Raw genomic sequence first — 56,312 nt, 5'->3', positions numbered from 1 at the left:
CATGAACGCACTGGCCGGCGGCGAGCCGCTGCTCGAACTGGCGCAGGTCGAGCGCGAAATCCGCGCCCGCGACCGGCAGCTCGACAATCCGTTCTCCAAGGACATGCAGATCACCGCGCTGCGCGGCGCGCGAGCCTATCTCGGAGACCGGCTGATCCGTACCGCAAGACCGCACAAGCTGCTCGATCCCGCCAATGGCCCGCTGATCGCCGTCAGGCTCGGCATCCTGACCCGCAAGACGCTCGGCGGGCTTGAGACGGACCTCGACAGCCGCGTGCTGGGCGCCGGCGGCCAACCCGTCGAGGGGCTGTACGCGGTGGGCGAGGCCGCCGGTTTCGGCGGCGGCGGCATGCACGGCTATGCAGCGCTCGAAGGCACGTTTCTCGGCGGCTGCATCTTTTCCGGCCGCAGCGCCGGACGGGCAGCGGCGCGAGCGGTGGGGTGAAACAAGGCGCTTTAGGCGAAGGGTTGCAAATTGACGTCTTGAAGCTTGGAACCTGCAAGCAAAGCCTCGAGCACCTGCTTCTTGAGGAACAGGCACTGCGAACGGGCAAGTTTCACGATGCCGGAAACGTCGCCTGCCTCGCAGGCAAGAACCAGTTCCTTTTGCTGGGCGATGATCAACTGGGTGAAGTCGCGCGACTTGAACCCGAGGTGGAGAACCCGCGCCGACTGGTCGAGTATCTGGTCCAGTAGATGCGCCAGTCGTAAATTTCCCGAGAGCTCCGCAAGGGCCAGGCGAAAAGCACGATCGGCCGCAAGGAAGGCAATGTGGCTGCGTAGCGTCTCCGGCTTCAGCACTTTTTTCGCTGCCAGCCTGATATCCTCCAGCCCGCGCTCGGTCATGTTCGATGCCGCCACCCTGAACACTTCCGGCTCGATCAAGCTGCGGACATCGAAGATCTCGTTGACGTCGCGCAGACTGAGCGTCGCAACGACGTAGCCGCGGCGCGGCTCGCTCCTGACCAGCCCTTCCTGCATCAGGCGGGCCAACGCCGCGCGGATGGTCGCCTTTTTGATCAGGTATCGATCGCCGATCTGTTTCTCGGTCAGCGCTTCGCCGGGGCGCAGCACGCAGGCAATGATGTCGTTCCTCAGCTGCTCATATGCCTGTTCCCTGCGAAGGACGTCGGCGGCTGACAGTGCTGTCGCCTCGACCGTGGCCGGTCTTGCCGGTTCGGCGGTCAACTTCGTCGTTTTCATATTCTGTCCGTCTGGCTGTCCCGTTGACGCTGGCCTCAGCATTCGCTAGCGTGAGCATCTCAGATTGTAAATCTGAGCATTTCAGGGAGGATAACTGATATGCCTTTGCCCGCCAACTCGCCTCTCTACGCCGTTGCCGACGATATCGTCAATGCCGCGAAGGGGCCAGATCCCCTCGAAGCGGTAAGGACGGTCCTGGGCGACTACACCAACCGTTTTCACGCATCGGGAACACTCGCTCACGAAGAGGACGACGACGAGGTGCTTCTGCATGCGGGCCCGAACCTGACGATCTATCACATCACGCTGTCGCCCGGCCTGCAGTACCCGCCTCATAACCACCTGATGGATGCCTTGATCGGCATCTACAAGGGCAGCGAGACGAACTTCATCTATCCTGTTGCCGGCAGCGAACTCGATGTCCCCGAAAGGCAGGACATCGCAGCGCCTGCCGTGGTGCACATGGCGTCAAATACCGTGCATGCGGTTGCGAATACCGGCAGCGCGCGATCGGGTGCGCTGCATGTCTATCTCGGCGATCTCACACGAACCCACCGGCAGCTGTGGAGCCCGGAAAGCAACCAGGCCGAGCCGTTTGACAATGACCGCTACCTGGCCGGCGCACGGGGCGTCGCGGGCGGCGAAATTGGCCGTGATCAGCGAACCGGTCGGAATCGCGTCACACTTGTCACTCTCGCCAATCCGCTATCAGCCCCTATCCTGGCTCACGACCCAACACGTCGCGCCGGTGCGGCGACAAACCAGCAAGGGAGATGCACAATGACGGCACATCAGAATGGCACAGGCGAGCAGGGCTCGCGGCTCGCGATGAAGACACCACCGGTCGTTTCGCCTGACGCATGGGAGGCCGCGCGCCAGCAGCTGCTCGTGAAGGAGAAGACCGTGACCCGGGCTCGCGACGCACTGGCCGCCGAGCGCCGGCGGATGCCATGGGTGGCGGTGGAGAAGTCCTATACGTTCGAAGGGCCTGACGGAAAGGTGAGCCTGCTCGACCTGTTCGAGGGCCGCCGCCAGCTGGTCGTCTACCGTGCCTTCTTCGAGCCCGGCGTATTTGGCTGGCCCGATCACGCCTGCCGCGGCTGTTCGCTGGGGGCGGATCAGGTCGGCAATCTCGCCCATTTGAATGCCCGCGACACCACGCTTGCCTACGCCTCGCGCGCACCGCAGGCCGACATTGCGCGGCTGAAGGCGCGGATGGACTGGAAGATGCCCTGGTACACCATCACCGACAGCTTCGATGCTGATTTCGGCGTTGACGAGTGGCACGGCCACAACGTGTTCATCCGCGACGGCGATCGCGTGTTCCGCACCTACTTCATCAACAACCGTGGCGACGAGGCGATGGGGACCGTATGGAGCTACCTCGACCTGACGCCGCTCGGCCGCCAGGAGGTTTGGGAGGATTCGCCCGAGGGCTATCCGCAGACGCCGACATACAAGTGGTGGAACTGGCACGACAATTACGGCGCCGAAGCCGTCCCCGACAAAAAGTGGGTCGAGATATCGGACGCCGGAGAGGCCGCGTTCCGGAATCGCACCGAATAGAACATCTTTGGCGTCGCAGAAATGCGGCTAAGACAAATGGAGGAGCGGGATGCGCTGTTCATTCGAACGCATCCCGCTCACTACCAGGGACAACGGACATGAGCGAGATTGATGCAGGCGGATCCGGCGGCGATGCGAGCCCGGCCGCCCTTGGCGCGGCCGACTGGCTGTCCTTCGCCGCCGCGCCGACCTTCGCAACCATGGCGTTGTTGACACTGCTCGGCGGCGCGCCGGATATGATGTGCTCGACCGGGCAAGAGACCTCACCGCTGGGCGGCATGGTCCCGATGTACCTGCTGATGAGCGCCTTTCATTTGGGGCCTTGGCTGAGGCGGGTTTCCGGGCGGCGACGCAGCCGCAAGTAAAGCTATCCCGGCGGATAAAAGCCCGTCGGGGCGAGGAGGACATCCCTCACCAGATCCATCCGCCCTCCCCAGAACCGTCACTGCATCGACAATCCGGGTAAAGCTCGAGCGGGCGCGGCCGACCGTGTGCCTGGCGCGCAAATAGCCATGCACCAGCCCCGGCTCCTCGAGCCACCAGGCACGTCCGCCCGCGGCAACGATGCGGTCGCGATAGGCTTCGCCGTCCGACGACAGCGGGTCGCATTCGGCGGTGATCACGACGGTGGGCGGCAGATTGGCAAAGTCGGCGTCGGCGAGCGGCGACAAGGTGAGATCGCCGGTGCGGTCCTCGCCCCCGGTCCTGATGTCCCTGTAGAAAACGAGGTCGCGCACGTTAAGCATCGGCGCTTCCGCGTGGGTGACGGCGGCGGCGAGATTGCCGCCGGCGCTATCGCCGCACAGCAGGATAGGACGCTCGTAGGTGGTCGACGCCCATTCGAAGGCGCTGATGGCATCGTCGAAGGCGGCCGGATGAAGGTGTTCCGGCGCCAGCCGGTAGTCGACCGAAACCACTTCGTAGCCGGTGCGGCTGCAAAGCTCGGCGCAGAGGTCGTCATGGCTGTCGAGCCCGCCGAGGACAAAACCGCCGCCATGGAAATAAAGCACCATCGCCGCTGTTTCCGGCGCCGGGGCGCGGTAGACGCGGATCGGGATGTGCCAGGGTGTGGCAATGGCGGTGGTTTCCGCCGTGACGCCTTGGGGATAGCCGGCAAAGAACTCGCGGCACATCCGGTTATAGATCTCGCGCTGCTCGGCGATGGTGTAGTCGATCGTATCGGGTGGATAATAGGAATTGGTCCGCTCGATGAAGGCCCGGGTCTCGGCGTCGATGAGGGTTTTGTAGTTGGTCATGGGCGCCGAATGGGCCGCCAAGGTTGAGCTTGGACACCCCCCTCTGGCCTGCCGGGCATCTCCCCCGCAAGGGGGGAGATCGGCAGCTTTGGCCTTGCCGCTTGTCCTGCAACGCTGGAAATTGGCGAAATCCGATGCGACATCCGATCTCCCCACTTGCGGGGGAGATGCCCGGCAGGGCAGAGGGGGGTGTGAAGGATCGCCATCATCTCCGCAGCGTCACTTCCCCTTCCACACCGGGTCGCGCTTCTCGGCGAAGGCGCGAAAACCCTCGAGATTGTCCTCCGAGCCGTAGAGTGCGTCAACCGTTGGCAGCTGCCGGCGCGTCACCCGGTTCATCGCGTCCTGGAACGTCAGCGATTCAGCGACCCGAGCCGTCTCCTTGATCGCGGCGAAGACCAGCGGCGGGCCGCTGGCGAGCAGCCGCGCGATCTCCCAGACGTGGTCCTCCAGTCTTTCCTTGGGCAGCACCTCGTTGACCAGGCCCCAGCGATGCGCCTCGGCGACATCCATCCAGCGGCCGGTGAGCAGAAGGTCCATTGCGACATGATAAGGGATGCGCTTCGGCAGCTTGATCGTCGCCGCATCGGCCAGCGTGCCGGCGCGGATTTCGGGCAGCGCGAAGGAGGAGTGGTCCGACGCATAGATGAGGTCGCAGGACAGCGCCAGCTCGAAGCCGCCGCCGACCGCCATGCCGTTGACGCAGGCTATCACCGGCTTGTTGAGGTCGCGCAGTTCCTGCAGCCCGCCGAAGCCGCCGACGCCATAGTCGCCGTCGACCGCGTCGCCGCCGGCCGCGGCCTTCAGGTCCCAGCCGGCGCAGAAGAACTTGTCGCCGGCGGTCTTGACGATGGCGACGCGCAGCTCGGGATCGTCGCGGAACGCCTTGAACGTCTCGCCCATCAGCCGCGACGTCTTCAGGTCGATGGCGTTGGCCTTGGGCCGGTCGAGCGTGACTTCGAGGATCGTGCCCTCGCGGCGGGTGGTGATGATTTCAGCCATTCTTCTTGCCTCCCAGCACCAGCAGCGCATCGGCGATCCAGGCGCCCTTGCCCTCGGCGCAGACGATCAGCGGATTGATGTCGAGTTCCTCGATCTCGCCGGCATTTTGCTGCACGAAGCCGGCAATGCCCGATATCGCCTCTATTGCCGCCGTGACATCGGCCTTCGGCCGGCCGCGATAGCCGTCGAGCAGCGGGAACAGTTTCAGCCCGCGCAAAGCGGCCTCGATGTCGTCACGGGTCGCCGGCAGCATCAGCGTGACGCTGTCGCGCAACAGCTCGACCAGCACGCCGCCGGTGCCGAGCGTCATCACCGCGCCGAACATCGGGTCGCGGGTGAAGCCGACCAGCAGCTCGGCGACGCCATCGCGCACCATGCGCTCGACATAAAGGCCGGTGCCGAGCGGGCCGAGATCATGGGCGGCGGTGCTGACGGATTCGGCATCCCTCAAATTGAGCCGGACCGCGTCGAGCTCGGATTTGTGGATGACGCCAAGAGCCTTCAGTGCTACCGGGAAGCCGAGCGCCATCGAGGAGATCACAGCCTCGACCGCGTTGCCGGCGCGCTCGCCCTTCGGCACCGGGAGCCCGGCCTCGATGAGCCGCGCTTTCGCCTCCGCCTCGTCCGGGGTGACATGGTCGCCGGCCGGCGCGCCAGACGCCGAGGTGTCGATCGGCTGCGCCAGCGGCTCGCGCCACGCCCAGCCGATGAAGGCTGCCGCCTGGGCGGCGTCCATGGCCTCGGAAATGCCGAACAGCGGCACCATGCCCCGCGCCATCAGCCCTGCAGTGTATTCCTCGGGCAGGTTCTCCGGCAGCGAGGAGACGATCGCGCCTTGCGCGCTGTTGGTCTTCAGCGCCGCTTCGAAGGCGCGCAGCGTCGCCCACCAGTCGGTGTCGGAGCAGCGGTCGGGGCGCGGAAAGTCGAGCACCAGCATGTTGAGGTCGAAGCCGCCAGACACCATAGCGGTGAAGGTGGCGGTCATCGCCGGCTCGTTGTTCCAGATGAAGGTATGGTAGTCGAGCGGGTTGGCCACCGCGACCAGCGGGCCGAGCGTCGTTTTGACCTGAATGCGATGCTCGGCGGTGAGAGGCGGAAAGGTCACCCAGCGGCCTTCGGCGCTGTCGGCCATGACGGACGCCTCGCCGCCCGAACAGCTCATCGACGACAGCCGGTAGCCGGGCAGGGGACCGGTGACGTGCAGCAGCTTCAGCGCCTCGATGAAGGCCGGGATCGAATCGATGCGGGCGATGCCGAGCCGCTTCAGGAACGCGCCGGACGCTGCGTCCGAGCCGGCCAGCGACGCGGTATGCGAGACGGTCGCCTGCCGCGCCTGCTCGGAGCGGCCGACCTTCATGGCGATAACAGGCTTCTTCAGCTCTCGTGCCCGTGCCGCCAGCCTTTCGAAGCCGGCTACCGAGTCGAAGGCCTCGATATGCAGGCCGAGCGCGGTGACGCGGTCGTCCTCGATCAGGCCGAGCGCCATTTCGGAAAGCCCGGTCTGCGCCTGGTTGCCGGCGGTCATCAGAAAGGCGATCGGCAGGCCGCGCTTCTGCATCGTCATGTTGATGGCGATGTTCGACGACTGGGTGATGATGGCAACGCCGCGACCGCCTTCAGGCAGCCTGATGCCGCCATGCTGGTCGGGCCACAAAAGCGCGCCGTCGGCGTAATTGATCAGCCCATAGCAGTTCGGCCCGATGATCGGCATGGGACCCGCCGCCGCGACCAGCTCGGCCTGCAGCCGCTCGCCGTCCTCGTCATAGGCCTCGGTTTCGAGGAAGCCGGCGGCGAAGCAGACCGCACCGCCGGCGCCGCGCTCGGCCAGCGCCTTGACCACTTCGATGGTCAAGTGCCGGTTGACGCCGATGAAAGCGGCATCCGGCGCACCGGGCAATTCGGCCACCGAGCGATACGCCTTGCGGCCGGCGACCTCGTCCTTGCTCGGATGCACGGGCCAGATCTCGCCGGCAAAGCCCATCTTGATCGACTGCGCGACGACGGCAGCAGCCTGCACGCCACCGAAGACTGCGATCGTTCGGGGGCGCAAAAGCCGCTCAAGTTTGTGCATCGTCATCTTTTCGTTTGAGCATGATCTTTTCCAAAAACCGGATTCCACTTTTTGGGATCATGCTCTAGCCCCCGAACGGGCGCAGCAGCGCCCGCGAAATGATGTGGCGCTGGATTTCCGAAGTGCCTTCCCAGATGCGCTCGACGCGGGCGTCGCGCCAGATGCGTTCCAGCGGCAGATCGTCCATCAGCCCCATGCCGCCATGGATCTGGATCGCCTCGTCGGCGACGAAGGCGAGCATCTCGGTGGCCTTCAGCTTGGCCATGGCCATGTCCTGATCGGTGACGGTGCCCTGATCGTACTTCCAGCCGGCTTCGAACACCATCAGGTCGGCGGCCTTCAGCTCGGTCGCCATGTCGGCGAGCTTGAACGACACGCCCTGGAACTTGCCGATCGGCTGGCCGAATTGCTGGCGCTGCGCGGCGTATTCGATGGCGTGGCCAAGCGCCCGTTCGGCGCGGCCGAGGCAGGTGGCGCCGACCTGCAGGCGCGTCGCGCCGAGCCATGAATTGGCGACGTCGAAGCCCTTGTGGACCTCGCCGAGCACCTGACCTGCCGGCAACCGGCAATCGTCGAATTCGAGGATGGCATTGGTGTAGCCGCGATGCGAGACGTTGCGGTAGCCGTCGCGCACGGTAAAGCCCTTGGTGCCCTTGTCGACGAAGAAGGCGGTGATCTTCTTACGCTTGCCGCGCGCAGAATCCTCTTCACCCGAGGCCATGAAGACGATGGCGAAATCGGCGAGGTCGGCGTGGCTTATGAAATGCTTGGTGCCGTTCAGCACCCAGTCGTCGCCGTCCTGCACGGCGGTTGCCTTCATGCCGCGCAAATCGGAGCCGGCGCCCGGCTCGGTCATTGCCAGGCAATCCCATTTTTCGCCGCGAATGCACGGGAATAGATACTTCTCGCGCTGCTCCGGCGTGCCGGCAAGGAGGATGTTGGAAGGCCGCGCCACGCAGGTCCAGTGCAGCGCGTAATTGGCGCGGCCGAGCTCCTTTTCATAGAGCAGCCAGGTCACCGTATCGAGCCCGGCGCCGCCGACATCGGCCGGCATGTTGGCGGCATAGAGACCAGCTTCGATCGCCTTGGCCTTGATCTCCTCGATCAGCTCACGGCGCAGCACGCCGGTGCGCTCCACTTCGCGCTCATGCGGGTAAAGCTCGTTCTCGACGAAGGCCCGCGTCGTCTCGACGATGAGCTTCTGTTCCTCCGAAAGACCAAAATCCATGGTCTCAGCCTTTCTTCTTTTTCTTCGGCTTTTCAGCCTTGGCCTTCTCGGCAGCCTTGGAGGCGGTGGGCTTCTTCGCCGCAAGCTTGGCCAGCTGCCTGGTATAGTCCTTATGCAGGGCGCCGGCGCCCCAGCCTTTGCCTTTGTTCTGCTTCGACAGTGCCTCCATGATCGCGACCAGATTGTCGTCGCGGATCTTTTCGAGTTCGCGGATCGACAGACCGTGCGCCTGGTCGTCCGACTGGGTCGCGATCAGCTCGACCAATTCGTCGTTGAACTCCGGCACATCCATCAGCTTGGTCCATGGCCATTTCAGGCACGGGCCGAACTGCGCCATGAAGTGGCGCATGCCGGCCTCGCCGCCGGCGACGCGATAGACCTGGAACATGCCCATCTGCGCCCAGCGCAGGCCGAAGCCATAGCGCATGATGTCGTCAAGCTCCTCGACCGTGCAGATGCCGTCCTTGACCAGCCACAGCGCCTCGCGCCAGGCCGCTTCGAGCAGGCGGTCGCCGACAAAGGCTTCGATCTCCTTGCGGATCACCACCGGCTTCATGCCGATCGAGGCATACATCTCCTTGGCGACTTCGATCGCCTCGGGAAAGGTCTGTTCGCCGCCGACGATTTCGACCAGTGGCAAGAGATAGACGGGGTTGAACGGATGGCCGACCACCAACCGCTCCGGATGCTTCTTCATCGCCACCTGCATGTCGGTCGGCTTGATGCCGGAGGTGGAGGAGCCGACAATGGCGTTGGCCGGCGCATAAAGGTCGATCTCGGCCAGCACGCGGTGCTTGAGGTCGAGCCGCTCCGGCACGCTTTCCTGGATGAAGTCGGCATCGGCGACCGCCTCGGCGATCGTCTTGGCGAAAGTGAGCTTGCCCTCTTTCGGCAGGCCGCCGGGCAGCATCTGCTTGTAGGCGCGTCGCGCTCCCTTCATCACCTCGCCGACCTTGCGTGACGCCTCGGGGTCGGGATCGAAGATCGACACGTCGATGCCGTTGAGCAGCAGCCGCGCGACCCAGCCGGCGCCGATGACGCCGCCGCCGATGGCTGCCGCCTTGGTGATGATGCTCATGCGGAGGCTCCGGTTCTTGTGCTGGCTGTTGCGGGGTCGGTGAGGGCGACACGCTCGCCGGCACGGATCACGGACGCGTCATAGGCCTTGCGCGCGAACACTTCGAGCACGAAGGGCCGGAAGAAATCGATCGGCAATGTCTCGTAATCCGGGTCGAAGCTCGACTGGTCCCAGCGCTCGCAAAACTCATCGCAATCGTCGAAGTAGATGTGCCCGGCGAAACGGTCGCGGGCGTGCGGGTTGCCGCCGAGGTGATGTGCGTAATAGAGGCGCTGGAAGTCGCCGTGCTTTTCCACCACCCAGGTGCATTGCTCGCGTACAAAGGGCTTCAGGATCGACGCTGCATATTCGTCGTGATTATAGGGCGCGTAGATGTCGCCGATGTCGTGCAGCAAGGCGCAGGCAATCCAGTCGGTGTCGGCGCCGTCGCGCCAGGCCCGCGTCGCCGCCTGCACCGAATGGCCGAGCCGGGTGATCTTGTAGCCCGACAGCCCTTCGTCGAGCTGGACAAGGGCGTCGAGCAGACGCTCACCGGTCTTTGCCGCATAGTCGATCTCGTGCTCGGTGAGGAAGGCATAGTCCTCGCGGTCGCCGTCCTTCATGGCGGTGAACTTCACGGTCTTCATCGGCGGCTCCTCCCAACCGGGTTCTTCCCGCCCTTGCTCAAAGCGGTGCGCGCTTCGTCAGGTTCAGCTTTTTTCGGACTTCGTCCGGGCCGATGACCCTTGCGCCCATGTTCGACACGATGCTGACCGCCCGCTCGACCAACTGCGCATTGGTCGCCAGCACACCCTTGTCGAGCCAGAGATTATCCTCGAGCCCGACACGGACATTGCCGCCGGCCAGCACCGCGGCAGCGGCATAGGCCATCTGGTTGCGGCCAATGGAAAAGCCCGACCAGGTCCAGCTCGACGGCACGTTGTTGACCATCGCCATGAAGGTGTTGAGATCATCTGGCGCCCCCCACGGCACGCCCATGCACAATTGCACGAGAGCATCCGGATCCAGCACCTTTTCCTCGACCAGCTGCTTGGCAAACCACAGATGCCCGGTGTCGAAGGCCTCGATCTCCGGCTTGACGCCGAGCGCCGTCATCATGCCGCCCATGGCGCGCAGCATGCCGGGCGTGTTGGTCATGACATAGTCGGCTTCGGCGAAATTCATGGTGCCGCAGTCGAGCGTGCAGATCTCCGGCAAGCACTGGCGAACATGTTCCACGCGGTTGGTCGCACCGCCCATATCCGTGCCTTTTTCGTTCAGCGGCAGGGGGGTTTCCGGTGGGCCGAATACCATGTCGCCGCCCATGCCGGCGGTCAGGTTCAAAACGACATCAACGTTTGCCGCGCGGATGCGCTCGGTTACCTCGCGGTAGAGATGCACATCGCGGCGCGGCTTGCCGGTCTCGGGATCGCGCACATGGCAGTGCACGATCGCAGCCCCTGCCTTTGCCGCCTCGATGGCCGAATCGGCGATCTGCTTGGGCGAGCGCGGCACGTGCGGGCTGCGGTCCTGCGAACTGCCGGACCCGGTCACGGCACAGGTAATGAAGACCTCACGGTTCATCGCTAACGGCATCGGACTCTCTCCCAATAGAACGTAGGGCAAGAATGCCTGACTTGCCGGAAACTGTTTTGCGTTTTACGAAGATCATGTGACTAAAACCGAAAAACCGACGATCTTTCGTGCCGAACGTCTGCCGCTCAAGGTGACGCTGCTGGTATTCTCCGGCTCGTCGATCATGTGTGTTGCGTCGGCTGTCGATCCGTTGCGCGCCGCCAACCGTATTGCCGGTGAGACCCTGTTCGATTTCAGGCTGGTCTCGGTCACAGGCGAGGCGCCGGTCACCACATGCGGCCTGCCGGTGGCGGTCAGCGGCCGCTTCGATGCGGCTGACACAACCGACATGCTGGTCGTCGTCGCCGGCTTCGGCACGCAGAACTACGCCACTTCAGCCTTGCTTTCCGGACTGCGCCGGGCGGCGCGCGCGGCACGCGCCTGCGGCGGCGTCGAGGCCGGCACCTGGCTGGTGGCGCGCGCGGGCTTGCTGGAGGGGCGCAGCGCCACCACCCACTGGGAGGATATGGAGGATTTTTCTTCGGCCTTTCCCGGCGTCGACGTGCGCCCCGACCGCTACGTCATCGACGGTCCCGTATTCACCTCTGGCGGCGCCTCACCGACCTTCGACCTGATGCTGCATCTGATCCGCACGCGGCTCGGCATGGCCGTGGCGCTCGATGTCGCGAGCGTCTTCATCTACGACCAGGCGCGCGCCGCGACGGACGCGCAGCCGCTGGTCTCGCTCGGCCGTCTTGACGGCTACGATCCCAGGCTGGCGCAAGCCATCCGGCTGATGGAAGCGCATGTCGACCAGCCCCTGACTGTCGCCGCCGTGGCCAAGCGCGCCGGGGTGACGGCGCGGACGCTGGAAAGTATCTTTCGCAAGTCGATCGGCGAAACGCCGGGCGCCTATTATCTCAGGCTGCGCCTCGGCGCCGCGCGCCGGCTGGTGGTCGATACGCGCATCGCCATGGCGGACATTGCCGGGCGAACGGGGTTTTCGTCCGCCGCGGCATTTTCCAGAGCGTTTTCAAGAGCGTTCGGCGAAGCGCCGGTCAGGCTGCGTCGGGGATAATGCATGTCGCCCAAAAGTGCGTAGCGGTTTTGGGATAACGACATGCATAGGCAAAGGTAGATCAGGCAGCGTCTTGGCGGACGCTGTTGCCGTCGATCTGCGAGCGCATCTGTCTCGCCAGATGGATCTCGAAGCGGCTGGCGACCGCGCGATCCCATTCGTTTGCACTCAGCGCACCATGCTTGGGGTGCGGCAGCGCCATCAGCCGGTCGATGATCGATCCGGCCTCGCCAGATGAGAGCAGGGCGTCGATTTCGCGTTCGTGCTGCATATCGTTTCGCCTCCTTCTTTCTGATTCCCGCCACGAACCACACTATAGGAACTCCGTGACGGTTGTTTGAAGGCAAGAGCGAGGCGATTGATGGGCGATGCCGGGCAAAGTTTTGTCCGCCGCCGCCCATCTTGGGCACGATCTTTCCGACAGATCAGGCGGTGCGTCAGCCGAGCCGCATGGACAGTTCGACATCCTCGCCGAACGGCGTGGACATGTAGCCGCTTCCGGTCGAGCGCACCCGCGAGAGGTATTCGGGGCAAAGATCGGCATTGTCGGCAACGACCAAGGCGCCCGGCCTGAGGCGACTTTCAACTAGGGTCAAGACCTCGGGATAGAGCGCTTTGGCGCCATCGAGCAGCAGCAGGTCGACCGTTTCGGGAAGATCGACGCTTAATGTTTGCAGCGCGTCTCCCTCTCGGATTTCCACCATGTCGATGAGACCGCCTGCTGTGAGGTTGCTCCTGGCGCGCGCCACCTTGGATGGCTCGAACTCGCTGGTGATCAGGCGGCCGCCGCCATTGTCCCGCAAGGCTGCGGCAAGGTGCAGGGTCGAGATGCCGAACGAGGTTCCAAATTCGACGATCGTCCGGGCGCCGCTGCTCCGTGCCAGCATGTAGAGCAGCGTGCCGGTCTCTCGCGAAACGGGAAGCCAGAGATCCTTTAGCCGCCCGTAGAAATCGAGGTATTCGGTCTTGCTCCGAATGAAGCGGCTCCGCTCCTCGGCGGAGAGCTCCGCCACGGCAGGGCTCGTTGCCGCAGCGGCTTCCTCGAACAGGCGGTCCAGCAGGGGCGCCAGCGGCGTTGTCGTCAGTGTGGTCATATTGGTCTCCAGTCAAAATTGAATGCGTTCTTGTGCGGCATTCAAAATACGACTAATCATTCGCATTCACTAATCGCATTGGCGCGCCTCTCAATGAGCGATCACCGAAGTCCGCGGATTTCCTCGCGAAAACAGCCCAAGCAGGCCCGCTCGGCGGAGCTCGTTGCTGCGATTTTGGAGGCTGCTGTTCAGGTTTTGGCGAGGGAAGGCGCGCAGCGCTTCACCACGGCGCGGGTGGCCGAGAAGGCCGGTGTCAGCGTCGGATCGCTGTATCAGTATTTTCCGAACAAGGCGGCGATCCTGTTCCGGCTCCAGAGTGACGAATGGCGGCAGACGACCGATTTGCTGCGCGACATCCTCGAGGATATCAGGAAACCGCCGCTTGAAAGGCTGCGCGGCCTGGTCCACGCCTTCCTCCGCTCGGAGTGTGACGAGGCCGCGGTGCGTGTGGCGCTCGACGACGCCGCACCGCTTTACCGCGACGCGCCCGAGGCGCAGGCGGCAAGGGCGTCCGGAGACCGCACCATCCAGCTCTTCATGCAGGAGGCGTTGCCCAACGCCGCGCAAGCGACGCGCGAATTGGCCGGCGACCTGGTCATGACGACGCTGAGCACGGTGGGGAAGCAGTTCTCGGAGGCGCCCCGAACCCCGGCGGAGATCGAAGCCTACGCCGACGCCATGGCCGACATGTTCTGCGCCTACCTAAGAGGCCTCGATCACGGCTAGGACATATGCCAGGCCCGGTCAGCAAGCAGACCGAAAGTGTCGCACCGGGCAAACCTTGTCGGTTTCGGCCCCGCGGAAAGTCGTCAGCCGGCGGCCGCTGAACAATGCGGCCGCGAATCGGTACGCCTCAGACGTACCGGTTGACGATATTCTCGAGCAGTTCCTGGCGGCCGGATCGGGGCTGCGGCTCGATCTTCTCCTTGACGACGCGATCAGCAATTTCCTCCAGCGTGCGCTTGCCGGCAAGCATCGCCTTGGCCTCGGCCGAATCCCAGCCGGCATAGCGCTCGGCGAGCGGCGCCGACAGCGCCTTGTCCTCGACCATGCGTGCCGCTGCCTTGAGGCCTCGAGCGCAGCAATCCATGCCGCCGATATGACCGATCAGCAGATCCTGCGGATCGAGCGACTGGCGCCTGAGCTTGGCGTCGAAATTGGTGCCGCCGGTCTTGAAGCCGCCCGCCTGCAGTACGTGATAATAGGCGAGCGCCATCTCCGGTACATTGTTTGGGAACTGGTCGGTGTCCCAGCCCGATTGGTAGTCGTTGCGGTTCATGTCGATCGAGCCGAAAATGCCGAGCGCATTGGCCAGCGCCAGTTCATGCTCGAACGAATGGCCGGCCAGGATGGCGTGGCCTTGCTCGATGTTGAGCTTGACCTCGTTCTCCAGTCCGAAACGCTTGAGGAAGCCATAGACGGTGGCGACGTCGTAATCATACTGGTGCTTGGTTGGCTCCTGAGGCTTCGGCTCGATCAGGATGGTGCCTTCGAAGCCGATCCTGTGCTTGTAGTCGACGACCAGATTGAGAAAGCGGCCGGCCTGTTCCTGCTCGCGGGCAAGGTCGGTGTTGAGCAGCGTCTCATAGCCCTCGCGGCCGCCCCACAGCACGTAGTTCTCGCCGTTCAGCCGCTTGGTGATGTCGATGCAGTGTTTCACCGTCGCGGCCGAATAGGCAAAGACATCCGGATCGGGATTGGTGGCGGCGCCCGACATGAAGCGGCGGTTGGAGAACAGGTTGGCAGTGCCCCACAACAGCTTGACGCCAGTCTGCTTCATCTTTCCCGAGAAGTAATCGGCGATCTCGTCGAGCCGCGCCGCACTTTCGGAAAAGTCCCGGCCCTCCGGCCGCACGTCGGCATCGTGGAAGCAGAAATAAGGCGCGCCCAGCAGCGAAAACATCTCGAAGGCGACGTCGGCCTTGAGCTTGGCCAGTTCCATCGTGTCGGTACCGCCGGCCTTGGGGAACCAAGGCCGGTCAAACGTCTGGCCGCCGAACGGATCGCCGCCCGGCCAGGCAAAGGAATGCCAATAGGCGACGGCAAAGCGTAGATGGTCTTCCAGCCGCTTGCCGGCGACAATTTCGTCGGGATTGTAGAACCGGTAGGCCAGCGGATTGGTCGAATCCGGTCCCTCATATTTGATCTGTTGGATGTCGCCGAAAAAACCGCTGCTCATGTTCTTTTCCTCTCGCATGGTTCGGCCTGATTACCTCAGGCGTAATTGGTTTCGCGCTGACGCTGGTCGAAAAGGCTCATGTCAAAGCCACCCAACGAAGGAGACAGACCATGACCGACCTCAACACCATTGCCGAAAACTACATCGCCGCCTGGAACGAGAGCGACGCCGCGCGCAGGAAAGCCTTGCTCGAGGCAACCTTCACCGAGGACGTCGGCTATCGCGATCCGATCATGCAGGGCGACGGCCATGACGGCATCGCGGCGCTGATCGACGGCGTGCAGCAGCGCTTTGCCGGCTTCAGGTTCTCGCTGAAAGGCAAGCCGGACGGCTTCGCCGATACCATCCGCTTCTCCTGGAACCTCGGGCCGGACGGCACCGAATCCGTCATCGAAGGCACCGATATCGGCGTCATCGAAAATGGCCGGCTGAAAAGCGTCACCGGCTTTCTCGACAAGGTGCCGGCACAGTGAGGAAATCTCGGCAAAGTGGGAGCCAAGCACCCCCCTCTGCCCTGCCGGGCATCTCCCCCTCAAGGGGGGAGATTGGCTGGCTTTTCCGCCTTCGCCAATCACCGATCTCGCAAGACTGGCATAGCCGTCGACGCTGCCGATCTCCCCCCTTGAGGGGGAGATGCCAAGTGGTGGCAAAGAGGGCAGGCCAGAGGGGGGTAAGTGCCGGCTCACGCGGTTACAGGCCTGATCGCCGGGTAAAGCTGGCGGTAGCGCTGATAGGCATCTGCATAGGCACCGCCGAGGGCGGCGACCGGCTCGACCGTGGCGTCCGTCGCCGGCGCCGTGCACACGGCGCGTGGATCGGCGCCTGTCGCCACGATCAGGCCAAGCCGGGCCGCTCCGAAGGCGGCGCCGAAATCGCCGTCGGCTGGGATATCGACTGGCAGGCCAAGCGCTGTGGCGATGGCCTTCAGCCAGTAGCGCGAACGCGAGCCGCCGCCGATCGCCGTCACCCGGGTCAGCGTCGTGCCGGCTTTGGCCAGGGCTTCGAGGCTGTCGCGGAAAGCGAAAGCGACGCCTTCGAGCACGGCCTGGGTCAGTGCCGCGCGGCCGGATTCGTGGGCAAGCCCGGTAAACGCGCCGCGAATGGCGGAATCATTGTGCGGCGTCCGCTCGCCCGAGAGATAGGGCAGGAAGGAGACGCCGGTCGGCGCCTGCAGCGCATCGCCGAGTTCGGCGGTCAACTCGCCGGCGCTTTTTCCAGCGATCCCCGACAGCCAGTTGAGCGAATCGGTTGCCGACAGGATGACGCCCATCTGATGCCAGGTGCCGGGCAGGGCATGGCAGAATGTATGCACGGCGCTTTCCGGGTTGGGCAGATAGGCCGCGTTGGCGGCAAAAAGCACGCCGGACGTGCCGAGTGAGACGAAAGCCTGGCCGGCGCCGACCGTGCCCATGCCGCAGGCCGAGGCTGCGTTGTCGCCGGCGCCGCCGGCGATCGGGATGCCCGCCTGCATACCCCATTTCGTAGCCAGTTCGCTGCGCAAGGTACCGGCCTTTGCCGTGCCTTCGACCAATGACGGCATCTGCCTTTCGTCGAGCGACGTGGCGGCGAGCAGTTCGGCGGACCAGGCTCGTTTGCCGACATCGAGCCACGACGTGCCAGCCGAATCCGACATTTCCGAAATGTGCTCGCCGGCAAGCCAGAGCCGCAAAAAGTCCTTCGGTAGCAGGACCTTTGCCACCTTGGCGAAAACAGCCGGTTCGTTGTTTTTCACCCAGGCGAGCTTCGGCGCGGTGAAACCGGGAAAGACGATGTTGCCGGTCAGCTGGCGAAAGCGCGGGTCGGCATCGAGTGCGGCCGCCTCGGCGTGGCTGCGTGTGTCGTTCCACAGGATGCAGGGGCGCAGCACCTGGTCGGCGGCATCGAGCAGGGTGGCGCCATGCATATGGCCGGAAAGGCCGATGCCTTTGACCGCCGCGAGTTCTTTCGCATGCGCGGATCGCAGCTCGGCGATCGCCGCTTCGCAAGCGCCGATCCACTCGGCCGGGTTCTGCTCGGACCAGCCGGGATGCGGGCGCGACACGTCGAGCGACGCATGGCCGGAACCGACGATGCTCTGCCCTGCATCGATCAGCAGCGCCTTGACGCCCGACGTGCCGAGATCGAGGCCGAGATACATGTTTCCTCCCATGTCCGTCAGGCCTGGCGGCGACGGTCTTCTTGCTTCCCTGCCCAGTCCTGCGACACGGGCGGCGAAGATATCCCGGCAATCGTGCCGCCGGACAAGCGCTCCGGTCAACACGTGAAGATTTTTTCGACACTCGAAAAAATCTTGCCGGGGCAGTTTTTAAGGCAAGATGTGGCCTTGGTCAATTCGCCGCGAGAGCGGTTGCGCGCCGTGAAAACAGTGCCGACAGCGGGCTGTCCGGCCGTGCCAGCGCGCGTTCCGCCGCAAGCGCCCGCGCCAGCGCGCCATCACCGGAACGCAATGCCGCTTCGATCAGCGTCAGGTCGATGACGTCGCGTTGGGCGTGGCTGCCGCCGAAGCGATGGGCGATCGCCCGGATCGGCCGGATCAGGCGGATCGTCGCGGCATAATTACCGTCGCCGAATGCCTTGATGGCGAGCGTCAGGGGATGGCCGACATCCCTGGTGAAACCAGCGTTGTCGTCTTTGCCCTGCATCGCCTCGCGCTGCGCCTCGAGCAAGCCGCGGGCCGGCGCTTCGAGGCCGGCGCCGACAAACGCCATCATCGCGTGGGCGTCGTTGAAGGCATAGTTGCCGGCGCTGGCCTTGGGCAACCAGTTGGCGGCCAGCGCCGTCCAGCGGTCGCCGACATCGACGCCGCCGAGATGCAGCCGCCACAGGATCGCCGAGGCATCGACCATGTTGAGCGCCAGCGTCGAGCGCTCGGCATAGATCGGCCCGTCGTAGAGCGCCAGCACGTCGTCGGTCTCGCCGAGGTCGTAGTGGAACAGCGCCAGGTGCCACCAATTGTGCACCTGCAGGAAGCTTTCCCGCGTCCACGCTTCGGGGTTGGCGCGCATCCACAGAATGCCGTCCTTCTGCCGGCTCTGCATCTCCATGACGTGGGCGACGGCATGCTGGGCCCAGCCGTCGCGCGGCTCGATATCGACCGCCGTGCGGCCAAGTTTTTCGGCGCGCGCGTAGTCGCCCATTTCCTCCAGCCCAAAGGCCTGCATGCCGAGTATGGCGTGGTAGCCCGGCATGCCGCTCTGCCAGGACGGCAGCGCGCGGCCGATGCGGTCGCGCAGCATGCGCGCATTGCCGGTGAAGAAGTCGATCTGGTGGCCGGTCTGCAGCGCCAGCGCATCGAGCGGGAACTCGATGGCGATATCCTCCAGCACGCGGGCGGCTTCGTGCCAGCGTCCATCCGCAAGGTGGCCAAGGGCGGCGACATGCGCCTGCTCGCGCGCCGTCGCGGCAAGCGGCAGCGCCGCATCGTGACATGCCTTGGCCACTGCCGTCGCTTCACGCTCTGTGGCGAGGCCAAAGAGATAACCCTTGAACACATGCGCCATGACGAAGCCGGGAACTTCGGCGATTGCCCGGTCAACGGAACCGACAGGATCGCCGATGAAGCACTGCAATTCGCGCACAGCCCGGCTGTAGGACGAGAACCCGGCCTCCGTCGCGCCAGACAGCGTCAGGCCAAATGCGTCGCTCACCGCCATGGTTTGCCTCAGTTGCCCGAGCGCATAGCCACTGTCGCGACGCCGGCGCCGACCAGCAGCGTGCCGCCGGTGCGGTTGAAGATGCGGATCGCCTTTGGATTGCGCACCACGTTGCGCGCCCTTGCCGCGATCAGCGCATAACCGAAGGCATTGGCGAAGGCGAGCGCCAGGAAGGTCGTCTCGAAGATCAGCATCTGTGCCCAGAAATCCGCATGCCGGTCGAGGAACTGCGGCAGGAAGGCGACGAAAAAGGTGATGCTTTTCGGATTGAGCGCGGTAACCAGCCAGGCATGCGCCATCATTTTCGTCGACGACACCGCATCGGTGCGCGGTTCGGCCCGGAGCGCGCCGCCGGCGCGAAACAGCTTGATGCCGAGATAGATCAGATAGCCGGCGCCGATCACCTTCAGCACGGTAAACACGGTGGCCGACGCCGCCAGCAGCGCGCCGATGCCCAGCATCGACAGTGTCATCGCGGTGAAGTCGCCGAGCGCCACGCCGACTGCCATCGGCAGCGCGGTGCGCCAGCCCTGGCCGAGCGCATAGGACACCACCAGCAGGATGGTCGGACCTGGAATGACCAGAAGGACTGCCGAGGCAGCGGCAAAGGCGGCCCAGTTTTCGAAGGACATTTTCTTCTCCTTGAGCTCAAGGAAGAGGATAAATCCTTGGCCTCGCGAAGATGTAAAGAGGCAAAAACCGAAAAAGCCCCTCGTTAACGGCAGATGGCTGGCCTTCACGCTTTTTCAACCATGATTGGTGAAAATGCCTGCTATCCGGCCGGACCGTGTTTCCCGCCGATAGCGTAGGGTTTGGGTAAATGCGTGAGTTGCCGCACGGTCTGTCGCTGCCGCATAATGGCGACGCAATCGAAACCGAAATACAGCTCTCCCGCCGCACGGTGCTGTCCGGCGCCGGTGCGCTGGCGCTGCTCGGCGTCGCCGGCTGCAGCCAGACGCTGGATCTGCCGTCGCTCCAGCTCGACGACGTCACAACCGGCTCGATCCGGCCCGTGCGTCCGAGCATCAGCGTCGACAAGAACATCACCAGCCCCGACGTGATGTACGCTTCGCTCACCGACGGTGGCTTCAATGTGCCGGAGGTGCCCTACCTCAAGGTCAAGCCGGAGTTCCGCCGCCAGATTGTCCTCGATCCGACCGGCGAGCAACCCGGCACGATCGTCGTGCATTCGCAAGAGCGGCTGCTCTATCTGGTGCAGCCCGGCGGCGAAGCGATCCGTTACGGCGTCGGCATCGGCAAGGACGGATTCCGCTGGTCGGGCCGCGCCAACATCCAGTACGGCAAGGAATGGCCGGTCTGGACCCCACCGCCCGAGATGATCGCCCGCAAGCCGGAACTGGTGAAATGGCAAAGCGGACAGCCGGGCGGCCTCGACAATCCGCTCGGCGCGCGTGCCCTCTACATCTATCAGAACGGCAGCAACACCGGCTATCGCATCCACGGCTCGCCCGAATGGCGTAGCATCGGCCAGGCGATGTCGTCGGGCTGCGTACGCCTGATCAACCAGGACATCATCGATCTCTACAGCCGCGTCTCCAAGAAGAATCCGGTCGTCGTCGTCTGACCGGCGGCCAAGGCTCGAGCGATTACTCTGCCGGTTAGCACTGCACACCCATGTACTACAATTTTGTGCGAATTCATGCGACGCTTCGCCTTGCCCAGCCATGTCCGCTCGCGTGACTGACAAGTTTTGGGAGATCGCGACATCGTTGCGCTGATCGAGGCGAGCGAAGCGGAGAAGCCGACCATGCGTGGTCCCTTGCAAGAAGCAAGAAAGCAATTGATGCCGCTTGTCAGGATAGCTGAACTGGAAATCGATCCTAAGCAGATCGGCAGCTACAGGGCCCTGCTTGCTGAAGAGATTGAGGCTTCTGTACGCGTCGAGCCGGGCGTGCTTTTCCTTCATGCGGTGGCAGTAAAAGGCACGCCTGAAAAGGTGCGCGTGATCGAATGCTACGCCGATCAGGCGGCCTATGAGGCCCACCTGACCACGCCGCACTTTCTCAAATACAAGGCGCAGACGGCGAGTATGGTCAGGTCACTTCGGCTCATCGAAACGGATCCTATCGCGCTGCAAGCGAAGAGTGGCGCGATTTCAAACTGACCCACTGCCTCTGCCGTTGCGCGATGCCGCAAGACAGGCGAATGTGCCTGCGATTTTCATCGCCCGGGAGACGTGAACAATGGCCGGAACTTTTGTCATCGCGCAAGGCGGCGGCCCAACCGCCGTCATCAACCAGACGGTGGTCGGCGCCGCGCTCGAAATCCGCAAGCGGCATCCCGGCGCCAAGGTGCTGGGATCCATCCACGGCGTGCGTGGCATTCGTGACGGCAATTACGTCGATCTTTCCGCCATCCCCGAAGACCGTTTGCGGCTGATCGCGGCGACGCCGAGCGCCGCGCTTGGTTCGACGCGCGACAAGCCGGATGCCGCCTATTGCGACCTCATCCTCAACGGCTTGAAGAAAGCCGGCGCCGACGCCTTCATCTACATCGGCGGCAACGACACGTCGGGCACGCAGCAAATCCTGACCGACGCCGCCGGCGGCAAGATCGCCTTCGTGCATGCGCCGAAAACCATCGACAACGATCTCGAAGAGAACGACCACACGCCCGGCTTCATGTCGGCGGCCGAGTTCGTCGCCGGGGCGTTTCTTTCGGTCGATCTCGATTTCCGTGCTTTGCCGGGCATCTATGTCGGCATCGTCATGGGGCGGCACGCCGGTTTCCTGACGGCCGCGTCCGCGGCATGGCAGCTCGATCAGGACAGCGGCCCGCATCTCGTCTACGTGCCGGAGCGGCCGTTCTCGGCGGCCGGCTTCATCGACGACGTGCGCGCCACGCTCGACCGCCACAAGCGCTGCATCGTTGCCGTCTCCGAAGGCGTCAGCACCGCCGACGGCAAGGCGCTGGTCGAAAGCCTGGTGCCGCCGGAAAGGCTGGAGCGCGACCAGCACGGCAACGTCAAGCTGTCGGGCAGCGACCTGCCGGCAGCCTTGGAGCGCGCGCTGGCCGAGGGATTGCCGGGCAAGCGGGCGCGCGTCGATGCGCTCGGCTACATGCCGCGCGGCTATGTCGGCGCCATCAGCGCGGTGGACGCGCAGGAGGCCTTCGACGCCGGCGCCTTCGCGGTCACGGTCGCCGACGAGGGCGGCGGTTCGGTGGCGCTGCAATATGACGGCAAGAAAACCGTGCTGAAGAAGGTGCCGCTGAAGAACGTCGCCGGCAAGACGCGCCATATGCCGGATGATTTCATGCTGCCCGATGTCAACCGGCTGTCCGATGCGGGGATGGCCTATCTGAAGCGGCTGGTCCCGCAAAAATACAAGGTCGGCAAGCCGTTCGTCTGATGCCGGCCTTGATCTGATGGACAACTGGTTCAGCAAAACCATCGTCGACGCAGAGACGACCATGCTGACCGAGCCCTTCGTGCATGAATTCGTGCGCGCCAACATCTGGCATTTGCGCGGCCGCGACGTCGACCTGCTGGTCGACACCGGCATGGGGATCTGCCCACTGGCGCCGCAGATCGACACGCCGGCCGGCAAGCCGCTGCTCGTCGTCGCCACGCATATCCATCTCGATCATGTCGGCTCGCTGCACGAGTTTCCGTTGCGGGCAGGGCCGCGCCACAGCGCCGCGCAGTTCGGCAGCATGGATGAAGCGATTACCTACGCCTACATGTTCCATGATCTGGAAGGGGCTGTCTCCAGGCTGCCGGCGGAGGGCTGGAAAGCCGCCGATTACAGGATTCCGCCGGCGCCGCTGACTAGGACCCTGGACGAGGGCGATAGGGTCGACCTCGGCGACCGCCAATTCCGCGTCCTGCATCTGCCCGGCCACTCTCCTGATTCGATCGCGCTGTTCGACGAGGCCGACGGCCTGTTCTTCGCCGGCGACGCCATCTACGACGCCACGCTGATCGACGACCTGCCGGATTCGGATCGTGCCGCCTATCGCCGCACGATGCAGCGGCTGCTTGAGCTGCCGATCCGCATCGGCCATGGCGGTCATGGACCGAGCTTCGACGGCAGGCGGATGCGCGAGATCGCCTCGGCGTATCTCAGGCGAACGGACGGGACAGCGGCATAGGAAGCCTCGGCAGGGGCGGTGAGGGGCGGCACAAACCTGAGGCGATTTGTCTTGGGTAGCTATTTTGTTCTTGCTTTGTGCCGGCAGCTATGCTACTAATTTGGGTATGGTGCTGATTTGCCCCAACGACCCGCCCCTCGAGGCGGGTTTTTTATTTTCGGCTTTCGGCGCCAACGCGCAAGGCGGTTGCCAGCCGGAAATTAAATCTTCGTAATATTATCTGGAAACCACGATCGGCGCCCTAGATGCGGGGCTGTCGATTCGGTCGGCCGCCGTGCCAGGCGAGACAGGCAAGGCCGACACGCCGATGGAGCGTTCCGGTGACGGAACACTGCGGCGCCCGATCAATCTCTCGCCCGGACAACGGCCATGTCACCAATCCAGACCCTTCGCAGACATCGCGTCGCCGCTTTGCTGGGCGCCGCGCTGATCGTCAGCCCCTTCGCCCTGCCTCTCGCTCCCAGGCTGAATGATGCCCTGGCGGCAACAGTGACGCCACCTGTCACCGGCATGACCGCTCCCAGCGGTTCGTTCGCTCCGGTCGTGGCGGCCGACAAACCGGCAGTGGTGACCATCACGACGGTCATGAAAGTACAACAGCCGGACACCATGAGCGACGCCTCTCCCTTCGGCGGAACCTCGCCTTTCGACGATTATTTCCGCCATTTCTTCGATGACCAGGGACAGCCCGCCCCCAAAACACCGCCGGAGCAGGCGCCGCGCACCGAGGCCCTCGGTTCAGGCTTCATCGTCGGCGCCGACGGCACCATCGTCACCAACAATCACGTCGTCGACGGCGCCCAGTCGATCAAGGTGACGCTCGACGACGGCACCGAGCTTCCCGCCAAATTGATCGGCCATGACGCCAAGAACGATCTTGCCGTGCTCGAGGTCAAAGCCGGCAAGCCCTTGCCGACCGTCAAATGGGGCGATTCCGACAAGCTCATGCCGGGCGATCAGGTGCTCGCCTTCGGCAATCCTTTCGGCCTTGGCACCACCGTCACGGCCGGCATCGTCTCGGCGCGCGGCCGCGACCTGCACAGTGGGCCGTTTGACGACTTCATCCAGATCGACGCACCGATCAACCGGGGCAATTCCGGCGGCCCGCTGACGGATGTGAACGGCAATGTCGTCGGCATCAACACGGCGATCTTTTCGCCAAATGGCGGCAGCGTCGGCGTCGGCTTCGCCATCCCCTCGGACCAGGCGCAAAAGGTCGTCGCCAAGCTGATGAAAGGCGGCTCCATCCAGTACGGCTATCTCGGCGTCCAGATCCAGCCGGTGACGCCTGACATGGCGAGCGCCATCGGCCTCGATCACCCCGCCGGCGTGCTGGTCGCGCAGGTCAGCGACGGATCGCCGGCCGCCAAGGCCGGCATCGAGACCGGCGATGTCATTACCAGCTTCGCCGGCCAGGACATAAAGGATCCAAGGGATCTGTCACGCACCGTCGCCGATATTGCGCCCGGCACGAGGGAAGCGCTCAATGTCTGGCGCAAGGGGAAGGGCCTGCAGATCTCCGTCGAGATCGGGCGCAACGAAGACGATATGGCGACGGGATCGGTGGCCGGCGATCAGGGTCAGCCGTCGACGGAGCAGGGCCTTCGCGCACCGACCCTCGGTCTCGGCCTGATGGACGTCACCCCGGATGTGCGCCAGGCAATGAACCTGGCAGGCAACCAGCACGGCGCACTGGTCGAGCGCGTCGACCCGAACAAGGCGGCATCGGCTTCCGGCATTCAGCCCGGCGACATCATCGTCGCCGTCGACCAGCATCCGGTGAGGAGCGCCAGGCAGGCTAACCAGGCGATTTCTCAGGCTGCCAAATCCGGCAAGAAATCGGTGCTGCTGCTTGTCGAGCGCGGCGACGCCCAGATGTTTGTCGCCGTGCCCTTTGCCAGTGGCTGAGGCACGCGCCGCGCTGCCAAGATCGACGTAGAGCACTGCCGCCAGGCCGCGCCAAGATTTCGGTTGCCCGCGGGCGCGTCTTCGAGAAAACTGACAAGGGTCGATTGGACCTTGCGCAAACGGATATTCTCGATGGTTACCCGAGGCTTCTCTTCCGGACGAAAGCCCCCGACGGATACGAATGCACGTATCCCGCCGGGGCAGTATCTCGAGCAAGGGTTCCCGGTCCTGTCGGCCGGCCCGACGCCGCATGTGCGCACCGAGGATTGGTCGTTCACGCTTAAGCACGGGCCGCGGCCGATCAAGAAGTGGAACTGGGCCGAGTTCAATGCGCTGTCCTTGACCAAGATGACGCGCGACATCCATTGCGTGACCGCATGGACCAAGTTCGACACGGCGTGGCAGGGCGTGCTGGTCGACGACATCCTTGCCGACGCCGGCATCGAGCCGCCCACCGCCTTCACGCTGGCGCTGGGTTTCGACGGCTATTCCACCAACGTGCCGACGAAGGATATCACCGGCGGCAAGGCGATGGTGGCACTGCTTTACGAGGGCAAGCCGATCACCCCCGATCATGGCGGGCCGGCGCGGCTGCTCGTTCCACATCTCTATTTCTGGAAATCGGCCAAATGGCTGAACGGGCTGCAGTTCACCGAGCGTGACGAGCCGGGTTTCTGGGAGTTGCGAGGCTATCATATCTATGGCGACCCGTGGCGCGAGCAGCGCTACACGAACGATCCATGAGCGACGCACCGGCGGCGCAGTCGCCCTGGCAGACAGTCACCATCACCCGCATCCAAAAGCGCACGCCGCGCGTCACCAGCTTTTTCCTGCAGCCATCGCGGCCCTTCGCTTACCGTGCCGGACAGCATGTCGACGTCAGGCTGACGGCGCCTGACGGTTATCAGGCGCGCCGCTCCTATTCCATCGCCTCGGCGCCGGAGACCGGCGAGACCATCGAACTGGCGATTGAAAAACTCGAGGACGGCGAGGTCTCGCCGTTCTTTCACGAGATTGCGGCGGTGGGCGACGACGTCGAATTGCGCGGGCCGCTCGGCGGCCATTTCGTCTGGTCCGACAGCGATGGCGGACCGCTCCTGCTCGTCGGCGGCGGGTCGGGCGTGGTGCCGCTGATGTCGATGGTCCGTCACCGGGCGATGCGGGGGTCGCTGGTCGCCGCCGCCTTGGTATTTTCCGCGCGGGTCTGGGACGAGGTGATCTTTCGCGACGAGTTGATCGACCTCGCCGAGCGCCGGGATGGCTTCGACCTGGTGCTGACGCTGACGCGCGAGCCGGCCCGCCGTCCGGCGGATTATGCGCGGCGGATCGACGCCGCGATGATGGTGCAAGCCATGACGAGGCTGCCCGCGCCGCCGAAGCTGGCCTTCGTCTGCGGCTCGAACGCATTCGTGACGGCCGCCGCCGAGGCACTGATCGATGCCGGCGTCCCGGCGGCACTCATCCGCACCGAACGCTACGGGGTCTGATCCGGTTCTGCTTGCTCCGTTGCAGTCTTCGCTGCCCGGCATAAACGGGCCGAAAACAGGTAGAACGGCAAGGTCGCGTTTGGCTGAAATGGTTAACGATTCGACAAACAACCGCTGCTGCTACTTTTATCGGTTTAAAAAATCGAACCGAACGGTTCGTTTCTGTTGACAATGCGTGCAGGACGCTGTGAACGCTGCCTCTCCAAGCCACCTTGCAGCCAGACCGATGCTATGGGCTATCTACTTGATATTTAGCAATAAAATTGTGGCGGAGGGAATCTCTGGCACAATTTCAAGGTGTAGATTCTTGGTCCACACCAAACAACTTCGTGATTGGAAACTGGCCATTGCCTTTCCCACATCGGGGCTGTCCGAACGACGCGAATTCCTCCCAAGACACGCCGCTCGCCGGACGGAAAAACTGAGATACTGGAGTACTAAAATGAAAAAGATCGCTCTTGCCGCCGTCGCCGTTTTGGCCATCACCGGCAGCGCCTTCGCTGGCAGCGACAACTTTGGTTCCAAGGGTGCGAACCAGCCTGCCGCTTCGGTCGACAGCTCGTACACGGCTTCCATTCAGAAGCCGGCTCATGCTGACGAGCAGCCTGTCCAGGGCGCCGACCGTAACCTCTTCGGCAACAACTAACAGCCGATCCCAGCATCAGGGCGGCGGGCATTATCCGCCGCCCGGGACCCGAGAAATTCAGGAGTATTAAAATGAAAAAGATCGTTCTTGCTGCCGCCGCCGTTCTGGCCATCACCGGCAGCGCTTTCGCCGCTAGCGACAATTATGGTTCCAACGGTGCCAACCAGCCTGCGCCTTCCGTCGATAGCTCGTACACGGCTTCCGTCAAGACGTCGGACCATGCTGAAAAGCAGCCGGTCGTCCAGGGCGCCGACCGCAACCTCTTCGGCAACAACTAATAGCCGATCCCAGCATCAAAGCGGCGGGTGAGCCCGCCGCTTGATTCGAAAATCCAGGAGTACCCAAATGAAAAAGATTGTTCTTACTGCCGCCGCTCTCTTGATTGCCGCCGGCAGCGCCTATGCCCGCAACGACAATGTTGGCGGGACCGACATCAACAAGCAGTCGACCGTCAACGTCGACAAGACGCAGACGTTTTCGGTACGTGACAGCAATTCGCCGATCTACAAACTGCTGAATTCGTCTGGCGATGTGCCCAAGTCCGCGCCTCAGGGCGCCGACCGCAACCTCTTCGGTAACAACTAGAGCAATTCCAGGAAAAGTGTGAAACGGTTTTCCGTCCGGAATTGCGTCAAAACAAAGAGATAGAGCGGTTCGGCGTTTCCGTGAAAACGATGAACCGCTCTAACAGCCGAACTGGAATTCCAAACAAGAGCGGCGGGCCATGCCCGCCGCTCTTGTCTTTGCATGGCGGAAAAACGCCTGCTTCAAGCCGCCTTTGCTTCTGCTTCATGGAGCGCGAAAGAGCGCCCGTCGGCGTCGAAAATATGCAGGTCGCCTGCGTCCGCCGTCAGCCGCAGCGTCGCTCCGCGCTTGACCTCGACATTGCCCGGCAGCTTGGTCACTAGCGGCAGGTCGGCGCGGCCGATGTCGACATAGACGAGTTGGACCTCGCCGAGCTGCTCGACATAATCGACCGTCCCTTCGAACAAATAGTCGGCGCCGGTGGCAATCATCAGATCCTCCGGCCGCACCCCGAAGCTCACCGCAGCGCCTTTCGCCGAGGCAGGCGTTGCGATCGGCACCGTTGCCTTGCGGCCGCCGACATGGCTGACGAGCGTCGGGTTGCCGGTCTTGTCGATCGTTGCCGGCAGGATGTTCATCGCCGGCGAGCCGATGAACTGGGCGACGAACAGATTGCCGGGCCGCTTGTAGAGCTCCATCGGCGTGCCGACCTGTTCGATATGGCCTTCCTTCAGAACCACGATGCGGTCGGCCAGCGTCATCGCCTCGACCTGGTCGTGGGTGACGTAGATCATCGTTGTGGCCGGCATCGATTCCTTGAGCTTGGCGATCTCGATGCGGGTAGCGACGCGCAGCGCCGCGTCGAGGTTGGACAGCGGCTCGTCGAACAGGAAGACCTTGGGATTGCGCACGATGGCGCGGCCGATAGCGACGCGCTGGCGCTGGCCGCCCGACATCGCCTTGGGCAGACGGTCGAGATATTTGGTCAGCTGCAGGATCTCGGCCGCCTGGCGCACCCGCTTGTCGATCTCGGCCTTGCTTTCCTTGCCGATCTTCATCGAGAACGCCATGTTGTCGTAGACGGTCATGTGCGGATAGAGCGCATAGGACTGGAACACCATGGCGATGCCGCGCTTCGACGGCGGCACGTCGTTGACAATTTCGCCGTCTATCTTGAGCTCGCCCGAGGTGATCTCCTCCAGCCCGGCGATGCAGCGCAGCAAGGTCGACTTGCCGCAACCAGACGGACCGACGAAGACGATGAATTCGCCCGACTTTATGTCGAGGTCGACGCCGTGCAGAATGTTGAGATTGCCGTATGATTTCTTCACTTGCCTTAGCGTGACATCGGCCATGGTACCCTCCAGTTCTTCCTTGAATTCAGTCGATACGCCCGAACCAGGCGCCGTAGCCGCCGAGGCGGATAGTGCCGGCGCCAGTCTGTCCCGAAAACCCGTGTCCCGGCAAGGGCTGCAGTGAGCGGCCGCCGAGATCGACCTCGGCCGGCTTTGCTCCGAGATTGAAGGCGCAGACGATCTGCTCGTTGCCTTCGCGGCGCGTGAAGGCGACGGTGTCGCCCTCGCTTTCGATGAACTCGATATCGCCCTTGGCCAGCGCCGGATGGGCGCGGCGGAAAGCCAGGAAGCGCCGATAGTGCTCGAGCAGCGAGCCGTCGTCGCCCTGCTGCACATTGACCGCTTGCGCAAGATGCTTGCTGGGCACCGGCAGCCAGGGCTTTGCCGTCGAGAAGCCGCCATTGCGGGCAGCGCCGTCCCAGACCATCGGCGTGCGGCAGCCATCGCGGCCCTTGAATTCCGGCCAGAAGCGGATGCCGTATGGGTCCTGCAGATCCTCGAAGCTGAGCTCGGCCTCGCTAAGCCCGAGCTCCTCGCCCTGATAGATGCAGATCGAGCCGCGCAACGACATCAGCAGCGCCGAGATGACCTTGAGGTAGGCGGTCGGGTCGGGCTCGCCGGCTGCCCAGCGCGAGGCAGGGCGCATCACGTCATGGTTGGAGAAGGCCCAGCACGACCAGCCGTCGCTGGCCACCTTGCCGAAGGTTTCCAGCACCGAGCGCACCTTTGCCGCGCTGATCTTCTCCGGCGCCAGGAAGTCGAAGGAGTAGCACATATGCACGCGCTTGCCGCCGGCCGTATAGGCCGCCACCACTTCCAGCCCACGCTGCGAATCGCCGACTTCGCCAACCGCGGCCGTCGCCGGATATTCATCGAGCAGGGCGCGGAAGCGTTCGAGGAAGCCGAGGTTTTCAGGCCGGCTCTTGTCGTAGAGATGGTCCTGGTAGTTGTAGGGGTTGACGGCCGGCGCCGTCTGGTCGTTGCGCTGCTCGGGCGGCAGCGGCGGATTGTCTTCCAGGCCTTGGCTGTGGAAGTAGAAATTGATGGTATCGAGGCGAAAGCCATCGACGCCGCGCTCCAGCCAGAAGCGGGTGACATCGAGCAGCGCGTCCTGGACCACGCGGCTGTGGAAGTTGAGGTCGGGCTGCTCGGCCAGGAAATTATGCAGATAATATTGCTGGCGGCTGGTGTCCCACTGCCAGGCCGAGCCGCCGAAGATCGACAGCCAGTTGTTGGGCGGCGTGCCGTCCGGCTTGGCATCCGCCCAGACATACCAGTCGGCTTTTGGATTGCTGCGGCTCGAACGGCTTTCCTTGAACCATGGATGGATGTCTGCGGTGTGCGACAGCACCTCGTCGATCATCACCTTGATGCCAAGCCGGTGCGCCTCTGCGGTCAGCGCGTCGAAGTCGGCCAGCGTGCCGAACATCGGATCGACGTCGCAATAATCCGACACGTCGTAGCCGAAATCCTTCATCGGCGATTTGAAAAATGGCGAGATCCAGATGGCGTCGGCACCGAGCGAGGCGATGTAGGGCAGCCGGCCGATGATGCCCCTGAGGTCGCCGATGCCGTCGCTGTTCGAATCCTGATAGCTGCGCGGATAGATCTGGTAGATCACGGCACCTCGCCACCAGTCGCGATCGATCGCGAGATCGGGCTTCGGGGTCGCCTTCAAAGCGGATTGCATGATTTCAACCTCCTTTCACCGAGCCGGCAAGCAGCCCGCGGACGAAATAGCGCTGCAGCGAGAAGAACACGATCAGCGGCACGATGATGGTGACGAAGGCCGATGTCGTCAGGATCTCCCAGTCGCCGCCGCGCGAACCGAGCAACGCATTGAGCTTGGCGGTCAGCACGATCTGGTCGCCCTCGGTACCGAGGAAAACCATCGCCACCAGCAGATCGTTCCACACCCAGAGAAACTGGAAGATGGCGAACGAGGCCAGCACCGGGAACGACAATGGCAGCACGATCTTGACGAAGATCTCGAAATCGCTGGCGCCGTCGATGCGCGCCGATTCCATGATCTCGCGTGGCAGGCCGGCAATATAACTCCTCAACAGATAGATGGCGAAGGGCAGGCCGAAGCCGGTATGTGCCAGCCAGATGCCGAGATAGGTTTTCGACGGCACGCCGAAGAAACTGCCGACGCCGTTGTAGAGCTTCAACAGCGGGATCAGCGACATCTGCAGCGGCACGACCAGGAGGCCGATGATGACGGCGATGAGCAGCGCCCGGCCGGGAAAGCGCATCCACGCCAAAGCGTAGGCGGCGAACGCGGCGATCAGGATCGGGATCACGGTCGCCGGAATGGTGACGGTCAGCGAATTCATGAAGGAGCGGCCGATGCCTTCCGAAAACAGCACCGTGTCGTAGTTGTCGGTGGTGAATTTCGGCGGCGCCGACGAGGCGTAATAGACGCGCTGGCCGCGTTCGCTTTCGAAAGCCTTCGGCGAGGTCATGACGAAACTGCCGTCGGCATTGAGCTGCAGGGTCACGCCGTCGCCGAGATCGGCTGTCGTGCCGGCGGGATATTGCGTCGGTGCGGCCGACTTGACGCCGAAGGCGCTGATGTTGCGGGCAGGACCGTCGCCGAAGATATTGCCTTGCAGGACGAACTTGCCGTCCTTCTCGACCTGCGCCGAAGCGGGCGGCAGCCGTCCGGCTTCCGTCTGGCTGGAACTGGTGAACGAGTTCCACCAGCCCGAAGCGATGATCTGGTCCTTGTCGCGCAGCGACGAGACCAGGATGCCGAGCGTCGGGATCGTCCAGATCGCAACGAAGATGAAGACGGCGATATGGACGCCGAAACGGCTGACAAAGGACTTTCCGGTCGCCACGGCCATCTCAATGTCCCTCCGTCTCTTTGTTCGCCTGGCGGATGTTCCAGACCATGATCGGAATGACCGCGATCATGATGATGATGGCGATGGTGGCGCCGCGGCCGAAATCGCCGCCGCCGCGGAACATCCAGTCGAACATCAGATTGGCCAGCACCTGGCTGTTCCACTGGCCGTTGGTCATGGTCAGCACGATGTCGAAAACCTTCAGCACCAGGATGGTGATGGTGGTCCAGACTACGGCGATGGTGCCCCAGATCTGCGGCACCATGATCTTCCAGAAGATCTGGAAAGGATTGGCGCCGTCGATGACGGCGGCTTCCAGTGTCTCTTCCGGAATGCCGCGCAAGGCCGACGACAGGATGACCATGGCAAAGCCGGTCTGGATCCAGATCAGGATGACCATCAGGAAGAAGTTGTTCCAGAACGGCAGCGATATCCAGACCTGCGGCTGGCCGCCGAAATACTGGATGATGGCGTTGAGCAGACCGATCTGCGTCTGGCCGTCGCCGCGATACTCGTAGATGAATTTCCAGATGACGCTGGCGCCGACGAAGGAGATGGCCAGCGGCAGGAAGATCAGGCTCTTGGCGATGGTGCCCCACCAGATCTTGTCGGTGAGCACGGCGATGATCAGCCCGAGGAAGGTGCAGGCGGCCGGCACCACTGCCAGCCAGATGATGTTGTTGAGGATCGAGTTGCGGAACTCGCGGTCGCCGAACGCCCAGTGATAGTTGGCCAAGCCGACGAAATGGCCGCCGCCGCGATCGAGGAACGACAGCCTCAGCGTCTCCACCACCGGGTAGATCAGGTAGATGGTGAGGATGATCATCGCCGGCCCGACGAACAGCCACGGCCGGATCACCCCCTGCCGCCGCAGATTGTTAATCGCCGCCTTGCCGGAAACGCCGCGTGCCGGAAAGATCGTATCGAGTGCCTTGTTGGCGCCCCAGAAATAGGCGACGCAGCCGCCCACGCCGATGATGATGACGAATATCGCCGAAAAAATCTGAGCCGCCATGGGTCCCTCCCCCTGCGCACGGATCCGCCAGTCGAGAATGGCTTTGGCGACGGGATCATGCGCCGATTCAGTTGTCTGGAGCGCGACCAGCCGAAAAGCAGGTCACTGGGCGCGCATCATGCCGGAATGCGTTGTGCTCACGACAATCGACGCGACGCCAAGCACCGGATAAGGTCCGGGCCGTTTGAGGCCCGGACCGCATCACATTGGGAACGCAAGCCGGCCGCTTACTTGATCGCGTCCCAGCTTTTCTGGATATCGGTGGCGACGTCCTGGGCGGACTTGCCGCCGACCAGGTCGATCATGCCGGTCCAGAAGGCGCCGGCGCCGATCTTGCCCGGCATCAGGTCGGACCCATCGAAGCGGAAGGTCGAGGCGTTGGCCAGGATTTCGCCCTGCTTCTTCAGCGCGTCGCTGGCATAGGCGTCCTTGTTGACCGACTTGAACGGCGTCACGAAGCCACCCTGCGCCATCCAGATCTCATGAGCGAGCGGCAGCTTCAGGAATTCGATGAACGCGCGGGCACTCTTGCTATCCTTGGTGATCATGGCGAGCGTGCCGGCGCCCAGCACCGGAGTGCCGAGATCGGGCTTGGAGGCGTAGGGCGGGTAATAGAAGAAGTCGGCATCCTCGCCGATCTTGGTGCCTTGCGGGAAGAAGGTCGGGATGAATGATGCCTGGTGGTGCAGATAGCATTTTGGCGGCACCGAGAAGAGGCCCTTCGGGCTGTCGCGGAAATCGGTCGCCGCAACCGCCTTTGCACCGCCCTCGACCATTTTGTCGTCGGTCGCGATCTTGCCGAAAATGTCGATGGCGTTGACCACGGCCGGATCGTTGAACGGAATTTCGTTCTTCACCCATTTGTCGTAGGTCTCGGGCGTCTGGGTGCGCAGCATGATGTCTTCGACCCAGTCGGTCGCAGGCCAGCCGGTGGCGCCGCCCGAACCAAGCCCGATGCACCATGGCGTGCCGCCGTCGGCGATGATCTTCTTTTCGAGCTCGGCAAGCTCTTCCTGCGTCTTCGGCACCTTGTAGCCGGCTTCCTCGAAATTATCCGGCGAGTACCAGACTAGCGATTTCACGTCGGCCTTGTAGGGGAACGCGAAGAAACCGGGCTTGCCGTCCTTGTCCTTGAAGGTGCCGAGGTCGACCCAGGATTGGCCGGCGCCGTAATTGTCCTTGACCCAGTTGGCGGTGTCGTCGCCGAGCGGCGTCAAAAGCCCCTTCGATGCCAGATCCTGGATAAGACCCGGCTGCGGCAGCACGGCGATGTTGGGCGGGCTGCCGGCCTGCGTGTCGATGACGATCTGCTGCTCGTAATTCTCCGACGAGGAGTACTTGATCTCGGCGCCGGTGGCTTCGGAGAAATAATCGAGAACGGTGCGGACAAGCCCTTCGTCCTCGCCGCGCCACGGTCCGAAGATCGTCAGCGTCTCGCCTTTGAGGTCGACCTTCTTGAGCTCTTCGTAATTGGCCCAGTTGAAACGGGGATCTTCGCCCGGCTTGAACTTCAGTTCGGCTTGCGCCGGCATGGCCAGGGCGAGCGTGGCAAACGCAGCGCCCAGCAGAAGCATTTTCTTCATCGGTATTCCCTCCCAGTGGTGACAAACACCGAACGAAACCTCCATTCCGTCCGCCGGCGCTGCAGGACTGTGACTCAGTCGGAAAGGAACTGCAACCTTTCGTAGAGTCTTCCAAAGCGCTTTGGTGCTTTTGATCACGCCACTGAATTGATCCGGAGTCAAGAGAAAGCCACGCTAATCGATTTAATTTCTGCGGCCGAGTGCCAGCGAAAGTGCGCTGCAGCACAGTTTTCTGGCGGTGCAGCAGCAAATTCGGCTTCAAACCGGTCCGAACCGTGCGTATGGTCATTGCGCTCGGCAAGGCGGTTCGTAGCGGCCAGCTCGATTCAGATTAAAAGCGCTTTGAGGTTGTGGAGGCCTCCGGTGAACCTCAAGCAGCTCTCCCACATGCTGGCGCTTTCGCAGACCACGGTCAGCCGCGCATTGAACGGCTACCCGGAAGTCAACGAGGAAACGCGCCGGCGGGTGGTCGATGCCGCCAAGCGTCACGGCTATCGCCCCAATCCGAGCGCGCGCCGGCTGGCGACCGGCAAGACCGGCATGATCGGCTATGTGCTGCCGACGGGGACGACCGTCGACATCGACCCGCATTTCGTCGAGTTCCTGTCCGGCCTCGGCGACTATGCGCGTTCGCACGAGCTCGACCTGGTGCTGTCACCGGCCGATGCCGACGACCAGGAGACGACCTACCGCCGTATTGTCGCCAACCGGCAGGTCGACGCGGTCTATATCTCGTCGCCGAGGCCGGCCGACCGCCGGGTGGCGCTGGTCAATACGCTCGGCATTCCTTTCATCGTCCATGGCCGCAGCGAAGGCTTCGATTTCGACTATCCCTTCACCGACATCGACAATGAGGGCGCCTTCCACGAGGCGGCGCGGCTTCTCGTCCAGCTCGGTCACAGGCGTCTGGCGCTGATCAATGGCGACGATCGCGAGACCTTCGCCATCCACCGCGAGCGCGGCGTTCGGCGCGCGCTAGCGGCAAGCGGCCTGGTGCTTGGTGATCAGCATGTCTGTTCCCTCACCATGACCGAGGAGAATGGCTACCGCGCTGCCCGGCGCTTGCTGGAACAAAGCGACGCGCCGACGGCGATCGCCTGCTCCAGCCTGATCATGGCGCTCGGCGTGGTGCGCGCGGTGCGCGATCTCGGCCTGACCATTCCGGGCGACCTGTCGCTGATCGCCCATGACGACGTCTTTCCCTGGCTGAAGCCGGAGAATTTTTCGGTGCCGCTGTCGACGACGCGTTCGTCGATCCGCCTGGCCGGCGCGCGCATCGCCGAACGGCTGGCGGCGCGGATTTCCGGCCTGGAGGAGGGGGCTCGCGGCGAGGTCTGGCCGGTCGACCTGGTGGTCAGGGGATCGGTCGCCGGCGCACCGGCCTAGAGGCAATCACTCTGAACGGCCGAGGTCGACTCTTGGCGGCTGTTGGCCAGCACCAGCGAGTGCGTCCTGGTGTCAGGCCGCAGATTTGAGGTGATCGATGAAGGCGCGCAGCTTCGGCAGGACTTGGCGCTTGCCTGGATGATAGAGGAAGACACCCGGCGTCGTCGTGGCGATGCTGTCCAGCACCGACTTGAGTTTTCCTTCTTCTATCAGACCTTCGGCGAGTGGTCGTGGTGTCTGCGCCAGCCCAACGCCCCGCGTCGCAGCCCCGACCAATGTCGAATAGTCGTGCGCGATCAGCGGGCCTGAGACGATCGCTTCGATCGCGCCATTGCCGTCGACGAAGGACCAGGGCGCGATCGCGCCATTCGAGCGGCGCAAGCGTAAGCAGGCGTGGTGGCGCAAGTCCTCGACACGCTCGGGACGGCCGTGGCGCTCGAGATAATCAGGGCTGCCGACGACCACGAACGAGAACGGCGGAGTCAGCCGCACCGCGACCATGTCGGCGGCGATGAGCTGGCCGAGGCGGATGCCGGCATCGAACCCGCCGGTCGCCAGATCAACCATCTGGTCGCTCACGGCGATCTCCAGTTCGATCTCAGGATAGGCTTGGCAGAACGACGCGAGCACCGGCTCCAACATCAATGGCACGATGGCGCGGGGCACAGACAGACGCAGCAGACCGGTCGGCCGTTGGCCGATATCGCGGGCAGCCTCGCCGGCCGCGACGAGCTCTTCGAATGCAGGGCCGGCACGGTCGAGGAACCGCTGGCCAGGCTCGGTTAAACCGACGCTCCGCGTCGTGCGGACGAACAGCGCCGTACCCAGGCGAGCTTCCAGCGCGCGCACCGCTTGGCTCACAGCGGACGGCGTCACGCCGAGATCGGCGGCAGCACGGCGGAAGTTGCGGCGCCTGGCGACGGCCAGGAACGCCTCGACGCCCTCCAGCGCACCATGTCGGGCTGTGTAGTTCTGCTTCATAGGTTGTTGTGATTACACCGGATAGTCGAATTGCGGTAGCGGGCTTAAAGCCGCGTGAATCAACTGTTGAGAGAAGGCCAAATGTCCACGGAAATAGTGTTCCAAACCCATCTTGTTCTCGGCTATGTCGCGTGGCTGCTTTGCTTCGGCGCATACGGTTTGCCGTGGCTCAGGTCGATGGACCGGGTCGCAGCGCAACGTGCTATCGCTACGCTGCACAGCTTCCGCTTCTTCGGGCTCGTCTTCATCGTTCCGGGCGTCGTAAGCCCCAATCTGCCCGCCGATTTCGCCGTGTTTGCCGCCTACGGCGATTTCGCGACTGGCGTGCTGGCCATGCTGGCGCTGCTCACAGTGAGGATACGCCCGCTCTTCTGGCCGTTGGTCGTCGCCTTCAACGTCGTAGGGACGGTCGACCTCATCGTCGACTATTACCACGCCATTCAGATCGGCCTTCCTGCACGCGCGGGGGAACTGGGCGCAACCTACGCGATCCCGATCAGCTACGTACCGCTGCTGATGATAACGCACATCGCCGCATTCTATTTTCTGGCGCGTCCTCGGCAAAACGCGACTTAAGCCATCGTAGTCGATCCGCCTGGCCGGCGCGCATTGCCGAACGGCTGGCGTCGCGAATCTCCGGCCGGAGCAGGCCGCGCGCGGCGAGGTCTGGCCGTTCGACCAGTGGTCAGGGCATCCAGGGCCGGCGCGCCGATGTAAAGGTCAAAACTCGATCACTCCCGGCGACCGAGTTCGACCCAGAGCGGCCGTCCGACCCTGCGAGCCCGATGACGCTGGCCAACCCTTAGCAGAAAACGGACTGAAGAATAGCCGCGCTGCAGCAGCAAAGGAGATCGATCGCTTCCCCAATACCACAACCGCTATCGGCGGAGTACCGAATCGGCCGGCTGAGCCGTCGTTATCGGATCGGCATGACGATGCACAATCTTCCACAGACCATCTTCTGGGCGAAAGACGCTCGTCGCGCGTAACGCAAGAGGCGTGACATCGCTCCGACCGCCAACCTTGGACCTGAGCCGCTCCACTTCGACGATGTATGCCAGCTCAGACGTCACACACTTCGCTATGTTCTCGAAGCCGCTAGCGTCGCCGTCCCTGTAGTTCGATGCCGCCTGCTCCATCGTCTCAACGACCTGCTTCCATCCATGAGCGAAAGGGCCAAAGGGATTGCCCAGTGTTACATCGTCTCGTTGGGAAAAGAGCTTCTTCGCTGGCGCGGGGTTTCCTTTCATGAACTCATCCAGAGCCAGGTGGTATTCTTCAACTGCTTGATCGAAGCCACTGGCGTCGAGGGACACGTCATCCTCCCTGTCGTTTTTATTTCTGATCCGGACTGGCGACCACAGGTCTACATTCTGTGCGCCCGCAGCGGTGAAGCATTTTCCCTACGGCGGCGTAGTGCAGGTTGGCTTAGTCATTATAGCACGGCGTGAGACAAGTTTCGCGACAGCGTTATGAGACGGCTCGGTTCAAACACGAGACTTAGTCCTTGGCCGCCTCGGCCGCCTTGGTGTCCAGCAGCCCAAAGCCGAAATCATTGTCCCGCCCCTTGGGGCCGAGATCCTTTGCCGTGGCGGCCAGTGCTTTCTCGACCCAGTCGGCCGAACGGTCGGGCGCGGCATGCAACAGGTTGGCGACCGCGCCGGTCACGATCGCCGCTGCAAAGGACGTCCCGGTCACCACATCCGAGCCGGCGCCGCTTGGCGCCACCATCTCGACGCCGGGAGCGGAGATGAAGACGTAGGCGCCGCGATTGGCCTGCGGCATCAGCCCGTCCTTGGCATCGGTGGCCGTCACCGCGATCACGCCGTCGAAGGCGGCCGGATAACCATAGGGCGCCTTCGGCCCGTTATTGCCGGCGGCGGCGACCAGCACGATGCCGAGCGCGCGCGCATTGCGGCAGGCGATGCCGAGCAGGTCGTTCTTCGGGCCGACGAAGCTCATATTGATGATACGGACATCCTGCTCCGCCGCCCAGTCGAGCGCCGAAAGGATGACGTCCATGGTCGACTTGCCGCCCTCGAAGGCGCGGGCGTGATAGATCCTGGCGCCCGGCGCCATGCCTTTGAACGCGCCGGTGCCGGCGATCAGTCCATCGACCGAAGTACCGTGGTCGCGTGCCTTGATCGGCACGTCGGGCATGGCATCGAACTGCTCGGCGATGACACCGGAGAGCGCGGGATTGCTGTCGTCGATGCCGGTGTCGATGACGCCGACGCGGACATTCTCGCCGCTGGCTTCCTTGGCGTCGAGCGCGATGCGCTCGAACGCGTAATTGACGATGCTGGCCGCCTGCTGCAGCGAATAGACGTGGTTGGCCTCACGCCGCAAAGTGCGGCCGTCGGCGGCAAGCTGCGCCAGCACGACGCCGACTGGGCGGCCATCGGGAATGCCGAAGCGCACCAGCGTGTTGCCGAGCAGCCGCGACTGCCGCTGCGAGCGTATTTCGAGGCCGAACGAGGCGGCGATCTGCTGGACCGCGCCGGCATCGCCATTGACCGTGACCAGCACCTCGTCGGGCACGAAATCGCCGATCACGGCGCGCGGCGGCTCGGTTGCGACAAGATCGGTGGGTGCTACGACCGGACCGCCCGGCGCGGCCGCCGGTATTGCCGGCAGGCCCGAAGGCGGAGCGGTCGGCGGGGCCGCAGTATTGCCGGGAGGTATCGGCGCCTCGGTGACTACGGCAGGATTGGGGAACAAGTCGACGATCAGCGCGGGAAGAAACACGGCACTCACCGTTGAAGCCTTAGCCGGCGTTTTGCCGCCGCTATCCTTCCCGTCGTCGCCGTCCTTGGCGCAGTCGGTGCCGGCGGCACTTGCCCGGTTCAGGCAGTCGATCTCCGCCTGGGTGAGGTTCGGGTCGTTGGTCTGCGCCATCGCGGACGTGGCGAAGATTGTCATCGCCGCCGTCAATCGAATGACCGCCTTAGCCGCCATCAGCCGGTTTCCTTCCCTCCAGGGCAGCTTCGGTGAAAGGCTGGGCGGCAATAAGGCCAAGCAGCTTCTGATAGTCGGCGGCGGTCTTGGCCGGAACGCCGAGGCGGAAGACACCGTCGGCGGTCGGCCCGCCGGCGATCTTCAACTGGTTCTGGTCGAGAAAAGCGACGATATCGGACAGCTTCGCATCCGGTTTGAACTTCACAAGTGCAAACGGCATTTTGGCCAGATCGTCTGCCGATCCGGCAATCTCGAAGTCGCCACCTCTGTTGCCGGTCTGCACAAAGGATTGCGCGACGACCAGGGCCAGCAGCACCGCGGCCGCCGCCCAGGCGACGCCGGCCGGCACCGCCATGAAGCGGCTCCAGGCCTGCGCCAACCAGGGCGACGCCGCCGGCGCGCGGGCCGGGCCGGCCTCGGCGTCGAGCGCCTTGGCAAAGCGGCTGAGCGCATCGGCCGGCGGGCGGATTGCCTCGTTTGCGGCAGCAGTGCCGGAGAATTCGGCCTCGGCCTCGCCAAGCGCGGCCATCGCCGCCGGATCGCTCTCCAGCCATTCCTCGATGGCTTCCAGCTCGGCGCCTTCCAGCGAGCCGTTCAGATAAAACGGCAGCAGCATTTCCATTTCGTCGCGGCGTGACATTTTTTCAGCGGCGCTCATGGCCACCCCCTGTCGTAACCGGCGGCCTTGAGAGCTTCGCCGAGTTTCTTGCGGGCGTAGAACATCCTGGTCTTGACCGTGGCGACCGGAATACCGAGCACCTCGCCGATCTCGCTCACCGATTGCCCGTGATAATAGGCAAGGTCGATCACCGTGCGATGCTCTTCCGGCATGGCATCGATGAAGCGTCGCAAGGCAGCGGCCTTGTCTTCCTTCATCGTCACGACTTCCGGCGTGTCGGCACCGTCGGCGACCTGGGCCGCGTCATCGTCGTCGATCCAGTCTTCCTTCTTCTTGCGCAGCAGGGACAGCGCCTTGAAGCGGGCAATGCCGAGCAGCCATGTCGAGACCTCCGAGTGCCCCTCGAAGGCCGGCGCCTGCCGCCAGAGTTCGAGGAACACCTCGTTCGCGATATCGTCGGCCATCAGTTCCGATCCCGTCTGGCGTGCCACGAAGCGGTAGACTCGCGCGTGGTGGCGCATGAACAGGAGCCGCACGGCGGCACGGTCGCCCTTCGCGACCCGCTCGACGAGCGCGCGATCGGTCTCCGCGGCCGTCATCGCCGGTCGAGCCGCCTGGCTCCTGCCTGCTCTGTCGCTGATCGGCCCAAAAAGGTTCACCGCCTCCGCCGGATATTTGCGGAGGCTAGCCGAAGAGCGGAGAGGTTGCCAGAGTGTACCGTTCTCCCCCTTTTTAGCGATACTGTCTCGGCCGTCAGGCTCGCAATGACGGCGGCCACAAGGCGGCTCATAACCATCGGGTAAGGTGCAGTCGTTCAGCCTCGGGCGAGGCGTAATTGGACGCCATCGCCGTGCAGGGATTCCCGACAGTTTTGTAACTCAACAGTCCGCTGCCGGGCGACTAAGGTCCCGATCGCAAATGGCAATCCAGCCTGAAGAAACGAAATGTCATGACCAACAACAGCTTTGCGGCCGCGATTCTCGTGGATCAGTCGCCCATGGCGGTGTTCGACGCGGTCAAGTGTCCACGCGAGTGGTGGGGCGCATGAAGCCTTGCGCGGTCGGAAGGAGCTTTCCATGAGATTGATTAGGCTGAAAGCGCCGGGAGGCTTGGAAAATCTCAAGCTGGTCAAGGAAGATTGCCCAGAACCAGGGCCGGGTGAGTTGCTTGTCAGGATACGAGCGTGTTCGTTGAATTTCCACGACAGTATGGTGGCGCTGGGAAAGAAACCGTGCGCCGATGGCCGTATCCCGCTGTCCGATGGCGCCGGAGAGGTGGTTGCGGTCTCAGACGATGTCCAAGAATTCAAGGTCGGAGATGCCGTCGTCAGCACCTATTGGCCCCATTGGCTGGCAGGCGAACCGACGCCAGCCAATAAGAAGGGCGAATTGGGAGATGATGTTGACGGCTATGCCCGCGAGTATGTGTGCATGCCCTGGCATGCCTTCACTAGGGCACCGGCAGACTTCACGCATGTGGAGGCGGCAACGCTTACTTGTGCCGGCGTCACCGCCTGGAAAGCCCTGATGGTGTGCGGCCAGGTGAAGCCTGGTGATACGGTGCTGGTCCTTGGCACGGGAAGTGTATCGCTGTTCGCGCTGCAATTCGCAAAAATTGCAGGCGCTCGGGTTATTGCCACCTCCTCATCGGAGGAGAAGCTGGAAAAGTTAAAGCGATTTGGAGCCGACATTGTCGTCAATTACAAGGCGGTGCCGGATTGGGGCCAGAAGGCAAGGGTATTGACGGACGGACGCGGCGTCGATCATGTGATCGAGGTTGGCGGGCCCGGCACATTGGCGCAGTCGATAACAGCTTGCAGGATGGGCGGCCACATCGCACTGATCGGTGTCTTGACTGGTTTTGCCGGGCAAGTTTCGATCCCGGCCCTGTTTTCCAATCAGATCAGGATCAGCGGAATCTCGATTGGCAGCAGGGCAGACCAGAACGACATGATCCGTGCCATAGAGGCCAACCGTTTGAAGCCTGCGATCGACCGCGGTTTTCCCCTGCAGGAGATCGCCAATGCCTTCAAGCACTACGAGTCCCAAAAGCATTTTGGCAAGGTCTGTCTCGAACTTTGACTCCTGTATCTGGCCTCCATTTGGCGTCGCGCATTTCGACCGGCTTTATGTTCTCCGCAAGCAAAGCAGGCCAGGCACCAATCAGTCGAGAAATGGCTTTGCCTTCATCGTCGCCGGCACCGGCACGCCGAGGCGCGCAAGCACCGTTGGCGCGAGCTGCAGCTGATCGAGCAGCGTCTTGGCTTCCGGACCCTCGCCGGATCCGAAGTAGTAAAGTGCGAAATCCTGCATCTCCTCGTCGTGGCCGCCATGATGGCCGCGATCGGTCTGGCCATGATCGGCGGTGACGATCACCTCGTAGCCGGTCTCCCGCCAGCGCGGCAGGAAGCCGGCGAGCATGGCGTCCATTGCATAGACGGCATGATCCATCTCATGGCAGTCATGGCCGAAGCGGTGGCCCATCGAGTCCAGCGTGCAGCTGTGCAGGATGCCGTAGTCGATGCCGTAGCGCCTGGTCAGCATGGTCAAGGTAGCGAACAGGTCGACGTCGCTCGGCGTCATCTGGTTCCTGGCATTATAGCCGGTCATGGTGTGGAACCGGCCGTGGCCGATCGGCCCGCCCGGCTCGTCGAACTCCATGTCCTCGACCAGGTCGAACGGATAGGCCCGGAAGAATTCGGACCAGTAGGAATGGGTGACCGCACCCGTCTTGCCGCCGGCCCTGCTGACTTCGGAAAAAATATCAGGCTGTTCGACGCGAAACCGGTTCTCGTTCGACAGGATACCGTGCACTTGGGGCGGCACGCCGGTGTGGATCGAGGCGTAGCAGGATGCCGAGGTCGACGGCAGGACGGAGCGCATTTTCCATACGCGGGCTTCGCCTGATTGCACCCAGCCTTCGAGATTACCCATCAGCCGCCGCCAGTTCCGGTAAGGCACGCCGTCGAGGATGATGACCAAAAGTTTTGTCTTGAGCGCCACGGGAGTGTCTAATTTCCCGCGCTGGCCATGCGCCGTCCCTTGATCGCCTTTTCCAGCCAGCCGATCTCCATTTCGGGCACCGACGACAGCAAAAGATCGGTGTAGGCATCGAAGGGTGGCGTCAGCACGGTGCTCTTGGCGCCGTAGCGCACCACCTCGCCGCGATACATCACCGCGATTGAATCGGCGATCGACTTGACCGTGGCCAGGTCGTGGGTGATGAACAGATAGGCGACGTTTTCCTCTTTCTGCAGCCCGAGCAGCAGCTCCAGTATGCCATGGGCGACCAGCGGATCGAGCGCCGAGGTCACCTCGTCGCAGATGATCAGCTTCGGCTTGGCGGCGAGCGAGCGGGCGATGCAGACGCGCTGCTTCTGGCCGCCCGAAAGCTCGGCCGGATAGCGGTCGATATAGCCTTTGCCCATTTCAATCTTGTCGAGCAGTTCGGCGACGCGTTTGTCGCGCTCGCGCCCGCGCATCCCAAAATAGAATTCCAGCGGCCGGCCGATGATGGTGCCGACCGTCTGGCGCGGGTTCATCGCCACATCGGCCATCTGGTAGATCATCTGCAATTGGCGCAGATCCTCTTTCGGCCGGTCGGCAAGCCGGTTGGCGAGCGGCCGCCCGTCGAAGGTGACGGTGCCTTGTTCGGGCGGCAAGAGGCCGGTGATGGCGCGCGCCAGCGTCGATTTGCCGGAGCCGGACTCGCCGACCACCGCCAGCGTCTGGCCCGGGAAAATATCGACCGAGACGTTCTTCAACACCTTGATGTGGCTGCGGCCATAGGCGGCGGTGATGTTCTTGACCGACAGGAACGGGCTCGTGCCGGGCTTCTGCTCCTGATGTTCGATCTCATGCACTGAAACCAGCGCGTTGGTGTATTCCTGGCGCGGCTCCTTGATGATCCGGCGCGTGCCGCCCCATTCGACCAGCCGGCCGTGGCGCAGCACCATGATCTCGTCCGATACCTGGGCGACGACGGCAAGATCGTGGGTGATGTAGAGCGCCGCGACATGCGTGTCGCGGATGGCATCCTTGATCGCCGCCAAGACGTCGATCTGCGTCGTCACGTCGAGCGCCGTGGTCGGCTCGTCGAAGACGATCAGGTCGGGCTCCGAGCACAGCGCCATTGCCGTCATTACGCGCTGCAGCTGACCGCCCGACACCTGGTGGGGGAAGCGCTCGCCGATGCTTTCGGGGTTCGGCAGGCTGAGCTTCTTGAACAGCGCCACGGCGCGCTTTTCGGCTTCGGCCCGCGTCGCCGTGCCGTGCAGCAGTGCTGCCTCGACCACCTGGTCCATCAGCCTGTGCGCCGGGTTGAAGGCAGCTGCCGCCGATTGCGCGACATAGCAGACCTCGCGGCCGCGCAATTTGCGGAACCCTTCGTTGCCGCCCTTCAGGATGTCGCGGCCATTGAGGATGACCTCGCCGCCGGTGATGCGCACGCCGCCGCGGCCGTAGCCCATCGACGACAGGCCGATGGTCGATTTGCCGGCGCCGGACTCGCCGATCAATCCGAGCACCTTGCCCTTTTCCAGCGTCAGCGAGACATCGTGCACCAGCACGATGTTCTTCGGCGCCTCGCCCGGCGGATATACCGTGGCCTCGATGCGCAGATTGCGGATGTCGAGCAGCACGCCGGACTTCGGTTGCCCGGGCTTCGGTTGCCCGGGCCTCGGTTGCTTGTCAGCCATTACCCGCGTCCTCCCTTCAGGCTTGTCGTGCGGTTTAGCACCCAGTCGGCGACCAGATTGACGGAAATCGCCAGTGCGGCGATCGCCGCCGCCGGAATGAGGGCGGCGGCTATGCCGAAGACGATGCCGTCCTTGTTTTCCTTGACCATGCCGCCCCAATCGGCGCTAGGCGGCTGCACGCCAAGGCCGAGGAAGGAGAGCGTCGACAGGAACAGTACGGCATAGATGAAACGCAGGCCGAGTTCAGAAACCAGCGGCGACAGCGCATTGGGCAGGATCTCGCGTAAGATGATCCAACCGCTGCCTTCGCCGCGCAGCTTGGCCGCCTCGACATAGTCCATGACGTTGATGTCGACGGCGACCGCCCTCGACAGGCGGTAGACGCGGGTCGAATCGAGAACGCCCATGACCAGGATCAGCGTCACCAGATTGGATGGCAGCACCGACAGCACGACAAGGGCCATGATCAATGTCGGGATCGACATCAGGAGATCGACGAGACGCGACAGAAGCGTGTCGAACCAGCCGCCGAACACCGCGGCCGAGAAGCCGAGGATGGCACCGAGCGAGAACGACAGCGCCGTCGCCAGCACCGCGATGAACAGGGTGATGCGGGCGCCGTAAATCATGCGCGACAACAGATCACGGCCGAGATTGTCGGTGCCCAGCCAATGCGTCGCCGACATTGGTTCCCAGACATCGCCGATGATCTCGCCATTGCCATGCGGCGCGATCCATGGCGCGAAGATCGCCGCCAGCACGAACAACGCCGTCAGCACTAGCCCGATCAGCGCCGGGATGGGAATGCGTTTTATGACGAGCATACCCGCCCCCTCATTTCGGATGTCTGAGGCGCGGGTTGGCGACGATCGCCGCTATGTCCGCGATGATGTTCAGGCTGATGTAAACGGCGGCAAAGATCAGCCCCACCGCCTGCACCACCGGCACGTCGCGCTTGGTGACGTGGTCGACGAGATACTGCCCCATGCCTGGATAGACGAAGATCACTTCGACGACGACAACGCCGACGATCAGGTAGGCGAGGTTGAGCATGACGACGTTGATGATAGGTGCAATCGCATTGGGAAAGGCATGCCTGCGAATGACGGCGAAGGCCGACAGCCCCTTGAGCTCCGCCGTCTCGACATAGGCAGACTGCATGACGTTGAGGATCGCGGCGCGCGTCATGCGCATCATATGGGCGAGCACCACCAGGGTCAGCGCCGCCGCCGGCAGCGTGATCGCCAGAATGCGTTCGCCGAAAGGCATTCCGTCATAGACGGTCGAGATGCCCGGGAAGATCTGGTACTTCACGGCGAAGAAATAGACGAGCACATAACCGATGAAGAATTCGGGAAAGGACGTCGAGGCGAGCGCCAATCCGGAAATCAGTTTGTCGACCAAGCCATTGCGGTAGCGCACTGCGATCAGGCCGAGGATGATCGCCAGTGGCACCGCCACGATCGCCGCCCAGAAGGCGAGGAACAACGTATTCCACAGCCGCCCCTTGATCGAGGTCGCAATATCTTGCCCGCTCGACATCGCCGTGCCGAGATTGCCGGTGAGCACGCCGCCGAGCCAGCGGAAATAGCGGATATAGGCCGGATCGTTGAGACCGAGCTGCTCGCGCAGATTGGCGAGCGACTGCGGGGTCGCCGACTGTCCGAGGATGGCTTGCGCGACGTCGCCGGGCAGGATCTGGGTGCCGGCGAAGATCAGGACCGAAACGGCCAACAGCAGCAGAATGCCCAGCGCAATGCGCTGGGCCACAAGTTTCGCGATGGGTGAGGACATATCCGCAAGGCCGGGCTTAGGCTTCGAGCCAGCACTTTGCCAGAGCGTATCCGTTCATCAGCTCCTGATGCGGATCGTCGACCCAGCCGGCAACCTTGGCGCCCGTCGCGTCGATGAACTGATTGAACATCGGCAGGATCAGGCCGCCCTCGTCGCGCACCATCACAGCCATGTCGCGATACATCGCCTTGCGCTTCGCCTCGTCGAGTTCGGCGCGAGCCGCCAGCACCATCTTGTCGAAATCCGGACGCTTGAACCGTGTGTCGTTCCAGTCGGCCGTCGACAGGTAGGCGGTCGAATACATCTGGTCCTGCGTCGAGCGTCCGCCCCAGTAGGAGGCGCAGAAGGGCTGCTTGTTCCAGACTTCGTTCCAGTAGCCGTCGCCCGGCTCGCGCTTGATCTCCAGCGTGATGCCGGCCTTGGCCGCGCTCTGCTGATAGAGCTGCGCGGCGTCGACAGCGCCCGGGAAGGCGACGTCCGATGTTCTGAGCAAGATTGAGCCGTCATGGCCCGACTTCTTGAAGTGGAACTTTGCCTTGTCGGGATCGTATTTGCGCTGCTCGATATCATCGGAAAACAGCGGGTATGCCGCATTGATCGGGAAGTCGTTGCCGAGCGAGCCGTAGCCTCTGAGGATCTTGTCGAGCATCTCCTCGCGGTCGATCGCCAGCTTCAGCGCCATGCGCAGATCGTTATTGTCGAATGGCGCGGTGTTGCAGTGCATGATGAAGACGTAGTGGCCAGGGCCGGCATGGTTGCGGATGGTGACGCCGGGTAGACGCTTGATCAGGTCGACGATCTTCGGCTCGACGCGGTTGATCATGTTGACCTGTCCGCCCTGCAGGGCGGCCGTCCGCGCCGTGGCATCGTTAATGACGATGACCTCGACCTGGTCGGCATGGCCCATCTTGTCGCCCTGCCAGTAGTTGGCGAAACGCTCGCCGCCATGACGCACGCCAGGCTCGTTGGTAGTGACCTTGTAAGGCCCGGCCGAGATGCCGGCGTCGGCCTTGTCCTTGCCGCCATTGGGCTGGATAATCAGGTGGTAGTCGCTGAGCAGATAAGGAAGGTCGGCATTGGCCTCCTTCAGCGTCAGAACGACTTCTTTGCCGCTGACCTTGATGCTCTCGATGCCCTTCATGTAACCGAGTGCACCGGACTTCGACTTTTCGTCCGAATGACGTTCGAGCGTGGCGGCCACGTCCTCGGCGGTCACCGTCTTGCCATTGTGGAATTCGACGCCGTCACGGATTTTCAGCGTCCAGGTCTTGGCGTCGTCCGACGAGCCGATCTCCTCGGCGATGCGGTTCTCGAGAGTGCCTTCCGGGGAAAGCTCCACGATCAGTTCGCCCCACATCTTGCCGAAGGCGAACGGCACCTGGGTCAGGAACAGGGCCGGATCGAGGCTGTCGGCCGAAGAGCCGCCGACCAGGCCGGCCTTCAGCGTGCCGCCCTTGACCGGGCCTGCGGCACGCGCCGCGTTTGAAAGCAGCGAGTTGGCGAAGGTTGCGGTGACACCGAGCGCTGCCGCCCGGCCGAGAAAATCGCGACGGCTCAGCTTGCCGGACGCAACGCGCCGGCTCAGATATTCCAGTTCGTTTGACATGTTGAGTTCCTCACTCTGTTGGTCCGACCTTATGGTCGTTTTTTCTCATTTCTATCGGGAGAATAATGACCGTAAGGGAAAGCGGTAAGCAAGACCGAATGCGACATGCCGTGGCGTAAATCGTGCGTCGCAATTGGACCAATCGCTATAAGCGCTCAAAGCAGTGCGCGCGGGATTTTCTCCTCGAAGTTGCGTTCGAAGACCAGTTTCTCGCCTTCATAGGCTTCAATTCTGGCGCTAACCATGAAGCTTTGCGCGTCGGAGCGCATTTCGGCGAAGGTTTCGGTGCGCACCGACCATTCATTTCGCGACAGCGTCTGGGTCCAATGCGTCTTGCCCAAGGCTGACAGCGGATCGTCAGGATGGATCGCCCACGTCTCTCTCGCGATGCTGCCATTGGCAAGGCTGTGTTCCAGGTCGCGCACCTCACCGAAATCGTCGACGATGGAAAGCGTGATCATTCCGGTCTTTTCGTCGCGATCGACATGACGCTCGGAATTGGCGGCGCGGACCGTTTCGGTTGCCCAGGGCGTGGCGCCTTCGGGGGCGGGGAAGGTGACCTCGTCGCCTGTCGCCGGCGGGCGCAGCGGCAGCATCAATGTCGCGGCCGACAATTCCAGCCGGACCGGCTCCGGCGACGGCCAGATCATCGGCCAATAGCTGTTGGAAATGGCCACACGCAAGCGGTGACCGGCCGGCACGCGATAGGCGCATTGGTCGAGCACCACCCGGGCGTTGACGATTTCGCCGGGCACCAGCGCTTCGGGAAATTCGTGCGAGTTGCGATGCGTCAGGTTGAGCACGCCGTAGGAGATCAGCTCCGACGCTCCGTCCGGATGGACGTCGCACAGCCGAACCGCGATGTTCGCCTGGCGCCGGTCCGCCGAGACCCTGACCGCAACTTCGGGAGCACCGACGATGTCGATCGCTTCGTTCAGCACCGGCTGGTCGAAACACACCGACAGCGCATCGTCGGGGCGCTGGTCACCCGGCAGTTCCGGGCCGAAGGTGAAGGGGAAATATTCGCCACCGGCAAGGCCGCAGTTTTGCGGCGAAGCGACGATAGCGTGGTTGCCTTCAGCCATAAGCTCAACCTCTTGCGCCTTGATGTTGGGTGACGGCCATTCCGATTCAGCGACCCAGCGGCCGGGCCGCTCGGGATGCCAGCGCGCCGGACGCACGCTGTCCATCACATAGGCGCGGTAGGCCGGGTCGGCCTCTACGCCGGTGTCGAGGTCCTTCAGCCAGCGGTCCCACCAGCGCAACGCCTCCTGCAGGAAGCCGATGCGCGGTTCGGGCGCGGCGTAGTGCGGGTATTTGTGAATCCACGGGCCGACGATGCCCTTGACCGGCGCCTCGATATTGGCGGCGAGATGGGAAATCGTATTGCGATAACCATCATGCCAGCCGCCGATCGACAGCACCGCGGCATGGATGGCCGGATAGTCCTCGCAGATCGAGCCGGGCTTCCAATAGGCGTCGCGATGCTGGTGCTTCAACCACAGCGGCGCCAGGAAGGGCTGGTTCTCCAGCCGGGTCAGCCACAGGTCGCGCCATCTGTTGTCGCCGGCCAGCAACGGATCCGGCGGCCGCGACGAATAGGACAGCATGGTCGAAGCCCAGCCGAAATTCTCGATCAGCAGGCAGCCGCCCTTGTAGTGGATGTCGTCGGCGTAGCGGTCGACTGTCGAACAGAGACTGATAACCGCCTTCAGCGCCGCCGGCTGCTTGGCTGCTACCTGCAGGCAGTTGAAGCCGCCCCACGAAATGCCCATCATGCCGACATTGCCGTTGCACCAGGGCTGCGCCGCCGCCCAGGCTATGACGTCGCAAGCGTCCTGCAATTCCTGCTCGGAATATTCATCGTCCATCAGCCCTTCGGAATCGCCGTTGCCGCGCATGTCGACGCGGATCGAGGCGTAGCCGTGGCCTGCGAAATAGGGATGCGTCAGCTGATCACGATAGATCGTGCCGTCGCGCTTGCGATAGGGCAGATGTTCGAGGATTGCCGGCACCGGATCGTCGGCGGCATCGGCCGGCATCCACACCCGCGCCGACAGCCGGCAGCCGTCCGGCATGACGATCCCCATATCCGGAAATTCGACGATCTTTCGTGGGAATTCAGTGACGATTTTCATGCGGGCAGACTCCAGGAGCGCCAGATGATGGAGTCCGCAGGATGTCGTCGTGGGCCAGCCAACGAATTCGGCTGGTCAATCCGCGTCAATTCAACGGGATGTCGTTTTCGGACTTGCTCGCCTGGTAAGCGCCGGACAGTTCGTCGTAGATTGCCGAGATGGCGCTGATCCGCGCCTCCAGCCGCTCGCGCTCAGGCCCCGACAGCAATCGCACCAGTCTGCGGATCGAAAAGCTCTTCCAATAGGCATTCTCGGCATTGTAGCCGCCGGGATCGAGGGTGAAGACCTCTTTCAGGATCTTCAAATCGTGCGGGATAGCGAAACTGTCGCGCGAATCCTCGTGGCTGAACAGATAGTAGAAATTGTCGAAGCCGGTCCAGGTGATCGCCGACAGGCAGAGCGAGCAGGGTTCGTGCGTGGCGAGAAAGATGGCATCCGCGGTGTCGACGCGCTCGGCCTTCGGCATTTCGTAGAAGCGCTTCAGGCAATGCACCTCGCCGTGCCACAGCGGGTTTTCCGTCTCATTGTTGGTTTCGGCAAGCACCAGCGAGCTGTCGTCCTTGCGCAGGATCGCCGCGCCGAACAACTTGTTGCCATGCGCGACACCCTTCGCCGTCTTCGGCACGATGTCGTGCTCTATGACGTCGAGCAGGCGGTCGATCAGCGAAATGTCAGCCATCACCGGCTCCCATCGGGAAGATGAATCTCATAGGCGTGCGAGAAGTGGCACTCTTCGAGGTTGGAGCCGTCGCCGCCCCGGTCGACGACCAGGAAGTCCTGGGGCTCGCCGATCGGCGTCAGCACGCCGTGCCACAAATTGCGTGGATAGTTGACGCCTTGCCCGGGCGCGGTGATGAACGCATGCGGCTCGCCCGGGCCTTCCTCGCCGTCATGGCAGACGATGACCAGGAACGGCCGTGGTGACAGCGGAATGAAGGCCTGGCTGCCAAACGGATGGCGCTCGACCATGGTAAGCTTCAACGGCAGCTCATAGGGCGTGCCACGCACCATCGAGATCAGCACGTGCGCATTCGGCCCTCGTGCTTCAGCGGTGGCGAGATCGTGATAGCGCTCGGCCTTGCCGCCATTGATCGGATAATGGTTGTCGCCGCCCATATCGATGACGTCGCCGAATTCGGCGAAATTCTCGCGGGTCAGCGGCCGCGCGACGATGCGGATCACCGCGCGCGACCCTCGATGCCCACACCGCCGAGCTTGGCGTGGCGGTTCACGTCCTTGTAGAGGAGGTAGCGGAATTTGCCTGGCCCGCCGGCATAACAAGCCTGCGGGCAGAAGGCGCGCAGCCACATATAGTCGCCGGCCTCGACTTCGACCCAGTCCTGGTTGAGACGGTAGACCGCCTTGCCCTCCAGCACATAAAGCCCGTGCTCCATGACATGCGTCTCGGCGAAGGGAATGACCGCGCCCGGCTCGAGCGTCACGATGGTGACATGCATGTCGTGGCGGATGTCTTCAGGATCGACGAAGCGCGTTGTTGCCCAGCGGCCTTCGGTACCTGGCATCGGCGTCGGTACGATATCCTGTTCGTTGGCGAAGAACGCTTGCGGCAGCTCGATGCCGTCGACCGCATCGTAAGCCTTTCGGATCCAGTGGAAGCGGACGGCAGCGCCGCTTTCGTTGCGCACCGTCCACCCGCTCGCTGGCGGCAGAAACGCGAACCCGCCCGGCCTGAGCACATGCTTCTTTCCGGCTAGCGACACGCTCAGCTCGCCTTCAACCACGAATATCGCGCCCTCGGCATCATCATCCGGTTCTGGCCGGTCGCTGCCGCCGCCGGGCGCGAGCTCGACGATGTATTGCGAAAACGTCTCGGCAAAACCCGACAGCGGCCGCGACAGCACCCAGACCCGTGTCCCATCCCAGAACGGCAAGGCGCTGGTGACGATGTCCTGCATCACGCCTTTGGGGATTACGGCATAGGCCTGTGTGAACACGGCGCGTCCGGTCAGCAATTCACTCTGGCCGGGATGTCCGCCCTGCGGCGCATAATAGGTTCGCTCGGCCATTTTCATCATATCCATAAATTCAAGCCTGTTGCGGAAGCCAGGGCCCATCGCGGCAGCCAAAGCCTATTGTGGAAGCATGTCCTTGAGACGAAGCAGCGCGATGCGCTCGACCTGTCTGCAGGCGGTTTCGAATTCGACATCGCGGCTGTTGCCGATACGCGTTTCGAACTCGGCCAGGATGTCCTCCTTGGTCTTGCCCTTCACCGCAATGATGAACGGGAAACCGAAACCGGTGACGTAGGCGGCATTGAGCTTTGCGAACAGCTCGCGCTCGTTGTCGGTCAGCGCGTCTAGCCCGGCCGAAGCCTGTTCCCTGGAGGATTCCGCGGTTAGCCGCTTGGCCTGCGCCAGTTTTCCGGCAAGGTCGGGGTGGGCATTGAGCACGGAAAGCCGCTCGGCCTCGCTGGCCGCGCGAAAGACGCGGCAGAGCGCGTTGTGCAGGCCGCCGGCACTGTCATGCGCCGGGCCGAGTTCCAACTCGTAGGCGCGCTCGGCAATCCACGGCGAATGTTCGAAGACGCCGCCGAATGCGTGGACGAAGGCCTCGAATTCCATTTTCGACGGGCGCAATGCCGGCAACCGGAACGGATGCGTCTCCTGCCAATGTTTTGCAATGTCGATGCGCCGTGCCAGCCAGACCTTGTCGTGTGATTTGACGTAGTCGATGAAGCGCTTCAGTGCCGCGACCCGGCCCGGCCGCCCAACCAGGCGGCAGTGCAGGCCGATATTCATCATGCGCGGCCGCCCTGCCTTGCCCTCGGCATAGAGCGTGTCGAAACTATCCCTGAGATAGGCAAAGAACTGGTCGCCGGAGTTGAAGCCCTGCGGCGTGGCAAAGCGCATGTCGTTGGCGTCGAGCGTATAGGGGATGACCAGCTGCGGCTTCGCCGACCCGTTCGGTGTCACATGCTCGAACCAGTAGGGCAGTTCGTCGTCATAGGTGTCCGACACATAGTCGAAGCCGCCTTCTTCCGCCGCCAGACGCACCGTGTTGATCGACGTGCGGCCGGTGTACCAGCCGGTCGGCCGCGCGCCTGTCACCTCATAATGCAGCCGTATCGCCGCTTCCATGTCGCGGCGCTCGTCTTCTGGCGCGTGGTCGCGGTAGTCGATCCATTTCAGCCCGTGCGAGGCGATCTCCCAGCCGGCCTCCTGCATCGCTGCGACCTGGTCGGGCGAGCGCGCCAGGGCCGTGGCGACGCCGTAGCAGGTGACCGGCACCTGTGCCGCGCTGAACAGGCGCAGCAATCGCCAGAAGCCGGCGCGGGCGCCGTATTCGTAGATCGATTCCATGTTCCAGTGGCGCTGGCCGGGCCAGGGCGCGGCGCCGACGATCTCCGACAGGAAAGCCTCCGAGGCCTTGTCGCCGTGCAGGACGCAATTCTCGCCGCCCTCTTCGTAATTGACGACGAACTGGACCGCGACATGCGCCCCGCCGGGCCATTTTGGATCCGGCGGATTGGCTCCGTAGCCGCGCATGTCTCGTTCGTAACGCATTCTCGCTCCTGCCGGAAATTGTGATCAGGATAGTCGAAAGGAGTGCCTGCGCATTCCCCCGAAATTTTTGAAAGTGTTTTTGTCGCGCTCCGCTCGACCGGGACTTATGCATCGCCTTTAATTGGCGCACAATTCATGAATAGTGTTCGACTGTGCAGGGAATGGAGCAGCCAGTGGCGGAAACGTCGAAAGCCGAAGGCGGGCGCCTGACGACCCATGTCCTCGACACCGCGGCCGGCAAACCGGCGGCCGGTCTGTCGATTGAGCTCTATCATCTTGACGGCCAGGCCCGGACGCATCTGAAAACGGTCGTCACCAATGATGACGGCCGTTGCGATGCTCCGTTGCTTGCCGGCGCGGAGTTCCGTACCGGCGAATACGAATTGGTCTTTGCGGCCGGCGATTATCTGCGCCGGCAGGGGACAAAACTGCCGGAACCGGCCTTCCTCGACCATGTGCCCATCCGCTTCGGTATGGCCGAGCCGATGCACTATCATGTGCCGCTGCTTCTGTCGCCGTACGGCTATTCGACCTACCGGGGAAGCTGAGATGGCCGGGATCAAGACACGCAACGAAATCCGGTTCATCCTCAATGGCGAGGACGTCGCGCTCGGCACGGTTGCACCCGACCAGACACTGCTCGACTGGCTGCGGCTCGACCGCTCGCTGCGCGGCACCAAGGAAGGTTGCGCCGAGGGCGACTGCGGCGCCTGCACGGTGCTGGTCGGCAGGCTCTCCGGTGGAACACTGGTCTATGAAAGCGTCAATGCCTGTATCCGCTTCCTTGGCTCGCTAGACGGCACGCATGTCGTGACCATCGAGCATCTGCGCGGCGACGCAGGAAAACTGCACCCCGTGCAGCAGGCGATGATCGATTTCCACGGCTCGCAATGCGGCTTCTGCACGCCGGGTTTCGTCATGTCGCTTTATGCGCTGTGGATGCGGTCGCCGGAGCCGTCGGACGCCGCCATCGAAAAGGCACTGCAAGGCAATCTCTGCCGCTGCACCGGCTACGAGGCGATCATGCGCGCCGCACGTGCCATCTCCAGCTACGGCAAGGCGGCAAAGGATCCGTTGGCGGCCGAGCGCAAGGCAGTCACGGCCAAGCTCGACGCGATGAAGGACGGTTCGCGCATTGAGATCGGCTCCGGCAACAAGCGGCTGATCGTGCCGGCCAATGCCGACGATCTCGCCAGCGTGCTGGTCGAGGAGCCGGGCGCCACTATCGTCGCCGGTTCGACCGATGTCGGCCTTTGGGTGACCAAGCACATGCGCGATATTTCGCCGGCGGTTTTCATCGGCAATCTCGATGGTCTGTGCGGGATGTCCGAGGACAAGGGCGTCATCTCGATCGGCGCCGGTGTCACCTATAGCGAAGCCTTCTCGACGCTGGCAAAATGCATCCCGGCGCTAGGCCCGCTGTTCGACCGCATCGGCGGCGATCAGGTGCGCAACATGGGCACCATCGGCGGCAATATCGCTAACGGTTCGCCGATTGGCGACACGCCGCCGCCGCTGATCGCACTCGGTGCCCGCATGACGCTGCGTCGCGGCCACAAGCGGCGGACGATCCCACTCGAAGATTTTTTCATCGCCTATGGCCGACAGGACCGGCAGCCCGGCGAATTCGTCGAGGCCGTGCATGTTCCGCTGCCGGGCAGCGAGACGAAATTTGCCGTCTACAAGATCACCAAGCGCCGCGACGAAGACATCACCGCAGCGCTAGGCGCGTTTTTCCTGACGCTGGCCGCGGACGGCACGGTGGCGGAGATACGCATCGCCTATGGCGGCATGGCGGCAACGCCGAAGCGCGCCTTTGGCGTAGAAAAGGCATTGCTTGGCAAGCCCTGGACGGAAGCGACGGTCGAGGCGGCGATGGCCGCGTACGCCGGCGATTTCACCCCGCTGACCGACATGCGGGCAAGCGCCGAATACCGGGCGCTGGCGGCGCGCAACCTGCTGCTGCGCTTCTTTGCCGAAACCATGGGCACCCGGGCGCCGATCCAGGTATCACGGCACGAGGCGGCATGATGAACAAGCACGCCACTCCGAACTTGAAGGCGCAAAAAATCGCCGGCGGCGTCGCCACCGATCAGCGCCATGATTCCGCGCACAAGCATGTCAGTGGCACGGCCGTCTATATCGACGACATGCCGGAACCGGCCGG

The 56,312-nt window shown here is 63.4% G+C and carries 55 protein-coding genes (2 of these 55 running past the window's edge); 21 read left to right on the top strand and 34 right to left on the bottom strand.

Annotated elements, in window-relative coordinates:
- Positions 1-445, top strand: the 3' portion of a protein-coding gene (locus NKH43_RS22400) for an FAD-binding dehydrogenase (RefSeq protein ID WP_352859928.1). Its footprint begins 1,214 nt before the window's first position; 445 of the gene's 1,659 nt are visible here — the last part of the coding sequence; its start codon lies off the left edge, out of view; its stop codon occupies positions 443-445.
- 11 nt (positions 446-456) lie between these two features.
- Here the strand turns inward: NKH43_RS22400 and NKH43_RS22395 are convergent, their stop codons facing one another.
- Positions 457-1,203 carry a GntR family transcriptional regulator gene (locus tag NKH43_RS22395; RefSeq protein ID WP_352859926.1) on the bottom strand — a complete coding sequence of 249 codons (747 nt, stop codon included), beginning with the start codon at positions 1,201-1,203 and terminating at the stop codon, positions 457-459.
- Between the two features lie 828 nt (positions 1,204-2,031).
- Here NKH43_RS22395 and NKH43_RS22390 point away from each other — a divergent pair.
- Entirely contained in the window at positions 2,032-2,769 is a 738-nt protein-coding gene (locus tag NKH43_RS22390) for a DUF899 domain-containing protein (RefSeq protein ID WP_023718310.1), read from the top strand.
- A gap of 263 nt (positions 2,770-3,032) precedes the next feature.
- Here NKH43_RS22390 and NKH43_RS22380 read toward each other — a convergent pair whose 3' ends face one another.
- The 7 genes from NKH43_RS22380 to bcoG form a co-directional block, all read right to left on the bottom strand.
- A complete protein-coding gene (locus tag NKH43_RS22380; protein ID WP_502906503.1) occupies positions 3,033-4,025 on the bottom strand; it encodes an alpha/beta hydrolase in 993 nt (330 codons plus the stop codon).
- 219 nt (positions 4,026-4,244) lie between these two features.
- Positions 4,245-5,027, bottom strand: a complete 783-nt coding sequence (locus NKH43_RS22375) for a carnitinyl-CoA dehydratase (protein WP_352484699.1) — start codon at positions 5,025-5,027, stop codon at positions 4,245-4,247.
- Positions 5,020-7,098 carry an acetate--CoA ligase family protein gene (locus tag NKH43_RS22370; RefSeq protein ID WP_352859923.1) on the bottom strand — a complete coding sequence of 693 codons (2,079 nt, stop codon included), beginning with the start codon at positions 7,096-7,098 and terminating at the stop codon, positions 5,020-5,022. Before NKH43_RS22370 ends, NKH43_RS22375 begins: the two co-directional genes overlap by 8 nt.
- Positions 7,099-7,162: 64 nt before the next feature.
- On the bottom strand, positions 7,163-8,326 hold the full coding sequence (locus tag NKH43_RS22365; RefSeq protein ID WP_352859921.1) for an acyl-CoA dehydrogenase family protein: 1,164 nt from the start codon (positions 8,324-8,326) through the stop codon (positions 7,163-7,165).
- 4 nt (positions 8,327-8,330) lie between these two features.
- A complete protein-coding gene (locus NKH43_RS22360; RefSeq protein ID WP_352859919.1) occupies positions 8,331-9,404 on the bottom strand; it encodes a carnitine 3-dehydrogenase in 1,074 nt (357 codons plus the stop codon).
- Positions 9,401-10,030: an HD domain-containing protein gene (locus NKH43_RS22355; protein ID WP_352716480.1), complete on the bottom strand. Its 630-nt coding sequence runs from the start codon at positions 10,028-10,030 to the stop codon at positions 9,401-9,403. Before NKH43_RS22355 ends, NKH43_RS22360 begins: the two co-directional genes overlap by 4 nt.
- Before the next feature lie 37 nt (positions 10,031-10,067).
- Positions 10,068-10,979 carry a 3-dehydrocarnitine:acetyl-CoA trimethylamine transferase BcoG gene (gene bcoG / locus NKH43_RS22350; protein ID WP_352859917.1) on the bottom strand — a complete coding sequence of 304 codons (912 nt, stop codon included), beginning with the start codon at positions 10,977-10,979 and terminating at the stop codon, positions 10,068-10,070.
- Between the two features lie 76 nt (positions 10,980-11,055).
- Here bcoG and NKH43_RS22345 point away from each other — a divergent pair, with 76 nt between their 5' ends.
- Entirely contained in the window at positions 11,056-12,036 is a 981-nt protein-coding gene (locus NKH43_RS22345; RefSeq protein ID WP_023718319.1) for a GlxA family transcriptional regulator, read from the top strand.
- Positions 12,037-12,097: 61 nt separating this feature from the next.
- Here the strand turns inward: NKH43_RS22345 and NKH43_RS22340 are convergent, their stop codons facing one another.
- On the bottom strand, positions 12,098-12,307 hold the full coding sequence (locus NKH43_RS22340; protein ID WP_352859916.1) for a hypothetical protein: 210 nt from the start codon (positions 12,305-12,307) through the stop codon (positions 12,098-12,100).
- A gap of 166 nt (positions 12,308-12,473) precedes the next feature.
- Positions 12,474-13,130, bottom strand: a complete 657-nt coding sequence (locus tag NKH43_RS22335) for an O-methyltransferase (protein WP_023718321.1) — start codon at positions 13,128-13,130, stop codon at positions 12,474-12,476.
- 93 nt (positions 13,131-13,223) lie between these two features.
- On the opposite strand from NKH43_RS22335, the gene NKH43_RS22330 reads away from it, so the two are divergent.
- The gene (locus NKH43_RS22330) at positions 13,224-13,856 is read left to right on the top strand and encodes a TetR/AcrR family transcriptional regulator (protein WP_352716472.1); all 633 of its coding nucleotides are present in this window, start codon (positions 13,224-13,226) and stop codon (positions 13,854-13,856) included.
- Between the two features lie 127 nt (positions 13,857-13,983).
- On the opposite strand, the gene xylA is transcribed toward NKH43_RS22330, so the two are convergent.
- Complete coding sequence (gene xylA / locus NKH43_RS22325; RefSeq protein ID WP_352859914.1) at positions 13,984-15,309, bottom strand: xylose isomerase; 1,326 nt, start codon at positions 15,307-15,309, stop codon at positions 13,984-13,986.
- 110 nt (positions 15,310-15,419) lie between these two features.
- Between xylA and NKH43_RS22320 the strand changes: the two genes are divergently transcribed.
- A complete protein-coding gene (locus NKH43_RS22320; protein ID WP_292664758.1) occupies positions 15,420-15,782 on the top strand; it encodes a nuclear transport factor 2 family protein in 363 nt (120 codons plus the stop codon).
- 209 nt (positions 15,783-15,991) lie between these two features.
- Here NKH43_RS22320 and xylB read toward each other — a convergent pair whose 3' ends face one another.
- The 3 genes from xylB to NKH43_RS22305 form a co-directional block, all read right to left on the bottom strand.
- Entirely contained in the window at positions 15,992-17,446 is a 1,455-nt protein-coding gene (xylB, locus tag NKH43_RS22315; RefSeq protein WP_352859912.1) for a xylulokinase, read from the bottom strand.
- Positions 17,447-17,636: 190 nt separating this feature from the next.
- Positions 17,637-18,962, bottom strand: a complete 1,326-nt coding sequence (locus NKH43_RS22310) for a tetratricopeptide repeat protein (RefSeq protein WP_352859911.1) — start codon at positions 18,960-18,962, stop codon at positions 17,637-17,639.
- A gap of 8 nt (positions 18,963-18,970) precedes the next feature.
- A complete protein-coding gene (locus tag NKH43_RS22305) occupies positions 18,971-19,594 on the bottom strand; it encodes a LysE family translocator (protein ID WP_352859909.1) in 624 nt (207 codons plus the stop codon).
- A 188-nt stretch (positions 19,595-19,782) separates the two neighbouring features.
- Here NKH43_RS22305 and NKH43_RS22300 point away from each other — a divergent pair, with 188 nt between their 5' ends.
- The 10 genes from NKH43_RS22300 to NKH43_RS22255 all read left to right on the top strand — a co-directional run bounded on the left by NKH43_RS22300 (position 19,783) and on the right by NKH43_RS22255 (position 27,701).
- The gene (locus NKH43_RS22300; RefSeq protein ID WP_352859907.1) at positions 19,783-20,547 is read left to right on the top strand and encodes a L,D-transpeptidase; all 765 of its coding nucleotides are present in this window, start codon (positions 19,783-19,785) and stop codon (positions 20,545-20,547) included.
- 219 nt (positions 20,548-20,766) lie between these two features.
- Positions 20,767-21,087 (top strand): putative quinol monooxygenase, encoded by a 321-nt coding sequence (locus NKH43_RS22295; RefSeq protein WP_352859935.1) that lies wholly within the window; start codon positions 20,767-20,769, stop codon positions 21,085-21,087.
- Positions 21,088-21,166: 79 nt separating this feature from the next.
- Positions 21,167-22,333 carry a diphosphate--fructose-6-phosphate 1-phosphotransferase gene (locus NKH43_RS22290; protein ID WP_352451606.1) on the top strand — a complete coding sequence of 389 codons (1,167 nt, stop codon included), beginning with the start codon at positions 21,167-21,169 and terminating at the stop codon, positions 22,331-22,333.
- Positions 22,334-22,349: 16 nt separating this feature from the next.
- Positions 22,350-23,075, top strand: coding sequence for an MBL fold metallo-hydrolase (locus NKH43_RS22285; RefSeq protein WP_352859905.1), 726 nt, complete (start codon positions 22,350-22,352; stop codon positions 23,073-23,075).
- Between the two features lie 369 nt (positions 23,076-23,444).
- A complete protein-coding gene (locus NKH43_RS22280) occupies positions 23,445-24,983 on the top strand; it encodes a DegQ family serine endoprotease (protein ID WP_352859904.1) in 1,539 nt (512 codons plus the stop codon).
- A gap of 132 nt (positions 24,984-25,115) precedes the next feature.
- Positions 25,116-25,727 (top strand): molybdopterin-dependent oxidoreductase, encoded by a 612-nt coding sequence (locus NKH43_RS22275; RefSeq protein ID WP_352859903.1) that lies wholly within the window; start codon positions 25,116-25,118, stop codon positions 25,725-25,727.
- The gene (locus NKH43_RS22270) at positions 25,724-26,470 is read left to right on the top strand and encodes an FAD-binding oxidoreductase (protein WP_023718334.1); all 747 of its coding nucleotides are present in this window, start codon (positions 25,724-25,726) and stop codon (positions 26,468-26,470) included. The genes NKH43_RS22275 and NKH43_RS22270 overlap by 4 nt, the downstream gene beginning before the upstream one ends.
- Positions 26,471-26,912: 442 nt before the next feature.
- Complete coding sequence (locus NKH43_RS22265; RefSeq protein ID WP_023718335.1) at positions 26,913-27,116, top strand: DUF680 domain-containing protein; 204 nt, start codon at positions 26,913-26,915, stop codon at positions 27,114-27,116.
- 71 nt (positions 27,117-27,187) lie between these two features.
- Entirely contained in the window at positions 27,188-27,394 is a 207-nt protein-coding gene (locus NKH43_RS22260; RefSeq protein ID WP_023718336.1) for a DUF680 domain-containing protein, read from the top strand.
- A 67-nt stretch (positions 27,395-27,461) separates the two neighbouring features.
- Complete coding sequence (locus NKH43_RS22255) at positions 27,462-27,701, top strand: DUF680 domain-containing protein (protein ID WP_023718337.1); 240 nt, start codon at positions 27,462-27,464, stop codon at positions 27,699-27,701.
- Between the two features lie 182 nt (positions 27,702-27,883).
- Here the strand turns inward: NKH43_RS22255 and NKH43_RS22250 are convergent, their stop codons facing one another.
- The 5 genes from NKH43_RS22250 to NKH43_RS22230 form a co-directional block, all read right to left on the bottom strand.
- Positions 27,884-28,996, bottom strand: a complete 1,113-nt coding sequence (locus tag NKH43_RS22250; protein ID WP_023718338.1) for an ABC transporter ATP-binding protein — start codon at positions 28,994-28,996, stop codon at positions 27,884-27,886.
- Positions 28,997-29,021: 25 nt separating this feature from the next.
- Complete coding sequence (gene bglA / locus NKH43_RS22245) at positions 29,022-30,686, bottom strand: beta-galactosidase BglA (protein WP_352859902.1); 1,665 nt, start codon at positions 30,684-30,686, stop codon at positions 29,022-29,024.
- A gap of 4 nt (positions 30,687-30,690) precedes the next feature.
- Entirely contained in the window at positions 30,691-31,845 is a 1,155-nt protein-coding gene (locus NKH43_RS22240; protein WP_023718340.1) for a carbohydrate ABC transporter permease, read from the bottom strand.
- A 1-nt stretch (position 31,846) separates the two neighbouring features.
- Complete coding sequence (locus tag NKH43_RS22235; RefSeq protein WP_352640567.1) at positions 31,847-32,860, bottom strand: carbohydrate ABC transporter permease; 1,014 nt, start codon at positions 32,858-32,860, stop codon at positions 31,847-31,849.
- Positions 32,861-33,087: 227 nt separating this feature from the next.
- Positions 33,088-34,443, bottom strand: coding sequence for an ABC transporter substrate-binding protein (locus NKH43_RS22230; RefSeq protein ID WP_352484360.1), 1,356 nt, complete (start codon positions 34,441-34,443; stop codon positions 33,088-33,090).
- Between the two features lie 363 nt (positions 34,444-34,806).
- Here NKH43_RS22230 and NKH43_RS22225 point away from each other — a divergent pair, with 363 nt between their 5' ends.
- On the top strand, positions 34,807-35,829 hold the full coding sequence (locus tag NKH43_RS22225; RefSeq protein ID WP_352495219.1) for a substrate-binding domain-containing protein: 1,023 nt from the start codon (positions 34,807-34,809) through the stop codon (positions 35,827-35,829).
- Between the two features lie 72 nt (positions 35,830-35,901).
- On the opposite strand, the gene NKH43_RS22220 is transcribed toward NKH43_RS22225, so the two are convergent.
- Positions 35,902-36,810 (bottom strand): LysR family transcriptional regulator, encoded by a 909-nt coding sequence (locus tag NKH43_RS22220; protein ID WP_352859901.1) that lies wholly within the window; start codon positions 36,808-36,810, stop codon positions 35,902-35,904.
- Between the two features lie 81 nt (positions 36,811-36,891).
- On the opposite strand from NKH43_RS22220, the gene NKH43_RS22215 reads away from it, so the two are divergent.
- Positions 36,892-37,386: a DUF8737 domain-containing protein gene (locus NKH43_RS22215; RefSeq protein ID WP_352859900.1), complete on the top strand. Its 495-nt coding sequence runs from the start codon at positions 36,892-36,894 to the stop codon at positions 37,384-37,386.
- Between the two features lie 302 nt (positions 37,387-37,688).
- Here NKH43_RS22215 and NKH43_RS22210 read toward each other — a convergent pair whose 3' ends face one another.
- The 4 genes from NKH43_RS22210 to NKH43_RS22195 form a co-directional block, all read right to left on the bottom strand.
- On the bottom strand, positions 37,689-38,126 hold the full coding sequence (locus NKH43_RS22210; RefSeq protein WP_352847751.1) for a YybH family protein: 438 nt from the start codon (positions 38,124-38,126) through the stop codon (positions 37,689-37,691).
- A gap of 184 nt (positions 38,127-38,310) precedes the next feature.
- The gene (locus NKH43_RS22205) at positions 38,311-39,768 is read right to left on the bottom strand and encodes a S8 family serine peptidase (RefSeq protein ID WP_352859899.1); all 1,458 of its coding nucleotides are present in this window, start codon (positions 39,766-39,768) and stop codon (positions 38,311-38,313) included.
- Positions 39,758-40,426 carry an anti-sigma factor gene (locus tag NKH43_RS22200; RefSeq protein ID WP_352859898.1) on the bottom strand — a complete coding sequence of 223 codons (669 nt, stop codon included), beginning with the start codon at positions 40,424-40,426 and terminating at the stop codon, positions 39,758-39,760. The genes NKH43_RS22205 and NKH43_RS22200 overlap by 11 nt, the downstream gene beginning before the upstream one ends.
- Positions 40,423-40,986, bottom strand: a complete 564-nt coding sequence (locus NKH43_RS22195; RefSeq protein WP_352789387.1) for a sigma-70 family RNA polymerase sigma factor — start codon at positions 40,984-40,986, stop codon at positions 40,423-40,425. Before NKH43_RS22195 ends, NKH43_RS22200 begins: the two co-directional genes overlap by 4 nt.
- Positions 40,987-41,463: 477 nt before the next feature.
- Between NKH43_RS22195 and NKH43_RS22190 the strand changes: the two genes are divergently transcribed.
- Positions 41,464-42,468: a zinc-dependent alcohol dehydrogenase family protein gene (locus tag NKH43_RS22190; RefSeq protein ID WP_502906504.1), complete on the top strand. Its 1,005-nt coding sequence runs from the start codon at positions 41,464-41,466 to the stop codon at positions 42,466-42,468.
- Positions 42,469-42,549: 81 nt separating this feature from the next.
- On the opposite strand, the gene NKH43_RS22185 is transcribed toward NKH43_RS22190, so the two are convergent.
- The 10 genes from NKH43_RS22185 to puuE all read right to left on the bottom strand — a co-directional run bounded on the left by NKH43_RS22185 (position 42,550) and on the right by puuE (position 54,145).
- Positions 42,550-43,389, bottom strand: a complete 840-nt coding sequence (locus NKH43_RS22185) for an alkaline phosphatase family protein (RefSeq protein ID WP_352859894.1) — start codon at positions 43,387-43,389, stop codon at positions 42,550-42,552.
- Positions 43,390-43,397: 8 nt separating this feature from the next.
- On the bottom strand, positions 43,398-45,083 hold the full coding sequence (locus NKH43_RS22180; RefSeq protein ID WP_352859893.1) for an ABC transporter ATP-binding protein: 1,686 nt from the start codon (positions 45,081-45,083) through the stop codon (positions 43,398-43,400).
- Positions 45,083-45,907 carry an ABC transporter permease gene (locus NKH43_RS22175; RefSeq protein ID WP_352859891.1) on the bottom strand — a complete coding sequence of 275 codons (825 nt, stop codon included), beginning with the start codon at positions 45,905-45,907 and terminating at the stop codon, positions 45,083-45,085. The genes NKH43_RS22180 and NKH43_RS22175 overlap by 1 nt, the downstream gene beginning before the upstream one ends.
- A gap of 10 nt (positions 45,908-45,917) precedes the next feature.
- Positions 45,918-46,877, bottom strand: a complete 960-nt coding sequence (locus tag NKH43_RS22170; protein WP_352859890.1) for an ABC transporter permease — start codon at positions 46,875-46,877, stop codon at positions 45,918-45,920.
- A 16-nt stretch (positions 46,878-46,893) separates the two neighbouring features.
- The gene (locus NKH43_RS22165) at positions 46,894-48,483 is read right to left on the bottom strand and encodes an ABC transporter substrate-binding protein (protein ID WP_352859888.1); all 1,590 of its coding nucleotides are present in this window, start codon (positions 48,481-48,483) and stop codon (positions 46,894-46,896) included.
- Between the two features lie 155 nt (positions 48,484-48,638).
- On the bottom strand, positions 48,639-50,621 hold the full coding sequence (locus NKH43_RS22160) for a CocE/NonD family hydrolase (RefSeq protein ID WP_352859886.1): 1,983 nt from the start codon (positions 50,619-50,621) through the stop codon (positions 48,639-48,641).
- Positions 50,622-50,706: 85 nt separating this feature from the next.
- The gene (locus tag NKH43_RS22155; RefSeq protein ID WP_352859884.1) at positions 50,707-51,300 is read right to left on the bottom strand and encodes a nucleoside deaminase; all 594 of its coding nucleotides are present in this window, start codon (positions 51,298-51,300) and stop codon (positions 50,707-50,709) included.
- Positions 51,300-51,803 (bottom strand): ureidoglycolate lyase, encoded by a 504-nt coding sequence (locus tag NKH43_RS22150; RefSeq protein ID WP_023718082.1) that lies wholly within the window; start codon positions 51,801-51,803, stop codon positions 51,300-51,302. The genes NKH43_RS22155 and NKH43_RS22150 overlap by 1 nt, the downstream gene beginning before the upstream one ends.
- Positions 51,800-52,648, bottom strand: coding sequence for a bifunctional allantoicase/(S)-ureidoglycine aminohydrolase (locus NKH43_RS22145; RefSeq protein WP_023718081.1), 849 nt, complete (start codon positions 52,646-52,648; stop codon positions 51,800-51,802). The genes NKH43_RS22150 and NKH43_RS22145 overlap by 4 nt, the downstream gene beginning before the upstream one ends.
- 63 nt (positions 52,649-52,711) lie before the next feature.
- Complete coding sequence (puuE, locus tag NKH43_RS22140; protein ID WP_023718080.1) at positions 52,712-54,145, bottom strand: allantoinase PuuE; 1,434 nt, start codon at positions 54,143-54,145, stop codon at positions 52,712-52,714.
- Positions 54,146-54,318: 173 nt separating this feature from the next.
- On the opposite strand from puuE, the gene uraH reads away from it, so the two are divergent.
- The 3 genes in view from uraH to xdhB are tightly spaced (at most 1 nt apart) and all read left to right on the top strand, a layout consistent with a single transcriptional unit that may run on beyond the window.
- Positions 54,319-54,693 (top strand): hydroxyisourate hydrolase, encoded by a 375-nt coding sequence (uraH, locus tag NKH43_RS22135; protein WP_023676223.1) that lies wholly within the window; start codon positions 54,319-54,321, stop codon positions 54,691-54,693.
- A gap of 1 nt (position 54,694) precedes the next feature.
- Positions 54,695-56,176: a xanthine dehydrogenase small subunit gene (gene xdhA / locus NKH43_RS22130; protein ID WP_352484368.1), complete on the top strand. Its 1,482-nt coding sequence runs from the start codon at positions 54,695-54,697 to the stop codon at positions 56,174-56,176.
- Positions 56,176-56,312: the start of a xanthine dehydrogenase molybdopterin binding subunit gene (xdhB, locus tag NKH43_RS22125; protein WP_352859934.1), read on the top strand. Its footprint extends 2,215 nt past the window's final position; the window shows 137 of its 2,352 coding nt (coding positions 1-137); it begins with the start codon at positions 56,176-56,178; its stop codon lies beyond the right edge, outside the window. The genes xdhA and xdhB overlap by 1 nt, the downstream gene beginning before the upstream one ends.

The sequence above is a fragment of the Mesorhizobium sp. M1163 genome, assembly GCF_040318415.1.
Classification (GTDB): domain Bacteria; phylum Pseudomonadota; class Alphaproteobacteria; order Rhizobiales; family Rhizobiaceae; genus Mesorhizobium.
This window is presented reverse-complemented; position numbering and strand designations above follow the sequence as displayed.

Coding starts and splice junctions, on each gene's coding strand:
- NKH43_RS22340 (WP_352859916.1), bottom strand. CDS start 12,307: ATGCAGCACGAACGCGAAATCGACGCCCTGCTCTCATCTGGCGAGGCC.
- NKH43_RS22215 (WP_352859900.1), top strand. CDS start 36,892: ATGTCCACGGAAATAGTGTTCCAAACCCATCTTGTTCTCGGCTATGTC.
- NKH43_RS22235 (WP_352640567.1), bottom strand. CDS start 32,860: ATGGCGGCTCAGATTTTTTCGGCGATATTCGTCATCATCATCGGCGTG.
- NKH43_RS22310 (WP_352859911.1), bottom strand. CDS start 18,962: ATGGCGGTGAGCGACGCATTTGGCCTGACGCTGTCTGGCGCGACGGAG.
- NKH43_RS22280 (WP_352859904.1), top strand. CDS start 23,445: ATGTCACCAATCCAGACCCTTCGCAGACATCGCGTCGCCGCTTTGCTG.
- NKH43_RS22165 (WP_352859888.1), bottom strand. CDS start 48,483: ATGTCAAACGAACTGGAATATCTGAGCCGGCGCGTTGCGTCCGGCAAG.
- NKH43_RS22270 (WP_023718334.1), top strand. CDS start 25,724: ATGAGCGACGCACCGGCGGCGCAGTCGCCCTGGCAGACAGTCACCATC.
- NKH43_RS22395 (WP_352859926.1), bottom strand. CDS start 1,203: ATGAAAACGACGAAGTTGACCGCCGAACCGGCAAGACCGGCCACGGTC.
- bglA (WP_352859902.1), bottom strand. CDS start 30,686: ATGCAATCCGCTTTGAAGGCGACCCCGAAGCCCGATCTCGCGATCGAT.
- NKH43_RS22200 (WP_352859898.1), bottom strand. CDS start 40,426: ATGAGCGCCGCTGAAAAAATGTCACGCCGCGACGAAATGGAAATGCTG.
- NKH43_RS22360 (WP_352859919.1), bottom strand. CDS start 9,404: ATGAGCATCATCACCAAGGCGGCAGCCATCGGCGGCGGCGTCATCGGC.
- NKH43_RS22195 (WP_352789387.1), bottom strand. CDS start 40,986: ATGACGGCCGCGGAGACCGATCGCGCGCTCGTCGAGCGGGTCGCGAAG.
- NKH43_RS22390 (WP_023718310.1), top strand. CDS start 2,032: ATGAAGACACCACCGGTCGTTTCGCCTGACGCATGGGAGGCCGCGCGC.
- NKH43_RS22320 (WP_292664758.1), top strand. CDS start 15,420: ATGACCGACCTCAACACCATTGCCGAAAACTACATCGCCGCCTGGAAC.
- NKH43_RS22190 (WP_502906504.1), top strand. CDS start 41,464: ATGAGATTGATTAGGCTGAAAGCGCCGGGAGGCTTGGAAAATCTCAAG.
- NKH43_RS22265 (WP_023718335.1), top strand. CDS start 26,913: ATGAAAAAGATCGCTCTTGCCGCCGTCGCCGTTTTGGCCATCACCGGC.
- NKH43_RS22220 (WP_352859901.1), bottom strand. CDS start 36,810: ATGAAGCAGAACTACACAGCCCGACATGGTGCGCTGGAGGGCGTCGAG.
- NKH43_RS22145 (WP_023718081.1), bottom strand. CDS start 52,648: ATGGCCGAGCGAACCTATTATGCGCCGCAGGGCGGACATCCCGGCCAG.
- NKH43_RS22295 (WP_352859935.1), top strand. CDS start 20,767: ATGCCGCTTGTCAGGATAGCTGAACTGGAAATCGATCCTAAGCAGATC.
- NKH43_RS22300 (WP_352859907.1), top strand. CDS start 19,783: ATGCGTGAGTTGCCGCACGGTCTGTCGCTGCCGCATAATGGCGACGCA.
- puuE (WP_023718080.1), bottom strand. CDS start 54,145: ATGCGTTACGAACGAGACATGCGCGGCTACGGAGCCAATCCGCCGGAT.
- NKH43_RS22255 (WP_023718337.1), top strand. CDS start 27,462: ATGAAAAAGATTGTTCTTACTGCCGCCGCTCTCTTGATTGCCGCCGGC.
- NKH43_RS22240 (WP_023718340.1), bottom strand. CDS start 31,845: ATGGCCGTGGCGACCGGAAAGTCCTTTGTCAGCCGTTTCGGCGTCCAT.
- NKH43_RS22275 (WP_352859903.1), top strand. CDS start 25,116: ATGGTTACCCGAGGCTTCTCTTCCGGACGAAAGCCCCCGACGGATACG.
- NKH43_RS22355 (WP_352716480.1), bottom strand. CDS start 10,030: ATGAAGACCGTGAAGTTCACCGCCATGAAGGACGGCGACCGCGAGGAC.
- NKH43_RS22155 (WP_352859884.1), bottom strand. CDS start 51,300: ATGGCTGACATTTCGCTGATCGACCGCCTGCTCGACGTCATAGAGCAC.
- NKH43_RS22175 (WP_352859891.1), bottom strand. CDS start 45,907: ATGCTCGTCATAAAACGCATTCCCATCCCGGCGCTGATCGGGCTAGTG.
- NKH43_RS22230 (WP_352484360.1), bottom strand. CDS start 34,443: ATGAAGAAAATGCTTCTGCTGGGCGCTGCGTTTGCCACGCTCGCCCTG.
- NKH43_RS22180 (WP_352859893.1), bottom strand. CDS start 45,083: ATGGCTGACAAGCAACCGAGGCCCGGGCAACCGAAGCCCGGGCAACCG.
- NKH43_RS22285 (WP_352859905.1), top strand. CDS start 22,350: ATGGACAACTGGTTCAGCAAAACCATCGTCGACGCAGAGACGACCATG.
- NKH43_RS22205 (WP_352859899.1), bottom strand. CDS start 39,768: ATGGCGGCTAAGGCGGTCATTCGATTGACGGCGGCGATGACAATCTTC.
- NKH43_RS22335 (WP_023718321.1), bottom strand. CDS start 13,130: ATGACCACACTGACGACAACGCCGCTGGCGCCCCTGCTGGACCGCCTG.
- NKH43_RS22160 (WP_352859886.1), bottom strand. CDS start 50,621: ATGAAAATCGTCACTGAATTCCCACGAAAGATCGTCGAATTTCCGGAT.
- bcoG (WP_352859917.1), bottom strand. CDS start 10,979: ATGCCGTTAGCGATGAACCGTGAGGTCTTCATTACCTGTGCCGTGACC.
- xylB (WP_352859912.1), bottom strand. CDS start 17,446: ATGTATCTCGGCCTCGATCTCGGCACGTCGGGCGTCAAGGCGCTGCTG.
- NKH43_RS22305 (WP_352859909.1), bottom strand. CDS start 19,594: ATGTCCTTCGAAAACTGGGCCGCCTTTGCCGCTGCCTCGGCAGTCCTT.
- NKH43_RS22250 (WP_023718338.1), bottom strand. CDS start 28,996: ATGGCCGATGTCACGCTAAGGCAAGTGAAGAAATCATACGGCAATCTC.
- NKH43_RS22330 (WP_352716472.1), top strand. CDS start 13,224: ATGAGCGATCACCGAAGTCCGCGGATTTCCTCGCGAAAACAGCCCAAG.
- xdhA (WP_352484368.1), top strand. CDS start 54,695: ATGGCCGGGATCAAGACACGCAACGAAATCCGGTTCATCCTCAATGGC.
- NKH43_RS22370 (WP_352859923.1), bottom strand. CDS start 7,098: ATGCACAAACTTGAGCGGCTTTTGCGCCCCCGAACGATCGCAGTCTTC.
- NKH43_RS22365 (WP_352859921.1), bottom strand. CDS start 8,326: ATGGATTTTGGTCTTTCGGAGGAACAGAAGCTCATCGTCGAGACGACG.
- NKH43_RS22375 (WP_352484699.1), bottom strand. CDS start 5,027: ATGGCTGAAATCATCACCACCCGCCGCGAGGGCACGATCCTCGAAGTC.
- NKH43_RS22260 (WP_023718336.1), top strand. CDS start 27,188: ATGAAAAAGATCGTTCTTGCTGCCGCCGCCGTTCTGGCCATCACCGGC.
- NKH43_RS22170 (WP_352859890.1), bottom strand. CDS start 46,877: ATGTCCTCACCCATCGCGAAACTTGTGGCCCAGCGCATTGCGCTGGGC.
- xylA (WP_352859914.1), bottom strand. CDS start 15,309: ATGAGCAGCGGTTTTTTCGGCGACATCCAACAGATCAAATATGAGGGA.
- NKH43_RS22290 (WP_352451606.1), top strand. CDS start 21,167: ATGGCCGGAACTTTTGTCATCGCGCAAGGCGGCGGCCCAACCGCCGTC.
- NKH43_RS22380 (WP_502906503.1), bottom strand. CDS start 4,025: ATGACCAACTACAAAACCCTCATCGACGCCGAGACCCGGGCCTTCATC.